The 57671-nt window shown below is 50.5% G+C and carries 45 protein-coding genes (1 of these 45 running past the window's edge); 31 read left to right on the top strand and 14 right to left on the bottom strand.

The window, feature by feature from the left end; all coding sequences use genetic code 11:
* Positions 1 to 384, top strand: partial view of an STN and carboxypeptidase regulatory-like domain-containing protein gene (locus J7619_RS26020; protein ID WP_291205873.1) — the final stretch only. It extends 1437 nt beyond the left edge of the window; the window shows 384 of its 1821 coding nt (coding positions 1438-1821); the start codon falls outside the window, past its left edge; the stop codon is at positions 382 to 384.
* A gap of 69 nt (positions 385 to 453) precedes the next feature.
* On the opposite strand, the gene J7619_RS26015 is transcribed toward J7619_RS26020, so the two are convergent.
* The 3 genes from J7619_RS26015 to J7619_RS26005 all read right to left on the bottom strand — a co-directional run bounded on the left by J7619_RS26015 (position 454) and on the right by J7619_RS26005 (position 3164).
* Positions 454 to 1239: a hypothetical protein gene (locus J7619_RS26015; protein ID WP_291205870.1), complete on the bottom strand. Its 786-nt coding sequence runs from the start codon at positions 1237 to 1239 to the stop codon at positions 454 to 456.
* 112 nt (positions 1240 to 1351) lie between these two features.
* Entirely contained in the window at positions 1352 to 2179 is an 828-nt protein-coding gene (locus tag J7619_RS26010; RefSeq protein WP_291205868.1) for an exosporium glycoprotein BclB-related protein, read from the bottom strand.
* A gap of 13 nt (positions 2180 to 2192) precedes the next feature.
* On the bottom strand, positions 2193 to 3164 hold the full coding sequence (locus tag J7619_RS26005) for a T9SS type A sorting domain-containing protein (protein ID WP_291205865.1): 972 nt from the start codon (positions 3162 to 3164) through the stop codon (positions 2193 to 2195).
* Between the two features lie 312 nt (positions 3165 to 3476).
* Between J7619_RS26005 and J7619_RS26000 the strand changes: the two genes are divergently transcribed.
* The 3 genes from J7619_RS26000 to J7619_RS25990 all read left to right on the top strand — a co-directional run bounded on the left by J7619_RS26000 (position 3477) and on the right by J7619_RS25990 (position 6088).
* Positions 3477 to 4577 (top strand): hypothetical protein, encoded by a 1101-nt coding sequence (locus J7619_RS26000; protein ID WP_291205862.1) that lies wholly within the window; start codon positions 3477 to 3479, stop codon positions 4575 to 4577.
* Positions 4577 to 5437 (top strand): lysophospholipid acyltransferase family protein, encoded by an 861-nt coding sequence (locus J7619_RS25995; RefSeq protein ID WP_291205859.1) that lies wholly within the window; start codon positions 4577 to 4579, stop codon positions 5435 to 5437. Before J7619_RS26000 ends, J7619_RS25995 begins: the two co-directional genes overlap by 1 nt.
* Positions 5438 to 5602: 165 nt before the next feature.
* The gene (locus J7619_RS25990; protein ID WP_291205855.1) at positions 5603 to 6088 is read left to right on the top strand and encodes a CHRD domain-containing protein; all 486 of its coding nucleotides are present in this window, start codon (positions 5603 to 5605) and stop codon (positions 6086 to 6088) included.
* Positions 6089 to 6182: 94 nt separating this feature from the next.
* On the opposite strand, the gene alaS is transcribed toward J7619_RS25990, so the two are convergent.
* A complete protein-coding gene (gene alaS / locus J7619_RS25985; protein ID WP_291205852.1) occupies positions 6183 to 8837 on the bottom strand; it encodes an alanine--tRNA ligase in 2655 nt (884 codons plus the stop codon).
* A 278-nt stretch (positions 8838 to 9115) separates the two neighbouring features.
* On the opposite strand from alaS, the gene J7619_RS25980 reads away from it, so the two are divergent.
* The 18 genes from J7619_RS25980 to J7619_RS25895 all read left to right on the top strand — a co-directional run bounded on the left by J7619_RS25980 (position 9116) and on the right by J7619_RS25895 (position 39376).
* Complete coding sequence (locus tag J7619_RS25980; RefSeq protein ID WP_291205849.1) at positions 9116 to 9502, top strand: hypothetical protein; 387 nt, start codon at positions 9116 to 9118, stop codon at positions 9500 to 9502.
* Positions 9503 to 9655: 153 nt separating this feature from the next.
* Entirely contained in the window at positions 9656 to 10366 is a 711-nt protein-coding gene (locus tag J7619_RS25975; RefSeq protein WP_291205846.1) for an RNA polymerase sigma factor, read from the top strand.
* A gap of 84 nt (positions 10367 to 10450) precedes the next feature.
* Positions 10451 to 11509, top strand: a complete 1059-nt coding sequence (locus J7619_RS25970; protein WP_291205843.1) for a FecR family protein — start codon at positions 10451 to 10453, stop codon at positions 11507 to 11509.
* Between the two features lie 159 nt (positions 11510 to 11668).
* Complete coding sequence (locus tag J7619_RS25965) at positions 11669 to 15211, top strand: TonB-dependent receptor (protein ID WP_291205840.1); 3543 nt, start codon at positions 11669 to 11671, stop codon at positions 15209 to 15211.
* 16 nt (positions 15212 to 15227) lie between these two features.
* Positions 15228 to 17075, top strand: coding sequence for a RagB/SusD family nutrient uptake outer membrane protein (locus J7619_RS25960; RefSeq protein ID WP_291205838.1), 1848 nt, complete (start codon positions 15228 to 15230; stop codon positions 17073 to 17075).
* Positions 17076 to 17093: 18 nt separating this feature from the next.
* Entirely contained in the window at positions 17094 to 20255 is a 3162-nt protein-coding gene (locus J7619_RS25955) for a SusC/RagA family TonB-linked outer membrane protein (protein WP_291205836.1), read from the top strand.
* Between the two features lie 10 nt (positions 20256 to 20265).
* On the top strand, positions 20266 to 22062 hold the full coding sequence (locus J7619_RS25950) for a RagB/SusD family nutrient uptake outer membrane protein (RefSeq protein ID WP_291205833.1): 1797 nt from the start codon (positions 20266 to 20268) through the stop codon (positions 22060 to 22062).
* Positions 22063 to 22073: 11 nt separating this feature from the next.
* Positions 22074 to 23039, top strand: coding sequence for a DUF1735 domain-containing protein (locus J7619_RS25945; protein WP_291205831.1), 966 nt, complete (start codon positions 22074 to 22076; stop codon positions 23037 to 23039).
* A 577-nt stretch (positions 23040 to 23616) separates the two neighbouring features.
* On the top strand, positions 23617 to 26670 hold the full coding sequence (locus J7619_RS25940; RefSeq protein ID WP_291206320.1) for a TonB-dependent receptor: 3054 nt from the start codon (positions 23617 to 23619) through the stop codon (positions 26668 to 26670).
* 35 nt (positions 26671 to 26705) lie between these two features.
* Positions 26706 to 28373, top strand: coding sequence for a RagB/SusD family nutrient uptake outer membrane protein (locus tag J7619_RS25935; RefSeq protein WP_291205829.1), 1668 nt, complete (start codon positions 26706 to 26708; stop codon positions 28371 to 28373).
* A 278-nt stretch (positions 28374 to 28651) separates the two neighbouring features.
* Entirely contained in the window at positions 28652 to 31780 is a 3129-nt protein-coding gene (locus tag J7619_RS25930; protein WP_291205826.1) for a SusC/RagA family TonB-linked outer membrane protein, read from the top strand.
* 27 nt (positions 31781 to 31807) lie between these two features.
* Entirely contained in the window at positions 31808 to 33634 is a 1827-nt protein-coding gene (locus J7619_RS25925) for a RagB/SusD family nutrient uptake outer membrane protein (RefSeq protein ID WP_291205823.1), read from the top strand.
* A gap of 88 nt (positions 33635 to 33722) precedes the next feature.
* Positions 33723 to 34619: a sugar phosphate isomerase/epimerase gene (locus tag J7619_RS25920; protein WP_291205820.1), complete on the top strand. Its 897-nt coding sequence runs from the start codon at positions 33723 to 33725 to the stop codon at positions 34617 to 34619.
* 116 nt (positions 34620 to 34735) lie between these two features.
* On the top strand, positions 34736 to 36103 hold the full coding sequence (locus J7619_RS25915) for a DUF1080 domain-containing protein (protein WP_291205817.1): 1368 nt from the start codon (positions 34736 to 34738) through the stop codon (positions 36101 to 36103).
* 126 nt (positions 36104 to 36229) lie between these two features.
* Positions 36230 to 37570: a Gfo/Idh/MocA family oxidoreductase gene (locus tag J7619_RS25910; protein ID WP_291205814.1), complete on the top strand. Its 1341-nt coding sequence runs from the start codon at positions 36230 to 36232 to the stop codon at positions 37568 to 37570.
* A 41-nt stretch (positions 37571 to 37611) separates the two neighbouring features.
* Positions 37612 to 38628: a PmoA family protein gene (locus J7619_RS25905; protein WP_291206317.1), complete on the top strand. Its 1017-nt coding sequence runs from the start codon at positions 37612 to 37614 to the stop codon at positions 38626 to 38628.
* A 75-nt stretch (positions 38629 to 38703) separates the two neighbouring features.
* Positions 38704 to 39201: a DUF6934 family protein gene (locus J7619_RS25900; RefSeq protein ID WP_291205811.1), complete on the top strand. Its 498-nt coding sequence runs from the start codon at positions 38704 to 38706 to the stop codon at positions 39199 to 39201.
* A 16-nt stretch (positions 39202 to 39217) separates the two neighbouring features.
* A complete protein-coding gene (locus tag J7619_RS25895) occupies positions 39218 to 39376 on the top strand; it encodes a hypothetical protein (protein ID WP_291205808.1) in 159 nt (52 codons plus the stop codon).
* On the opposite strand, the gene J7619_RS25890 is transcribed toward J7619_RS25895, so the two are convergent.
* The gene (locus J7619_RS25890; protein WP_291205805.1) at positions 39377 to 39820 is read right to left on the bottom strand and encodes a cupin domain-containing protein; all 444 of its coding nucleotides are present in this window, start codon (positions 39818 to 39820) and stop codon (positions 39377 to 39379) included. It abuts the gene before it with no gap.
* Between the two features lie 206 nt (positions 39821 to 40026).
* Here J7619_RS25890 and J7619_RS25885 point away from each other — a divergent pair, with 206 nt between their 5' ends.
* The 3 genes from J7619_RS25885 to J7619_RS25875 are packed head-to-tail and all read left to right on the top strand — an operon-like array spanning position 40027 to position 42654.
* Positions 40027 to 40440, top strand: a complete 414-nt coding sequence (locus J7619_RS25885) for a Dabb family protein (RefSeq protein WP_291205802.1) — start codon at positions 40027 to 40029, stop codon at positions 40438 to 40440.
* Between the two features lie 21 nt (positions 40441 to 40461).
* The gene (locus J7619_RS25880) at positions 40462 to 40848 is read left to right on the top strand and encodes a helix-turn-helix domain-containing protein (RefSeq protein WP_291205799.1); all 387 of its coding nucleotides are present in this window, start codon (positions 40462 to 40464) and stop codon (positions 40846 to 40848) included.
* Positions 40849 to 40905: 57 nt separating this feature from the next.
* Positions 40906 to 42654, top strand: coding sequence for a glycoside hydrolase family 9 protein (locus J7619_RS25875; protein ID WP_291205796.1), 1749 nt, complete (start codon positions 40906 to 40908; stop codon positions 42652 to 42654).
* A 7-nt stretch (positions 42655 to 42661) separates the two neighbouring features.
* Here the strand turns inward: J7619_RS25875 and J7619_RS25870 are convergent, their stop codons facing one another.
* Complete coding sequence (locus J7619_RS25870; RefSeq protein ID WP_291205793.1) at positions 42662 to 42868, bottom strand: hypothetical protein; 207 nt, start codon at positions 42866 to 42868, stop codon at positions 42662 to 42664.
* Between the two features lie 122 nt (positions 42869 to 42990).
* Here J7619_RS25870 and J7619_RS25865 point away from each other — a divergent pair, with 122 nt between their 5' ends.
* Complete coding sequence (locus J7619_RS25865; protein ID WP_291205790.1) at positions 42991 to 44349, top strand: acyl-CoA dehydrogenase family protein; 1359 nt, start codon at positions 42991 to 42993, stop codon at positions 44347 to 44349.
* 32 nt (positions 44350 to 44381) lie between these two features.
* On the opposite strand, the gene J7619_RS25860 is transcribed toward J7619_RS25865, so the two are convergent.
* Positions 44382 to 45755: a hypothetical protein gene (locus J7619_RS25860; protein WP_291205787.1), complete on the bottom strand. Its 1374-nt coding sequence runs from the start codon at positions 45753 to 45755 to the stop codon at positions 44382 to 44384.
* A gap of 166 nt (positions 45756 to 45921) precedes the next feature.
* On the opposite strand from J7619_RS25860, the gene J7619_RS25855 reads away from it, so the two are divergent.
* Positions 45922 to 46287, top strand: coding sequence for a hypothetical protein (locus J7619_RS25855; RefSeq protein ID WP_291205784.1), 366 nt, complete (start codon positions 45922 to 45924; stop codon positions 46285 to 46287).
* Positions 46288 to 46326: 39 nt separating this feature from the next.
* Positions 46327 to 46803 (top strand): GNAT family N-acetyltransferase, encoded by a 477-nt coding sequence (locus J7619_RS25850; protein ID WP_291205781.1) that lies wholly within the window; start codon positions 46327 to 46329, stop codon positions 46801 to 46803.
* Positions 46804 to 46872: 69 nt separating this feature from the next.
* On the opposite strand, the gene J7619_RS25845 is transcribed toward J7619_RS25850, so the two are convergent.
* On the bottom strand, positions 46873 to 47277 hold the full coding sequence (locus tag J7619_RS25845; RefSeq protein WP_291205778.1) for a hypothetical protein: 405 nt from the start codon (positions 47275 to 47277) through the stop codon (positions 46873 to 46875).
* Positions 47278 to 47388: 111 nt separating this feature from the next.
* Positions 47389 to 48123: a 1-acyl-sn-glycerol-3-phosphate acyltransferase gene (locus tag J7619_RS25840; RefSeq protein WP_291205775.1), complete on the bottom strand. Its 735-nt coding sequence runs from the start codon at positions 48121 to 48123 to the stop codon at positions 47389 to 47391.
* 141 nt (positions 48124 to 48264) lie between these two features.
* Between J7619_RS25840 and J7619_RS25835 the strand changes: the two genes are divergently transcribed.
* The gene (locus J7619_RS25835) at positions 48265 to 49254 is read left to right on the top strand and encodes an acyl-ACP desaturase (protein ID WP_291205773.1); all 990 of its coding nucleotides are present in this window, start codon (positions 48265 to 48267) and stop codon (positions 49252 to 49254) included.
* Between the two features lie 80 nt (positions 49255 to 49334).
* On the opposite strand, the gene J7619_RS25830 is transcribed toward J7619_RS25835, so the two are convergent.
* Positions 49335 to 51221 (bottom strand): gliding motility-associated C-terminal domain-containing protein, encoded by a 1887-nt coding sequence (locus tag J7619_RS25830; RefSeq protein WP_291205770.1) that lies wholly within the window; start codon positions 51219 to 51221, stop codon positions 49335 to 49337.
* 270 nt (positions 51222 to 51491) lie between these two features.
* Positions 51492 to 52940 carry a S41 family peptidase gene (locus tag J7619_RS25825; RefSeq protein WP_291205768.1) on the bottom strand — a complete coding sequence of 483 codons (1449 nt, stop codon included), beginning with the start codon at positions 52938 to 52940 and terminating at the stop codon, positions 51492 to 51494.
* A 172-nt stretch (positions 52941 to 53112) separates the two neighbouring features.
* Here J7619_RS25825 and J7619_RS25820 point away from each other — a divergent pair, with 172 nt between their 5' ends.
* Both J7619_RS25820 and J7619_RS25815 read left to right on the top strand, forming a co-directional pair.
* Positions 53113 to 53373: a DUF433 domain-containing protein gene (locus J7619_RS25820; RefSeq protein ID WP_291205767.1), complete on the top strand. Its 261-nt coding sequence runs from the start codon at positions 53113 to 53115 to the stop codon at positions 53371 to 53373.
* Entirely contained in the window at positions 53370 to 53690 is a 321-nt protein-coding gene (locus tag J7619_RS25815) for a hypothetical protein (RefSeq protein ID WP_291205764.1), read from the top strand. The genes J7619_RS25820 and J7619_RS25815 overlap by 4 nt, the downstream gene beginning before the upstream one ends.
* Here J7619_RS25815 and iolE read toward each other — a convergent pair.
* The 3 genes from iolE to J7619_RS25800 are packed head-to-tail and all read right to left on the bottom strand — an operon-like array spanning position 53687 to position 57491.
* Positions 53687 to 54589 (bottom strand): myo-inosose-2 dehydratase, encoded by a 903-nt coding sequence (gene iolE, locus J7619_RS25810; protein ID WP_291205762.1) that lies wholly within the window; start codon positions 54587 to 54589, stop codon positions 53687 to 53689. The genes J7619_RS25815 and iolE overlap by 4 nt on opposite strands.
* A 55-nt stretch (positions 54590 to 54644) precedes the next feature.
* Positions 54645 to 56510: a 3D-(3,5/4)-trihydroxycyclohexane-1,2-dione acylhydrolase (decyclizing) gene (gene iolD / locus J7619_RS25805; RefSeq protein ID WP_291205760.1), complete on the bottom strand. Its 1866-nt coding sequence runs from the start codon at positions 56508 to 56510 to the stop codon at positions 54645 to 54647.
* A gap of 30 nt (positions 56511 to 56540) precedes the next feature.
* Positions 56541 to 57491 carry a class II fructose-bisphosphate aldolase gene (locus J7619_RS25800; RefSeq protein WP_291205758.1) on the bottom strand — a complete coding sequence of 317 codons (951 nt, stop codon included), beginning with the start codon at positions 57489 to 57491 and terminating at the stop codon, positions 56541 to 56543.
* Positions 57492 to 57671 lie beyond the last annotated feature (180 nt).

Below are 57671 nucleotides of genomic sequence, written 5' to 3'. Positions count from 1 at the left end.
TACAGTCTGCTGATGGCCGGTACAGGCCTTAATGGCGATAAAAAGATAACGACTTTCGGAGCCGGCTTCGGGCGCGAGTTCTTTCCATTCAGGAAAGCGGGTTTCTTTGTCGAGATATTAAACCAGAACGTTTATGTGGGAGATTGGGACAGGATGCCGTCCTTGTACCGCTTACAGATCGCCGCTACTTACAAGCTCAGCAAGCATTTGATGCTGTTCGGCGGGCCTTCCTGCTCGGTTTATGATCACGATGGTGTGGAGGTTGGAGAAGGTTACAAACAATTTCCCCCATCCGGCTACCCGAAGATCGATTTCGGTAGCAAGAAGGTTACGTCGTGGATCGGCTGGCAGGTGGGTATCAGTTGGCGATATGGCAAGTTGTAAATGCATAATGTAAAAGAGGTGTCTCCTTGCGGGACACCTCTTTTACTGAATTGCGGTACTTGTAGCGTGTTACAACTTCCTTACAGACCAAACGATGCCGTTAGTAGTACTTGTCCCACCCAAATTAATGTTAACACCAAGGCCGTCCGCTACATATTGAAGATCAAGAACGTCGTTGGCTGTTAGTGGAATATCGCCGGAGATTACAACGGTGCCACTGCCCAGGATAGCCCTGAGTGAAAGTACCAGTGCGACATTGACGTTGAGAATCGGAAAAAGCCCGGACAATGTTTCCACACCATTTACCCTGAGGGCTATTTTCGGATCTATAGTGCCGACAATCGATGCTGAAACAGCCGCAGTGGTTGAGTAATTGATTACCGCCGATATACGGTATATACCGGTGGCGGGAACGGTGTAGGTTCCGGCAGCCGCATTCAGTCCTCCTCCGTCGGCATACAATTGCGTGAAAGCGTTAATTGAGCTGTTTGCATTTACAACCAAAGACGTCTTCGTTGCCGTGAAACCATAAGGCGTATTAGTAACACCGTACATTAAAGGTTGCCAGTTGGTTCCGTCAAAATAGTAAAACCCTGCTGCGCCGTTGGTCTGATAAACCAGCAAGCCCGTTGCAGGGCTTGTGATCGCTGTCCGATCCGAATCCAGCATGCGGGGAATCAATGCGCCTTTGGTGGTGGATTGTACGTCCAGCTGAGCGCTTCCATCCGGGCTGATGGTTCCGATACCCACCTGGGCGCTGGCTATGAATGTGAATAATGTGAGAAATGCAGCCAGTAATACTCTTCCGTGTTTCAGAGGGGAGATAGAAAAGTTAAAAATGTAGTTTTTTTTCATATAGAATGCTATTGTCTGTCACAGGGTTGGGATACGTTTTGAAATTGGACCATCATCAAACGAAAGCCCGGTTCTCCGGACCTTCGTTTGATACATGTACCGAAAAGATAGATCAGTTTATCCCGACTCCTGCGCTGATATGCCCAGCTATAACCGTCGCGAGGTCAATACCTGCAGTGACGCTAGCCGAGAACACCAGCAATAACCGCGTACCCGCGGTAACTGGGATAGAAAGGCCGGCAGTAGTGCCTGACGACGCCGTACCGACCGAAACAACGCCAGTCAACGGAGGGGACATAACAACCGTAGCGCCGGGAATCATAGTAAAGACGTTGGTTCCTGCGGCGGCCATATACAATTGTCCCTGGATAGTGACTGTCGATCCGAGTAACACTACTGCGGCACTACTACTGAATGTGCCGGCAAGAGAGGTAATGGTGCCATCGCGTGGAACGGAAAAGGCCATGTTGCTGGTGAGCGATGTCGCGTCTATAAATCCGCCCAAAGCCGTAATGCCTGGTGTCGAAGCACCGAAGCCCAGCACCGAACCGGCATTTAGCAAACCGCCCAATACAGTGGTCATGGTAGTAGGAGCGCCCGAAGCATAAGGTATGATGGCACCACCACCGGCTGCTGCGGTAAGTGGTACCCAGGCCGAACCGTTATAGTAGTAGAAACCCGGAGTGTTGTCGGTTTGGAATATCAGCAAGCCAGTAGCAGGGCTGGCGATCGTGCCCCTGTCACTCAGCGACATTCTGGGAATCAGCAAACCTTTATTGGTGGCCTGAATATCCAGTTGCGCACTTCCATCTGGAGAAATGGTTCCGATACCTACCTGGGCATTGGCTACGAATGCGAACAATACGAGAAGTGCAGTAAGCAGTGCGCCCTTCAATTTCGGAGAAGATGAAAGCGCGTTGAAGATATATGTTCTTTTCATGGGAATGCGAATGTTATTGTTTGATGATTTTGATAACTTGGGTCTTGCCGGCAGCTGTTTCCACCTTCACGAGGTAAGTACCGGCCGGATAGTTTTTCAAACTGAACTCCTGCCCCGGTTTGGGTTTCAAAAGTTCCAGAAATGCACGGCCTGTCAGATCGGTCACTTTCACGCTCGCGAGTGCTTCTTGGGAGCCAATCTGAAGTTTGTCGACCACAGGATTAGGGTATGCACTGACGAGTCCGGAAGAAGCCAGTTTGATGGACTGAATGCTGCTATATGCATAGCTGCCGTCGGTGTCGACCATTTTCAAGCGGTAATACTGTGTTCCGAAGCGTTCCGCGAGATCCGGGAAGGAGTATTCTCTTCGCTGAGCGCTCTCCTTGGCTGCATTGACGTTCCCCAGGGCATTCCATTTTCTTAAATCTTCACTCTGCTGAATTTCAAAGCGATCGCTGTTTTTTTCTTCGGAAGTTTGCCAGTAAAGCATGGTCGCATTCTCCACCCGTTTTACCTGAAATCCGATCAGGCTTACCGGTAGTGCATTCTCCTGCGCGGCAGTAAGGGAGGTAAAGTTGGTGAGCGGCAGGGTGTTGGAGATATAATGCTGGCCTACATTGACGGTACTTCCGGTGGTCGATACGAAATTGGCGTTACCATGTTGAAGCTGCAATGTGCTCTCTGTGTTCCCGTTAAGTTCCGAACCCCGATAGAAGAAGCCTGCAACGCCTGTAAAATCAACGGGTGTGGTAAGGTTGTAAACCCGCGCGATGCTGGGCGGACTGCCCGGAATAGGTGTTGGTGAGATCGTCAGCGTCTGGGACGTAAGCGTGAAATCGACGCTTGGTTTCAGCGTCAGGCTGTCAATAAAGACCTGGGTATTCTGCGCAATAAAAAAGCCGGGGGTTCCTACGGTGAATTGCGCTTGTGCGGTCAGTGTGGAAAGTAATGCCAATTGGCAAAAAAACAGATAACGTTTCATCATAGTTGATCTAGATTAAGTGTAAGAGGAAATGTGATAATCAAATAAATGTATATAAATATTTAAAGAATATAAGAGTTGCAAATAAAATTATTTCTACCAATATGTGTCAGATGTGAACATAATTTGTAGAGATATATTTACTTATCGGTAAAAGAGGCTATTGCTATCGAATATATTTTTCAAAAAAGTTAGGGTAAGGCATCATCCGGTTGTCGGTTTAATGCATACGGTTTCTGACCGATCGATTTGAAGGCCTGCAATGAAATCGGGTACTGTGTGCATTCAGACAATTATTTCTCAAATGCATTACCCATGAAAAATTTGCTTTCTAATCCATCCCGTCTATTCTTCATCAGCATATTACTGATCACCAGTTCATTTGGCGCAATGGCCCAGCGCGACAGTACCGCAGCGGTGCACGTGGGTTTCATTTACCCGGTAAGTTCTAATGGCAAGCATGCCGCGTCCATTACCAACCGGTTCTCGCTGCACGCTATTGCCGGACTTTCCAAAGCCGAGACAGGTGCATCCATTGCAGGTGTAGCCAATGTGGTGAAACAAAATGTGAGCGGCGTTCAAATGGCTGGCGCCGCGAATGTGATCGGAGGCTCAGCCAGCGGCGCACAGATTTCGGGCGTCGCTAACGTGATCGGCGGCGGTGCGACGGGCGTCCAGCTGGCTGGCTTTTCCAATATCACAGGAGGAGGGGCAAGCGGCGCCCAGATGGCGGGCTTTTTAAACCTTGCGGAGGCGTCGGGGGCGGCACAGGTGGCCGGTTTTGCGAACATTGCTAAAAAGGATGCGAAAGGTTTGCAGCTCGCAGGGTTTCTGAATAAAGGCGGTGAAGTAAATACCCAGGTGGCCGGCTTTGCCAACGTCGCCAAAAAAGTAAAGGGTGTCCAGCTCGCTGGTTTTATCAATATCGCCGACAGCAGCGATTACCCGATCGCGATTTTCAACTTCATCAAAAATGGTGAGAAATCGGTTGCCGTTACTTTCGACGAAACGATGACGGGCATCGTGTCTTTCCGTTCGGGCGGGCGTGTGTTGTACGGGATTGCGGGTATCGGGTACAATTTCAGGGACAATGCGAAAGCCATGTATGCGGCCGAGGGCGGACTGGGGGCGCATATTCCTTTGAGTGGCCCTCTGCGGATTAATTTGGAAGCCGTCGGGACCACGCTCACTGACTTTCACGGAGGGAGTTACAACAAGAACTCGCTTCGCATTCTGCCCGCATTGAGACTGGGTAGCGGCTTCGAAGCTTTCGCCGGCCCTACGCTCAACTATGTTTCCTACGAGCGGGAGAACGACTACGATTTTATCAAGAAATACATCTGGAAGAACAACAGTTCCAAAGACTTTCAGGGACTTTTTGTAGGGTTTAACGTCGGCGTGCAGTATTTGTTCTGATGCAGACACTACGGTTCAGGCTGGCCCTATGGGGCTGGCGTTCCCTGTCGGACCTGATCTTCCTGGTCGTGTTCAGGCTCTGGCCTTACCGCCGCAATACAGTGCTGCTGAATATGGCACGCTGCTTTCCGACTCGCTCGGAAAAAGAGATCAGGCAGATGGTCTCGGCCTATTTTCGCCACCTCGCCGATCTCATCGTCGAGCCATTCATGATCGGCGGGGTGGCACGGGGTAGCCTCGGCAGGTTGGTCAACTATGAGAACACGGCGCTGATAGAGCGGCTTTTGCGTGAAAAGAAGCACATTGTGCTGATGGCCTCGCATTATGGCAGCTGGGAATATCTGCTGTCGCTTCCATTGCAGACCGATTGCCAGGTGGTGGCCGCATACGCGCCGGTTTCGAACAAATGGCTCGATCGCTGGCTGCTGAAATTGAGGGGCCGGTTCGGGGTGGTGATGATCCCCAAATCGGAATGGTACCGGCGGACGCTGGGTTGGAATGCGGATTCATCCGCGATTTTCGTCACCATTGCCGATCAGCGCCCGCCGGAGTCGGGCAAGTATTACCTCAATTTCATGAACCGGAAAACCTTCGTGCAGTCGGGCGCAGCGCGCATTGCCGTGCAGCGCGATTGTGCGGTGGTGTACCTGGACGTGACCCGGAGGCAGCGCAATACCTACGATTTCCGGTTCCGGCTCATTACCGCACAGGCCCGCGAGCTGGGTGAGGCAGGTATTATGGAGCATTACTATAAGGCTCTGGAAAACACCATCGAACGACAACCGGAGCTCTGGCTTTGGTCGCATAACCGCTGGAAATTCCATTCACGGCAGGGGCAGAAGCCGGTCAATGCCTTGTAATTGTTGTAATATTCAGCAAAGGGTAGGTCTTTTCCCCAAGTCTTGATTTTTGAACTGTTTTTGTAAATAATTGAAGTGCAGTTAGTTGTGTAATATAGGTTCAAAAGGGAACCATAATTTTACGGGACGGCGGTCAAACCAATTTATTTACCAAAACGAAGCATTATGAGAAAATTAGCATTCATGGGTGTGTTTGTGATCGCCGGGATGGTGGCAGCATGTAATGACGACGACAATCCGACAGACCCAACTCCCGTTTTGCCCGAACTGAAAGTATCCACAACACTTTCCGGTGCAAACGAAGTACCCGCTAATCCATCAACAGCTACCGGTTCAGTAGATGGTACATTGGATCAGGAGACGAGGATTTTGAGCCTCAACATCATGTACAGTGACTCCGCGGCGTCGGATTCGGCGTCGTCCGACTCGGTATTCGTACCAACCGGCTGGCACATCCACAAAGGATCGCCCGATTCGACAGGCGCAGTAGTGATCGACTTCGGCACCGATTTCAAAACACCCTTCGCATTTAAAGACACCCTTACCGAGGCACAAGTGGCCGATCTGAAAGCAGGCTTGTATTATGTAAACATTCATACAGCCAAGTATCCGACCGGCGAGATCAGAGGTCAGTTGAAAGCTGAGGAATAACCCACTGGTTTGGCACTCACACAGTGCAAAAAACAAGAGCGGCTCCGTGAGGATGCCGCTCTTTTGTTATGAGCTGATAAGTAGTAGTGCTTGTTTAGAAAAGTCCCTTCGCTTTTTCCAACGCGGTGTCCAGTCCGCTTGCGTCGGAACCACCCGCAGTGGCGAAGAAAGGCTGCCCGCCGCCGCCGCCGCGGATCTCCTTCGCGAGGTCTTTCACGATCTTGCCCGCATTGAGCCCGGTCTCCTGTACAATATTTTCCGCAATGAATACCGAAAGCTGTGGCTTTCCGCCGATCTCGGCACCAAACACGGCGATCAGGTTTTCGACCTGGTCGCGGAGCTCGTAGGAGAGTTGCTTCAAGGAATCCGCGCTTGGGACATCTACTTTTTGTACAATCAGGTTGAAAGTACTGTGGGTTTCCATATTCCCGATCAATGTCGCTTTCAACGCCTGGATTTTCTCATTTTCGAGCGCCGCAATCTTTTTCTGCAATGCCGAGCGTTCTTCGATCAGGCTTTCAACCGCTTTGATAAGATCGGCCGGGCCTTTGAGCAGGTCTTTGATTTTGTTCAAAGTCTCTTCCTGCTGGCGCATCAGTTCCAACGCTTTCTCACCAGTTACAGCTTCCACACGGCGTACACCTGCGGAAACCGAACCTTCGGAAATGAATTTGAACACGCCAATCTCGCCCGTCGAAGGAACGTGCGTACCTCCGCAAAGCTCGAATGAGAATTTGGGATCAAAGATGATGAGGCGTACGAAATCGCCATATTTCTCGCCGAAGGTAGCCGTAGCACCAGCGTCCAGCGCCTGCTGAATAGGTACATTCCTTCTTTCTTCGAGCGCAATGTTTTCGCGGATCTTTTCATTCACGCGGTCTTCGATCTTTCTCAGTTCCTCGTCGGTCACTTTCGAGAAGTGGGCGAAGTCGAAACGCAGTACTTCGTCGTTCAGGAATGAACCTTTCTGGCTCACGTGCGTACCCAGGACCTCGCGCATAGACGAGAGCATAAGGTGCGTAGCCGTGTGGTTCGCCTTGATCTTGTTGCGGCGGTCAATGTCGATTTTGGCAGTAACAATGCCCGATCCCGACAACGCCTCGTCGAGATTCTTATCCCGCGAAATATGTACAAAAAGGTCGTTCTCCTTCTTGGTATCAATAATATTAATTCTCCTTTCTCCTTCCTCCTTACTCCCCAAAACCAAAGTGCCGGTATCACCAACCTGTCCCCCCATTTCAGCATAGAAAGGAGTACGGTCAAGTACGATATGGTATTCCTCGCCAGCCTTGGTTTTCACCTTGCGGTATTTTACAATGTGGCTGTGTGTTTCTTCAAAATCATATCCAAGAAACTCAACACCGTCATACTCGCGCAGCTCGACCCAATCGGTAGCTTCTTTGGCGGCATCCTGGCGGGAGCGTTTTTTCTGCTCTGCCAATGCATCCTGGTAACCGGTTTCGTCGATCTGGAAGCTTTTCTCCCGTGCAATCAATGCGGTCAGGTCAACAGGGAACCCGAAAGTATCACTCAGCTCGAACACCTCGTCGCCTGGGATGGTATTGAGGCCGGTCTCTTTTAGTCCTGAAATAATGCTGTCAAGTCTTTTCAATCCCGATTCGAGCGTGCGCAGGAAGCTTTTTTCTTCTTCCAGGATCACGCGCGTCACGAACTCTTCCTGATCTTTCAACTCTGTAAACACATCCTTGAACTGCTCGGCCAGTACCGGTACCAGTTTGTGGAAGAATGGCTCCTGGAAACCCAGGTAGGAATAGCCGTAGCGCACCGCGCGGCGGAGAATGCGGCGGATCACATAACCCGCTTTTACATTCGAAGGCAACTGCCCGTCGGTAATGGCGAACGAAACGGCGCGGATGTGGTCGGAGATCACGCGCATGGCGATGTCCGCGAACGGCTCGTCGTTTTGTCCGTATTTTTTGCCCGAAAGCGTTTCGAGTACGCCAATGGTATTTTGGAAAACGTCGGTGTCGTAGTTCGAAGTTTTTTGCTGGATGGCCATGCAAAGGCGCTCGAAGCCCATTCCGGTATCGACGTGTGTCGATGGGAGAGGGATCAGCGAGCCATCGGCCTTACGCTCGAACTGCATGAATACCAGGTTCCATATCTCCACTACTTGCGGGTGGTCGTTGTTCACGAGCGATTTACCCGACACTTCGGCTACTTCCGCTGGCGAGCGCAAGTCGATATGGATTTCGGAGCAGGGGCCGCACGGACCGGTATCGCCCATTTCCCAGAAGTTGTCCTTTTTATTTCCAAGGATAATGCGGTCTTCGCCGACGATCCCTTTCCAAAGGTCCCATGCCTCCTGGTCGAAGGGGACGCCATCGGCTTCATTTCCTTCAAAAACAGATACATACAGCCTGTCTTTCGGCAGTTTGTATACATCCGTCAGCAACTCCCACGCCCAGGCGATCGCTTCTTTTTTGAAGTAATCACCAAACGACCAGTTGCCGAGCATTTCAAACATGGTGTGATGGTAGGTATCAAAGCCCACATCTTCCAGGTCGTTATGCTTTCCCGACACGCGCAAGCATTTCTGAGTATCCGCGATCCGGCGCGAAGGAGGGGTGCCGTTACCGAGGAAAAAGTCCTTGAACTGCGCCATCCCCGAGTTGTTGAACATCAGCGTGGGATCGTTCTTGGCCACCAGAGGCGCCGAGGGTACTATTAAATGTTCTTTGCTGCGGAAAAAATCAAGAAAAGCCTGACGTATTTGATGCGAGGTCATTGTGTCTGTTTTGATACTATATCATCGTGAAATTTGCCGCAAAGGTACATAGTTGCATTGAGATTAAGTTACTGCCGCTCCGCATATTCCAAATTTCGGGGTACCCCACAGTACAGGATGGCTTTTTTTGAAATAATTTACTAACGACTCCCAAAGTGAGTATAAACCCTGAAACGCCTCCTTTTTTAGACATAAAGCTTAACAAACAAATAATGCCGTGAATGGCTTAAATCCGGATTTAAGTTTGATAGGCCCTAAAATTCAATCTACTAATATCGATGAAACCGTTTTCAGAGTTATCGGCTGAGGAGTTGGCAATGGAAAACCTCTTCATAAGATGGGTACGGTTTCCTGATGATCCGCCAATCCGTTCTTTTTGGGAAAACTGGATCCTCAAATATCCCGCGCAGAAAGATACCGTAGCCAAAGCCCGCGAACTGGTGCTGATCGCCTCCGACTGGAAGCCCGACAGCCTTTCCAGTCAGGACGTCAACTCAATCTGGGGCCGGATTATGAGCTCGCTCGACATTATGGGGGACCGCGATTCGAGAAAAAATACCCAGGACGGCCCGGTCAGCGGCCTTTCGGCAGGTAACATCGTGCTGATCCTGATGTCGGTCACATTTCTGCTTTTTATCTTTTATTTTATACTGGGTAGTAACTAGGCCCACACCTCCTCGCTGCTGATTTTATTATTTCCCGAAAAATATTGATTTTTTTAAGGGTGTCCTGAGATTTCTGCGTCACCTAAAAATCATTGTGCAGTTACATATTGCCAATGGCCGCCTGAACCGAAAAATTAGCCAATCTCAGCGAACATGGAAGCGATAAACCTGACTAACAACCGGAAATTGAACCCGGCGGATGCCGCCGCGTCCGGACCGGCAGCGTCCCAAACGGCCGCACCGTTGTGGAATATGCTGCGGGCAGGAAGCGGAGAGGCTTTCGAGCAGATTTTCAGGCACTATTATCCGTCGCTGCTCAATTACGGGCTCCGCTTCAACAAGGACGACGAGGAGGTGAAGGACTGCATTCAGATCCTTTTTATGAATATCTGGGAGCGAAAGGCGTTTCTCGGCACGTCCGACTCCATTCGGAATTACCTGCTCGCATCCCTTCGCCGGCTGATCCTCAAACGGGCAAAGGCCAACCCGACGACCATCGCGCTCGACGACGAGGATTCGCTTTTCCACGTCGAACTGTCGGTCGAAATGCAGATGATCCGCGATCAGACCCTCAAAGAAAATGTGGTTTCCCTGCAAAATGCCATTCAAAACCTTCCGGCGAGACAGAAGGAGGCGTTATACCTGCGGTTCTATAATGACCAGTCGTTCGGTGAGATCGCCCTGATCATGAATATTTCTACCCGGGCCGTTTACAAACTTATTTACAAAGCGCTGGACGCGTTGAATGAAGAACTCGCTCCACAAGGGCGTGACGTGCCTTTCGTGCTGAGCGTTTACATGGCCTTATTGAGTGCAGGAGGCGTCATGAGCGAGGGTGTAGAAGTTATTAAGGAGTTTATGTAAAAATTTTTACAAAAAATTTAACTGGTCGAGGGTCACTCGGTATTTATTCTGGCTTTATCAAAGTAAAGAATAAATATTATCCTATTGGAAGCGCACAAATACGACCGGTTTGGCTACAAGGATTTCGTCCTCGACGACGATTTTCGTGCGTGGCTCAACGGCACCGCCCCCGAAAAAGACCATCTGTGGGAGAAATGGCTTGTTGCCAACCCGTCCCGCCATTCTGAAATCGACAAAGCCCGGAAGATTGTACTTGCCCTGCATTTCCAGGGGAAATCGGTCCCGGATTACGATATCGGACAACAATGGAAACGGCTCGAATCTTCCATCGCCGTTTCCGAAACCGCGAAAGAAAACGAAACGTCGCCCCGTCGCATCAATCTTGCATGGATCTGGAAACTTCTTGCCGCCGCGTGTGTGGTGGTGGGGGCGTTTTTCTTTGCGAACCGCTACCTCATCGGCCCGCATGCCCCCGCCTCGGCTTATGTGCCGGTGGAGCACAAGGCGGCAAATGGCCAGCAACGCAAGCTTCTGCTCCCCGACGGCACCCGCGTGACGCTCAACGCAGGTTCTTCGATTTCCTATCCCCAGGAATTTGAAGACGATGTCCGGAAAGTAAGCCTCTCAGGCGAGGCATTTTTCGACGTCAAGCGAAACGAAAAGAAGCCCTTTGTGATCACCACCGGTGATGTAGTGACCAAAGTACTGGGTACATCATTCAACATCAGTGCCTATCCCGAAAACAAGGCCGTACAAGTGGCCGTGGTGAGTGGTAAAGTGAAAGTGAATGCCCAAATCGGCTCGGAAGACCAGAATGCCTGCGTTTTTCTGAGTAAAAGTGAAATGGCGACTTTTCAGAAAGAGGCCGGCGAGCTCATCGTGAGCACTTACGACGAAAAAGAGCAGATAGGCTGGAAAGACGGCATGCTGTACTTCCAGAAATCGGATTTCCATTCGACTATCCTCAAACTGGAACGCTGGTATGGCGTGAAGTTCGAAGTGGCACGGGGCGTGCGCATGGATGCCGATTGGCGGTTCAGCGGGAAGTTCCAGGATAAGTCGCTCGATTATATCCTCGGCGTGATGAGTTATCCCAACCGGTTTTCATACAAAGTCAACAACAACATTGTAAACCTCCAATAAACCACACCAGCCTATGCGGTCTGATACCAGCTAAAAAAAGAACCGGTAACCATTGCTGATTACCGGTCCGTGTGACTTTCCCGTGCTAAGAGTTGGCGCTCAATCAGGTAACGGGGAAAGTCACGTGTCATGAACGTGAAATTCAAAACGATCAAAAATATGCAATATAAACTACTACGACAAATTGTAGCGATGTCTAGGTATGCGGTTATCGGGACGGTTTTGCAATGCATTTTTGCGGGCTTGCTGTCGGCATCCGATGGTAAAGCCCAGGAGCAGAGCATTGAGAAAATCTACATTTCCATCGACCTGCACAACGTGCCGCTGGAAGATGCCTTTGTGGTGATCAACGACAAAACCAATTTCAATTTTCAGTACGATCACAAACTCGTACAGAACAAAACCGTTGACCTCAGCTTCCCGCAGGCAAGCGTGGGGAAGCTGCTGCGGCACATTTCGCAGGAAACGAGCCTCAGTTTCAGCAGGGTCAACGAAACCATTTACGTTTCCAATGCCAAAAAACATGCGGTGACCGAGGTGCTCAATGGCGCTTCGGTGTTCAAGGCATCTGCTACGGGAAGACCCGAAGCATTCGCAGGTTCAGCGGAGGCCTATCATGCCCAGCGGCTGCGTCAGGTAATGGACAATGCAATCGCTTCATTGACCGTGACAGTGGCGGGGGTGATCCGGGACGAAAACGGGATCGGCCTGCCGGGTGTGAACGTCGTGGAGAAAGGTACCCTCAACGGGCTTTCGACAGACACCGAAGGTAAATACAAAATTACCGTTACCAATAATGCTTCCATATTGGTATTCAGTTATATAGGATATGTTTCCCAGGAAATACAAGTAGCCGGCCGGCGCTCGCTGGATGTGAAATTGGTGCCGGAAAACAAGGCATTGGAAGAAGTAGTCGTGGTCGGGTACGGCACGCAGCGTAAGGAGAGTGTAGTAGGAGCTATTTCGCAAGTCGACAACAAGGCGCTCATGCGCTCGGGCACGTCCAACGTCACCAACGCGCTCGCGGGCAAGCTTTCGGGCGTGCTCACGATGCAGCAGAGCGGCGAGCCGGGCAGCGACCATTCGGAGATCGTTATCCGCGGACTTTCGAGCTGGAACGGTTCGCAGCCGCTGGTGATGGTGGATGGCGTGGAGCGTGATTTCCGCGACATGGACCCCAACGAGATCGCGACCATATCGGTATTGAAAGATGCATCGGCTACGGCCGTTTTTGGCGCGAAAGGGGCTAACGGGGTCATTATCGTGACAACCAAACGCGGTACGATCGGCAAGCCGAAGCTGGACTTTACCGCATCCTATGGTTTGACAAAGGCTACGCGCATTCCGGACCACATCAGTTCCTACCAGACGATGTCGATGTACAACCAGGCACTGATGAACGGTCAGCAGTTCACCGACCTCATTCCGCAATATGCATTGAATGAATACAGGAATCCTTCCACACCACTGAACAGCCTGCGTTACCCGGATGTAAACTGGTTTGATCTGATGACCAAACCGTTTGCAACCAATGCAAATGCCAACTTCAATGTGTCGGGCGGGACTAACTTCATCAAGTATTTCACGTCGCTCGGCTATTCTTACCAGGGCGATTTTTTCAAAGCTTATCACGAAGGCTACGACGACACCCGATACTGGTACAACCGTTTCAACTACCGGACCAATATTGATTTTAACCTCACGCGCTCGACGACCTTATCTTTGAACGTAGGAGGCGAGACAGGCATTAAAAACCAACCGAGCGGTACGCCCTGGCGCAATTTGTATTCGACGGGGCCGTCGCGTTACCCGGCCTATTTCCCGGCCTGGGTGCTCGAACAGGTACCAGACCCGGATTATCCAAACGACAGCGGTGACCGCCTTGCGATGAACTTCGGCGAGTTTACGGGCAATCCCTATACTTCGATGAACCAGGGCTCTTTCGACCGGTACCTGGATTCCAAGCTTTTTACCGACCTGATCCTCGATCAGAAACTGGATTTCATCACCCCGGGACTGACCGCAAAAGGCAAGGTTTCGCTGAGTACCTATTACAAAAACCTGTCCCTGACCGGCCGCTACACGTTCCCCGAGTATCAGCTGAATTACGATAAGATCGGCACTGAGGAAAATCCGTGGTTCCGTGCCGGACAGGGGAACGAGGTATTTCAGCAAACGCCGCTCGATATCAATGTTGGCGCGCTCGAAGGCGGTTATTATAAGGATTTATATTATGAACTGTCGGCCAACTACAACCGGTCGTTCGGCAAACATAATGTTAGCGGGCTGGTACTCGTGAACCGCCAGCAACGCGACAGAGAGACGAATTTCCCCTATTACAACCAGGGGCTGGTAAGTCGCGGTACTTACGATTATTCGGGCAAATACCTGCTCGAAGTGAATGTCGGCTACACGGGCTCGGAGCGTTTTGCGCCGGGTATGCGATACGGCTTTTTCCCGTCGGGGGCAATTGGCTGGGTAGTCTCGGAGGAGAAATTCTTCAAAGACCGACTTCCCTGGATCAGCAAATTGAAACTGCGGTATTCGGATGGTAAAGTGGGAAGCGACATCGCGACCAACCGGTGGTTGTATTTGAGTGATTATTTCAAAGACAATGCCGGATATATTCACGAAGATCTCGGCCCGAACCTTGTCTCGCAATGGGAGGAAGCCCGGAAACGGGATTTTGGTATTGAACTAGGGTTATGGAACGATACTTTCACGTTCGGCGTCGACCTGTTCGACGAGCGGCGCAAGAAAATGCTCCTCGACCCGCGAAGCGTTACGATGCTGGTGGGTAACTCATTCAAGGAGCTCAACCTCGGTCGGCTTAAAAAACATGGCATCGAGCTCGAAGCGGAGTATCGGAACAACACTGCGTCGGGCCTCAGTTATTTTGTGAAAGGGCTGTTCGGTTTTAATGAAAACCGCATTCTGTTCAAGGACGACCTGCCTTATGCCTACGATTATCAGAAAGACGCAGGCAAGCCGCTCGGCGCGCAGCTCAGCGGCGTAGAACTGACTGGCAGCGGCTATTACACCTCGGTGGATGACATTCATAACAACGTGGCGGCCATTGACCTGCAAAAACTGAATGTAGGCGATTACAAATTCCTCGATTACAACGGCGACGGCAAGGTGACCAACCTCGATAAATACCCGATCCCAGGTTCGGATTATCCGCCTATTACCTATTCATTCTCGGCAGGGTTTTCCTGGAAGAAATTTGATTTCAACTTCATGTTTCAGGGCAATGTGGGCAAATATGTCGAGTTCAACCAGCCCTACGAAGTTGAGTTTATCAAGGGCGACTGGCGCGTGCATGCCTCACAGCTGGATTACTGGACACCTACCAACCCGGGAGCGAACCATGCCACATTGCACTACTCCGGCGGTGGTAGCACCGATAACCTCTTCTGGGGCGGCGGCGAGGCCGACAGGGGCTTTGATATCATGATCGAAAACCGGTTCTGGCGCAATTCGAATTACCTGCGGTTACGGGAGGTTTACGCGTCTTACACATTCAATTCCAAGTTCCTCCGGCGCGTAATCGGCACCTCGAACCTGGTGTTCTTCGTGACCGGCAATAACCTCTGGACCTTCACCAAACTCATTGAAGGCGATCCCGAAAGGAAGGATTTCAACCAGGGTTTCTATCCCCAAATGACCAGTGTAAAATTTGCCATCAGGGCGGCATTCTAACCCAAACCAACAGACAATGAAAAGATTAATTACGATACTGTGTGTACCGGTGCTGTTCATTTTGCTTTTGGCTTCGTGCGTAGAAGACTATCTGGATAAAGCGCCGGAGTCGGGGCTGACGGAGGCTGACGTTTTTTCGAAGTACGAAAACTTCAAAAAGTACTTCGACGACATGTATGAAGGCAACAGGTTGGACGGTACTACCTGGCGCGGCTACAATATCAAGAACGCTTACTCACTCTACTTCGATTTCTGGGACCAGAAATACACCCTCGAAGCGCTCACGGACATGAGCGACATGGGCCGCGTAATGGATGCGCAGGTCATCAAAGGCGGGCAGATTTCGGCGATTATCAATAAAATGACCTACGACCCGCAGCGCCGACCGATACTGGGTTCGATGTTTTACATTATCCGGAAGTGCAACATGGCTTTGAAAAACATCGGTATGTTGAAAGACGCAAGTCCGGTGGATATCAACGATTTCAAAGGCCAGGCACATTTCATCCGGGCATTTGCGCATTTCGAGCTGTTCAGGCTGTGGGGGCCGATGCCTTACCTTACGAAAGTGATGGGTCAGGACGATGAATGGGACATCCCGAGGCTTTCGAAGCGGGAAACGTTGATCCGCATCGCGATGGATATGGATTCTGCTGCCGCCTATTTCGAAAAGGCCGATCTTATGCGCCGCGACCCCGGACCGGGCGTGGCAGGACACCTCAACAACCCCGAACAAAAACGCCCCACCGGCGTGGCAGCGAAGGCATTCAAAGCCCGGGCATTGCTTTACGCGGCCAGCCCGCTGAACAACGAAAAAGGCAATGCCGACTGGGAAGATGCCGCGAAGGCCAACTGGGAAGCTATTCAGATCGCAGAAAAGTATGGCTACGAGCTGCTTTCGCTTGACGATTACAAGAAAAATTACATCGGTACGACCTATTCCAACGAACAACTATGGGCATGGTATGCCGGTACGAAAACCTATAACGACGGCAGTTTGAACGGCCAGATGAATGGCGTCTTCGGCGGAGGGAAAACGGGCTGGTCGGGAGAATGTCCCACGCAGAACACCGTCGATAAATTTGAAACCAAATGGGGAGAGCCGTTGAACACCCCTGCCGATCGCCAGGCCGCAGTGGCTGCCGGGCATTACAGCGAGCAGGATCCTTACAAAGACCGCGACCCGCGCTTTTACATTGATATTATCTACAACACGGCCCCGGTACCAGGCTACGGCAATGCCAAGATCTACTACGAGACCAAAGATGGCGCGGCCGTGTACGGTCAGCTTCTGGATCAGTCTTATGCGGGTATTACACGCACCGGCTACTATGAGCGCAAAACCTGGGGCGAGCAGAGTGTGAACAACAAAACCACCCCGCAATACACGGACCCGCTGATCCGGTTGGGAGAGTTGTACCTCAACTACGCCGAGGCCGCCAACGAAGCCTACGGCCCGAATGGCGCGGCGCCGGGCTCGTCGCTCACAGCCTTGCAGGCGCTCAACCGCATCCGCACACGTGCGGGCATGCCCAACGTCATGCAGGCATACACGGGTTCGAAGGACAAACTCCGTGACCGCATCAAGAATGAGCGCACCATCGAGCTTTGCTTCGAAGGCGGGCACTACTACCACGATATCCGCCGCTGGAAAGACGCCCCGAAAGTAATGGGGGGCACACTTTACCGGATGGAAGTGGAGAAAGTACCCACGAGCACCGCTTACCCGACAGGCTTCAAGTATACCCGCATGCCGCTGTCGGCCGACCGACAGACGCGCTGGAAGGAAGCCATGTATTACCTGCCGTTTAACACGGAGGATATGTACAAAATGAAAAATTTCGTCCCTAACGAAGTCTGGTAACCCCTAACGCTCAATCCAATGATGAAAAAAGTGATCCATTATGCAGCGCAGGCGGTTGTCGGAATGATAATGCTATGCCTGTTATGGGGCAGTAATGTGCTCGCCCAGGATAAGCCGGCCAAGAAGCTGAAGCCGGTAAATGTAAGTCTTAAAGTGACCGACGAAAATGGTAACCCGATCCCGAATGCCTCGGTGGTCGTAGGGGAGGGGCAAATCCACGCGGAAACCAACGAGAGCGGTGATTTCGATTTCAAAGCATTGCCGGAGGATTTTGTAACGGTTTCCTCGTACGGTTACAGTAAGTCGGTATCGCTTGTCGGGGATATTGTGACCAACAGCGTGGTGGAACTGAAAAAAGCCAAGTTGTTTGCGACGGCCGACGACGCCATTCCCATGCCTTTCATGAATATGCCAAAGCGGCTGGCTACGGGTAGTTACGTGACGCTAAAAACCGCCGATCTTGAAAAGTATCCTACCAACGACCTCCGTAATGCGTTTTCAGGGCTTGTCAATGGCCTGGAAGTGGTGGAACGCGACGGTTCTCCCGGGCTGACGGCCGAAGAGGAGCTGGGGAATTTCAGGATCACGGAAAAGATCGGACTCGCTACACGCGGCCGCAGCCCGATTTTCATTATTGACGACATTCCGACCGATATTACCGAAATGCCGATAGACCCGCAGGAAATCGAATCGGTGACGATCATCAAGGATATTGTGGGTAAGGCCATGCTCGGGCCGAGGGGTGCGGATGGCATTATTTACATTAAAACCAAAAGAGGGAAAGTCAATGAACGCATCCTGAGCGTGAATGCCGAACAGGGTGTGAGCGTGGTCGACCGGTTCCCGGGCTGGGCGTCGGGTTCGGAATATGCCACGTTGAACAATGCGGCACGGACCAATAGCTTGCTGTCGCCGCTTTACAACGAGAATGATATCGCTGCCTATGCCAGGAACGATGCGTATGACCTCTATCGGCCCAGCGTCGATTTCCGGCGGATGATGCTGAAAGATTCGAAGCCTTTCACGCGGGTGAACGTCTCGTCGACCGGCGGGAACGAGACCGTGCAGTACAATGCCTACCTGGGCTACAACGGGGAAGGGGACATTTACAGGATCGGCGCTAAATCGGATTACAACCGCATTAACGTTCGTTCGAATATCGACATTAAAATCAACCCGCTGATCAAGGTCAAGTTCGACTTTTTCGGTGGGCTTGGCTTGCGCCGTTCACCCAACTACGGGTACAATGTCAATTTTACCAGCGACGACGGCAATGCCAACACTGCGTTGGACCTCGTGGAATTCAATAGTGCCATCAACGACATCACCAACACGCCGCCGATCGCCTTTCCCGTATATGCGGCATTTGGCGATAATCCGGTGGCACCGTGGTATGGGGTGAGCTCCAATTACAAGACCAACCCGATCGGTAACCTGATGCATAATGGGTACTACACGGAAACCGGTCGGACGGGCGCTTCCAACCTCACTTTTGACTACGACCTGAAAGAGCTGGTGCCAGGTCTCAGGTCGACGACCTACGCGGGGTTCAACCTGTTCAACAGCTTGCGGATCGGCAAGGCCGAGGATTACATCGCCTACATTGTGACGCCCGGGAAAACCGATGCCGGTATCGATACGATCAGGCTCTCGAAAGTGCATGACGGCGCGGATATGGCGGGCCAGGCGAAACTGCATGACTACTATTCGCAGCGGTTTGTAGTCTATGAAAACCTGAGCTACGAGAAAAGCTGGGGTGGGCATAGTATTCAGGCCGGGCTTACCTATTACCTGGGCAAATTGTCGCGCAACGGGATTGAAGAACCCCAGCGCCAACAGAATGCGGTGTTCAACGGGGTATATTCCCTGAAAGACCGGTATGTGTTCCAGGGTGTGCTCAACTATGCGGGAACGTACAGTTTCGACAAGGGCAAGCGCTATGCGTTTTTCCCGGCGGCTGGCCTGGCCTGGGTGATTTCGGAAGAAGGTTTTTTCAAAAATTTAAAGGGTATTGATTACCTCAAAATCCGGGCGGAAGCCGGTGTGCTCGGTTATGAAAGCTTCCTGCCGCCTTTTTATTATCTCGACCGTTGGGGCGTGAATTCGACCGGTTCGGCATTCGGGCCCTATTCGACCGGACAATGGTTTGGGAGCAATACCGACAACCTGGTCTACCGTACCACGCCGGGCCGCATCGGCAATCCCGACCTGACCTGGGAAAAAAGGAAAGAGTTTAACATCGGAATTGACGGGTTATTCCTGAAACGCAAGCTTTCGATTGAGGTCAATTACTTCAATAACCTGCGCGACGGCATCGTGTCGCAACTGGCCAATACCGTGCCGTTGGTGGTGGGCATTTCCACTGCGCGGCCGTGGTACAACTACAATAAAGTCAGAAGTTCCGGCATAGAGGCTGCGCTGCAATACACCGAGCGTGTGGGAGAGCTGCGGTTTTCGATAGGCGGCAATGCCACGGTGCAGAACAGCAAAATCCTGAAATGGGACGAACCTAATTTCCGCTTCGGTTACCAGACGCGCATTGGCACACCTTCTGACGGCTACTGGGGGCAAACATACACGGGCAAGTTTGCGACAGACGCCGAAACCGACGTCGTCCCGCAAATTTATGACGAAGACCTCAAAGCCGGCGACCTGAAATACCGGGATATGAATGGCGACGGCGTTGTAGACGACAATGATCAGAGCCGGATCGGTCATGTCTCGCCCCGACTGACCTACGCATTGAACCTGAAACTTGCATTCCGGAACCTGGAACTTACTGCTATTGGTACCGGCCGGGCCTTCTATCAGATCCCGTTTACCAACAAGTACTTCTGGAACGGATGGGGCGATAACAATTACTCCGATTTTGTGAAGGAAAATATAGGAGGCCAGTATCCGCGGCTTACCTATTACAAGGTCAACAACAATTTCGTGGCTTCGGATTTCTGGCTGCGCGACGGCGGCTTTTTCAAGATCCAGAATGTGGAACTGGCCTATAATGTGCCGGTACGGATGGGCAATCTGATCGCCGCGCGCGGCATACGCGTGTATGTACGTGGTGCGAATTTGCTCACATTCTCCAAGATCAAGGGAGTAGACCCGGAGTCGGTGAACTCGGGCATTACTTCTTATCCGCTATTCCGCACATTTTCCGGAGGGGTTAAACTGACATTTTAAAGCCAGAATTATGCATTTGAAATCATCATATATCAAAAGTATCCTGTCCCTGGCCGTTGCCGCCCTGGGGCTCACCTCATGCGTCGACTATCTGGAACCTTATCCGAACGGCAACAGGACGACGGACGACATCTGGAAGTACCAGGATATGGTGCAGGGGCTTGTGGGACAATGCTACGACAATATGACCCGCAACTATAACGACAATGAAGGCGTTTTTCTCGATGGCGCCACCGACGACGTCGTTATCACCAGCACTACCCATCCGCTCAACCGCCTCGCAGTGGGAGCCATGCCTACCAGCCTCGATCCCTTCCGGACCTATTGGGACAGGGACTACCGCTCCATTTACCTTTTAAACCTTTTTCTCAAAGATCGCCGGGGATATAATACGCGCTTTCTGGTGGATCCGCACCTGGACAGTCTCGTCAAAAACCGTTTGCAGGGCGAGGCATTTGCATTGCGGGCATGGTTTCAATGGGATTTATTGCAAAAATTCGGGGGAATGGCCAATGGTCAGTTGCTCGGCTTTCCGATCGTGCTGGATCCGGTGGATGTGAAGGCAGAAACAAACCTTAAGCGTAATACGTATGACGAATGTGTTAAGCAGATCGTCGCCGATTGTGACTCGGCCTACAAGTACCTGCCCATTGCGCACCGCGATTTCCTGGTCAAGAATGTGAATGACCGGGCCTATGCCGGCGGCAGGTACTGGGGGCGGATGGACGGCATTACCACCAGGGCCATTAAGGCGCTGGTGTATCTTACCTGGGCCAGCCCGCGCTTCAATCCGTCGAACGATATCACACGCTGGGACCTGGCCGCGCAGAATGCGAAGGAGGTGATCGATTTCAAAATGAAGACTGATGCCGTTACAAATGGCTTCAATCCGGCAAAGGCCGTAAACTGGTTTGATCCCAACTTTCCGGGGATTATCTGGGCGTCGCGTTATAACAATGCCAATGATGCGATGGAGCGGATGTTCTATCCCGGCGGTTTCCAGGGCACGGGATCCGTAGGGGCCACGCAGGACCTGGTGGATGCATTCCCGATGAAGAATGGCTATCCCATTACCGATCCGCGCAGCAAGTACGACCCGGCCAATCCATATGCCGACCGCGACCCCCGCTTTTATGCCACTATTTTTCATAACAATGCCAAGGCCTTGAAAATCAATAGCGATAAGGTGATGTATACTTTTGAAAACTGGCAGAATGCAAAAGATGCCGCCGGCCCCGCAGTGAACAGCCGCACCAATTATCATATCAAGAAAATGGTTTTCATGGGGCTTAACTGGTCGGACAACTCGATCAACCGACAGCCGCATTCGAAATTTTTCATCCGATGGGAGCATATGTTACTCACGTTCGCAGAAGCAGCGAATCAGGCGGAAGGCCCCGATGGAGGCAAATATGGAATGTCGGCCAAAGATGCGATGGAGTACCTCCGGAAGAAGGATAATACCGACGGTGGAAAGGGTTTCACAGCCGACCCTTATCTCACAGAAGCTGCGTCCAAAGGCAAAGCGGTTTTCGACGGGTTCATCAAAAATGAAAGAAGGATCGAGACCTGTTTCGAAGGCATGCGGTTCTTTGATATGCGCCGCTGGGCGACCAACCTTACCGACCTGAACAAACCTGTTCGGATGGCGAAGATCACCCGAAATTCCGACGGGACTTTTGAATACAAGCTCGACGAAGTGGTGGAAGCGCGATCGTACCGATCCGCATTCCTGCCGATTCCCTATGACGAAGTGCTTAGAATGTCAAACCTGGTACAAAACGATGGCTGGGAGGCCTGGAAATAAATATGAATGCTATGAAAAAGAGAATCGCCGTCGCCCTCGGGCTCACCATGGCCCTGAGCGCCTGCTATGACGACTATATCAAGGATTTCGACTACACCTCGGTGTATTTTATGTACCAGACCAACGCACGCACATTCGTGGTGGGCGAGGGGATGAGCATAGAGGTGGGCGCCGCGCTCGCAGGCGTGCGCGAGAACAGGCAGGACCGCGTCGTAGGCTTCCAAATGAATGCGGCGCTGGTCAATGCGAATGCGCTGGAAGCGATGAAGGCCGGCGCGGGGTACATTCGCGAAGCCGTAAGCGGGGTTGATACGCTCAAACCGCTGCCGGCCGATTATTTCACGATTTCAGACAATTCCAGAATGGTGATCAAAGCCGGTACGCATATGGGCTCCGTGGTGATCAAGGCCGATTCCGCACGGTTTCTGAAAGACGCCGCAACGATCCGCGCCGGGTATGCGATCCCGTTCTACATCACATCGGCCGACGCCGACTCGATTGTTCGTGCCAAGCGTTCGGCAGTGGTCGCACTCAAATATGAAAATATGCTTTTCGGCAACTACTGGCATGGAGGTGTTACAACCGTGAAAGACGCCGCGGGCAAAGTGGTGAAAACGGTGAAGTACTACACGACGATCCCTTCTCCGGAAGCCAAAATTTTCAAGCTGAAAACCGTAGCGCCGGATGCACTCGTGACGAACATGATCAGCGACCAGGAAGGCTCGTTTAAAATTACGCTCGATGGGAATGCGATTAAAATCAGCAAAGCGGATGGTTCAGCAGTCGATGTGAAGCCCGACGGCGCGAGTACTTTCAACCGGGCGAAGCTGTTGCAGGAACGGAAATTGTTTTTGAGTTATAAATATGAAAATGAGGATGGTACGACGTCTTTCGCACAGGATACACTCACATTCAGGAACCGCATTCGTGACGGCGTGAACGAGTGGCAGGATGAGAATCCGGACCATTATAAATAGTGTCAGATTAGCGCTTCATCAGCAATCGGAGTGCCATATTTGCTGGGTAATACTCTTACTTAATATTGTTTAAGTACAATATTCTGGCGGAGTGTGTTCGGCGGATATGGCATTTTTGTATTCGTTTGTGCAAATATTTTATAATAAAATATTGGAACTAGTCTATTTTGGCAACGTTCCCGATAACGATTGCATAAATAAACTTCGCGTATCGTTTTCAATTTTCTCCCCGAATCTCTATTCTCCCATAGATTTCCGAATGGTACTTTTAGTACAATTAATAGGCTTATTAGAATTGTTCAAATAAGTCCGTGGCCGGAGTCAAAAGTGCCTTATCGTCCCTAAGCCTCTTTTCAGATAAAAATATTTCAACAGATTAGTTACAAATCTGTGTTAAGTAACTGTGTGTCTATTTGTAACTATTGGAAGAAAAAATATAATTATTTGTAAGGGGTAATCTATCAAGTGATCGTCAGAATTGACACAGTTTATGGTGAACTACTATTAATGGTTAAAACAATCGATGCGTATGAAAAGAAACTTTACAAGTATTGGCCACTGTATGATGCGTTGGGCAATGGCTGGTGCGGTGATGACGGGTTTTACAGGGCAGGTCTATGCAATGAGGCCTTCAAATCCGACCATCAGGGTTATCGACAGGACAGTTTCAGGAAAGGTGACTTCCGTAGAAGACAACCTTCCCGTTCCCGGTGTTTCGGTAGTACTGAAAGGAAGTAAAAGCGGTACCAACACGGATGCCGATGGTATTTTCAAAATGAGTATTCCGGAAGACAATGCGGTCCTCGTGTTTTCAGCAGTGGGTTTCGTGACGCAGGAAATTGCTGTTGGTAATAAAAGCGTGGTGGATGTCGTGCTGGCGAGCGATCAGAAGATACTGACGGAAGTGGTGGTTGTGGGTTATGGTACGCAGAAGAAAAGCCAGCTGACCGGCGCGATTTCGTCGGTGGGTTCAAAGGAAATCAATGAAATGCCGATTACCAACCTCGGACAGGCGCTGCAAGGCCGTGCTGCCGGGGTGGACGTGACCCAGTCGGGTTCGAAGCCGGGAACGGTGCCGAAAATCCTGATCCGCGGTCGCCGCTCGTTCAATGCGGGTAATGATCCTTTGTATGTAGTGGACGGTATTCCGTTGGCGGGAGGCTATGAAGATATTAACCCCAGCGATATCCAGTCGATGGAGGTTTTGAAAGATGCTACCGCGACGGCGATCTACGGTTCGCGCGGTGCGAACGGGGTCGTGATCGTGACCACCAAGCGTGGTGGCCAGAAAGGCAAAACGACCGTGAGCTACGATGGTTACGCGGGGGTTTCCAAAGCACTCGATAAAGTAAAACTATTTAGTGGGCCCGAATTTGCCGAGTTTGTACGGGAAGCGTACCGCGCAACAGGCGGTTATAAGGATGCTGCCGGCAATGCCATTCCGACAGGCGTGATCAACGCAGAGGCCGACGCGAAAGTGGCGGTATTGGGCGGTGACCCCAACGTGGCGAAAGGTATCGCCAACGGCACCAGCACCGACTGGCAGGACCTGGTAGTGGGTACCGGCATGATGCAAAGCCATTCGGTAGGCATTCAGGGAGGAAGCGACCGTACCCAATTCTATATTTCGGGTGGTTACTTCCGCGATAAAGGGGTTGTGAAAGAAGCAAACTTCACCCGCTTTTCACTCCGTGCGAACATTGATCATAGTGTGAACAAATGGCTGAAAGTAGGCCTTTCGTCCTACATGATGAACAGCATCCGTAACGGTGAAAACCTGAACACCTACGGTATGACGATCAATCAGAACCCGCTGGCAGTGCCGTACGACGAAAATGGCAAGCTGATTTTCTCCCCTACCAACGACGCCTTGCTGACCAACCCGCTCGCGGAACTGGTGAAAGGCGCGCAGGTTGATCAGATGAAGCGTTACCGTATTTTCAATAGCCTTTACACGGAGTTCAGCATCCTGCCTGGTTTGAAATACCGCGTAAACTTCGGTCCGGATTTCAATATTTATCGTTACGGGCGTTTTGTCGGTTCTATGACCAATGCCAGAAAGGGCGGGGATGCACAAGCCAGCACCGGCAATGCAATCGGTTTCAACTGGACTTTGGAGAACATCGTCAACTATTCCAAAACATTCGGCGGCAAGCATAACCTGAATGTCACTTTGCTGCACTCTATTCAGCGCGACCGAACCGAATCATTCACATCGTCGGTACAGGGGGTACCCGTTGAAACGCAATCTTTCTATAATCTCGGTGCAGCGACAACTGTGTTTTCTCCCAGCAGCGGCCTGGTTGAGTGGACGATCAACTCCTTCATGGGACGTTTGAACTACGATTACAACGATAAATACCTCGTTACTTTAACTATGCGTCGCGATGGTTCGAGCCGTTTCGGTGAAAACAGCAAGTACGGTAATTTCCCCGGAGTCGCAGTAGGTTGGAATATCGGTAACGAGGATTTCCTCAAAGGCGTAAGCTGGATAGACTTATTGAAAGTCCGTGCGGGATGGGGTAAAGTGGGTAACACCGGTTTGGCCCCTTACCAGACACAGGCGTTCCTTGGCCGTACCAGCTATGCATGGAACACAACGGCGGCGTACGGTTACCGCCCCGGAACGATCGGAAATGCGGATTTGCGATGGGAGTCATCTGCTACTGCCAACGTAGGTCTCGATTTTAGCCTCGTTCGCGGACGTGTACAAGGTTCATTGGAGTTTTACCAGACCAATACTACCGACCTGCTTTTGTCTGACCAGCTTCCCGGATCGATCGGTTTTAACGCTGTTACCCGCAACGTAGGTGAGACCCGTAACCGTGGTATCGAGTTGGGCATTACTACTACGAACGTCAATACCAACAGCGGTTTCAAATGGACCACAGACTTTACTTTTACCAAAAACACCGAAGCTATCCTGTCGCTTTATAATGGAAAAGTGGATGACCTCGGTAACGGCTGGTTCATTGGCCGTCCACTGAGCACGGTTTATGATTATCGGAAAATCGGTATCTGGCAGACCAACGAAGCGGATGCTGCGAAAGCGGTTAACAGCGAAGTGGGGCAGATCAAGCTGAAAGACATCGATGGAGACGGCAAGATCAATGCGAACGACCGCGAGATCATCGGTTCGGACGTTCCAGATTTCAGTGCGGGTATCACCAACCGTTTCAATTTCAAAGGCTTCGACTTTTCGTTCTTCTTCTTTGCCCGTGTGGGTAACCTGATCCGCAGCGAGTTCCACAGAAACAACAATGCATTGGCCGGCCGCTATCAGCAAATGAAAGTGGATTACTGGACGCCCAATAACCCGACCAACGAGTTCCCGCGTCCGAAAAGCAACCAGGAATTCCCGGTTTACGGCAGCACGCTTACTTACTTCGACGGAACATTCGTGAAGCTGAGAAACGTAAACGTAGGTTATACTTTCACACCGGAGATGTCGAAAAAACTGGGAATGGAATCACTACGTTTGTATTCAAGCATTCAGCAGCCGTTTATCTGGGCGAAATACCGCAGCAAATACAATGGTGTTGACCCTGAAACTACCGGCCTTGCTGCGGGTGGTACCGGTGTAACGCCTGCTACGATGGTGATCACATTCGGCGTGAATGCGAAATTCTAACGGCCTGGTTTTGAAATTTTAAAAGATACTGACAAATGAAAAATATAAGAAAATCGATTGTGGTGTGCGGGATGGCAGCGCTGATGCTGGCAGGGCAGGGGTGTAAAGATGTGCTCGATGAGAACATCATCTCCGGTGTAGGTAACGATTATTTGAATACTGCCAAAGGATTTGAGGACGGTGTGAAGGCCGCTTACTCATCGCTGCGTTTTTACTACGCAACCCAGCAAGGACTGACCTTGACCGAGTATGGTACGGATATCTATGCAACAGGTGCGGATGGCGGTTACAAAGGCTTCCATTTCTACGACGGCCAGCTGAACCCGACAGTGGATTACTTGGCGACAACCTGGGATGAGCTTTACAAAGGGATCAACACTTGTAATGCGGTCATCGAACGTGCTCCGAATGTGGTGGGTGTTGCGGATAATGTTAAAAAGCTGCGTGTTGCCGAAGCCAAATTCCTGCGCGGACATTATTATTACCTCCTGCACCAGCAGTATGGCGGCGTAGATCTCCGTCTGACGGAAACGGTGCTTCCAACCAAGGAAACCAAGCGTGCGACCGATGCAGAAATGTATGCGGCGATTATCAAAGATCTGAGCGATGCGGTTAATGACCTGGAAGCGAAAGCACAGTCGAGCGACTATGGCCGCGCGACGAAGCCTCACGCGCAGGCGTTGCTGGCGAAGGTATATCTGGCAAAAGGGTATTCAACAGAAAAAGCACCGGACGATTTTACCAAAGCAGCTGACCTTCTGAAAGAGGTTTCTACCAAATATGGTTACAAACTGCTCGACGATTTCTCGGCGGTGTTCGATGAAAACAATCAGAACCATGCCGAGGTAGTATTTGCGGTGCAATACACAACCGATGCTTTGACAAACGGAACCGGTAACAGCTTGCACCTCTATTTCGGGATGCAGTACGATGTGCAGCCCGGTATGAAGCGCGACGTGTATTGGGGACGCCCTTTCAAGCGTCTGAGACCGACCGAATACCTGCTCAATACCGTCTTCGCTGATCGCGTCAACGACTCGCGCTATAAAAAGACTTTCCGTGACACGTGGTTGTCCAACAATCCGGGAACTTACAATGCGGCGTCATTTGATGATTCCAAAACCAAAGTAACGTTTGCAGCTGGCGATACGGCGATTTTCATTCCGGGCTATGAAATGTCAAAAGAGGTACGTGCTACAAAAAAATACCAGGTGCTTGTGCCTAGCAAATACTCGGAAGCATTGTTCCCGACCTTGCAGAAGTTCTTTGATTCGAAACGCCCTGACATGACTTATGAACCAGGTAGCCGCGATTACTATGTGGTGCGTCTGGCGGATGTTTACCTGATGCTTGCCGAGGCGTTGTTGCAATCGGGCGATAAAGCAGGTGCTGCCGAAGCCATTAATATGGTAAGATACCGTGCCGGCTGGCCTGGCAAGAAGGACAAAATGCTGATCGACGCGAAGGACCTGACAATGGAAACGATTATCGAGGAACGTGCACGGGAGCTGGCTGGCGAGCAAACCCGCTGGGTGGACTTGAAGCGCTGGGGACTGCTTGTGGAGAGGGTGAAAAAATACAACCCGCAGGCTTCGGCGATCCAAGCGTATCACGCATTGAGGCCGATCCCTCAAACCCAGATCGACCGCAGTGCCAAAACATCGGACGGCAAATCGGTCTTTCCGCAGAACACCGGATATTGATCGGTTCGTCACTCAATTTTAGTAAGGATGGTTGCCTGGTGCAGCCATCCTTTTTTGTTTTTTGAAAGGGTACCTGAAAAAAAACCTACCGGAGAATCAATGGTACTATCCGGTTGAAAATTAGGACTTATTCTGCGTGTGTGCGGGCTGGAATGGGTGGCGTCAGGGTGGTATATTTCACCTATAACATCATCTTAATCCACTTACCTATGCACATCACAAAAGGATTTTTTACCTCCTTGCGACGCATGAGCGGACTATGCATATGTGCGATATGCATGCATCCACCGGTGCCCGCCAGTGTCGCCGCGAATCCGGTCGCGAAGCTTGGCCATGTAATGCAAGCCGAGAAAACTGTTACCGGTACTGTCTTGGCCAAAGATGGAAATACGCCCATCCCGGGTGTAACGGTCGTTGTCAAAGGGACAAACCAGGGCACGACAACCAATGCGGACGGCAAGTACTCTATCGAAATCGCCGGCAGTTCGGCGGTACTGGTATTTTCGGCCGTCGGATATGTCACGCAAGAGCAGGAAACCGGCAATGCGAGTGTGGTTGACATCTCGCTGGCCACGGACCTGAAAACGCTTAACGAAGTCGTAGTTGTTGGCTACGGTACGCAAAAGAAACGGGATCTCACCGGGGCGGTCTCACAAGTGAATGCAACCCGGCTGGAAAATGAAAACCCGCAATCGGTACAGGATGTCTTGCGCGGGAATGTACCGGGCATGAATGTCGGGTTTTCGACTTCCGCGAAAGGCGGCGGGAATCTCTCGGTGCGGGGCCAGAACTCCATCAATGCAGGCTCCACCCCGTTGATTGTACTCGATGGCACAATTTACAACGGTGGTTTGGAAGATGTGAACCCCAATGATATCGAAACGATCGATGTATTGAAGGATGCAAGCTCTTCGTCGGTGTTTGGGGCCAAAGCAGCCAGCGGTGTGATTCTGATAACCACCAAAAGGGGCAAGGAAGGAAAGCCGGTGATTAATATAAACAGCAATTTCGGGTTCGCCGAAGTTGCGAGAAATCAGCCGGTACTCAGCCCGCAGGGATTTATCAGTTGGCGGCAGGAAGTAATGCGGAACATCAATGCGACGGCAGAGCCCGCGCGCTTCGCCGATCCGAACAAGCTTCCCGCCGGTGTAACATTGGACCAATGGCTCGCTTACGATGGTTCCAAGGGCGACCCGACGACCGTCTGGCTCCAACGGCTGGGCATGCAGCCTGCGGAAATCCAGAATTACAAGGACGGCAAAAGCGTGGATTGGTATTCCAAAGTATTTCAAAAGGGTTTCCGGCAAGATCATACCGTGAGCCTTTCCGGGCGTAGCGATCGCGTCTCCTACTATATGTCTTTGGGGTATTTGAATAACGAAGGCATCGTAGTCGGCGATAAATACGGCACGGTTCGGGCGCGACTGAACCTGGAAGGAAAAGTGAACAGGCATCTGTCGGTGGGGATGAACACGCAATTTGCGAGGCGGGATGAAAGTCAGGTGCCTGTGAACTATGACCTGGCTAGGGTCCTGTCACCCTGGGGTTCGGAATTCGACGCCAATGGCAATTATTCCTGGCGACCCAACGGGGAAGCGGCCGGAGGAAACCATCCTTACTACGCGCCGAGTTTCATCAAGCGTGACCAGGGCGCGCAGACATTGAATTCCGTTCTTTTTGCGAAGGTGACCCTGCCGTTCGGATTTAGTTACCAAATCAATTTCACCCCCCGTTTCGACTATACACACCGCTACAATGCCGAATCTGCCAAGCATACCGAATGGGCGGCCGAGGGTGGAAGAGCGTCACGTAAGGATTCGACCGTGTTCAACTGGCAGGTCGATAATATCCTGAAATGGAACAAAACTATCGCCGGGAAACATCAGATTGACCTGACTTTTCTGGCCAATGCCGAGCGCTTTAAAAGCTGGCGCGACAGTATTTCCAACAAAGGTTTTGCACCGACAGACGTTCTGGGGTACCATAATATGCAGGCAGGTGGTCTGCCGGTTGTTTATACCGACGATCAGACCAGTACCGGCGACGCATTAATGGCACGCCTGTTCTATTCGTTCAAGGACAAATACATGCTGACGTTGTCGAGCCGGCGGGATGGGTATTCTGCTTTCGGACAGAAGAACCCACGGGCAGTATTTTCATCAGCGGCAATAGGTTGGGTGTTTACAGATGAAGCGTTCCTGCACTCCAAGTGGCTAAGCTATGGAAAACTGCGGCTTTCATACGGCAACAACGGCAACCGTGATATCCCGCGTTACGATGCGCTGGCTGACCTCGCAAGCGGCAAATACCTGCATGTGAAGCCCGACGGCACCGTGTACCAGGTCAGCCAGCTTTATGTAAGCCGGATGGCCAACCCGAATTTGAAATGGGAGAAAACAAATGCATTGAACGTCGGATTTGACTTTGCATTGTTTAACAATCTGGTCGACGGAAGCATCGAATTTTATAAGTCGACTACCAAAGACTTGCTGGTGAAACGCGCATTACCCAATGTGCTGGGATTTGACAACGTTTGGGATAACCTTGGTGAAGTGCGGAACAAGGGGCTGGAAATCAGTTTGAATTCCAACAATATGCGTCGTGAAAACTTTACCTGGCGGAGTACTTTCAACTTCCAGCTCAATCGCAACAAAATCGTGCATTTGTATGGCAACTACGTCGATATCAAAGACGGTTCGGGCAAGGTTACCGGTCGTAGGGAGGCAGATGATGTTACCAACCGCTGGTTCATCGGCCACGCGCTCGATGAGATATGGAACTACCGGATCCTGGGCGTCTGGCAGAAGGAGGAGGAAGCCGAAGCTGCCAAATATGGCGTAAAACCAGGGGATTTCAAGCTGAAAGACGTGAATAACGACGGCAAGTTCACAAACGACGACAAGGAGTTTCTTGGTTATACTTCCCCACGTTTCCGCTGGACGCTGCGCAATGAATTCAAACTGTTCAAAAGTCTGGATGTTTCATTCATGATCTATTCCTATTGGGGACAGAAAGGGACGTTTAACCAGATGAAGAACCGCGACGGCTTCGTGGACCGGACCAGTTCCTATGTGTTCCCTTACTGGACGGAGGAAAATCGCTCCAACGAATGGGCGAGGCTGTATTCCAGCGAGGGGTCGGCGACGGGCTATGCGGTTTACAGAAGCAAATCATTTGTCCGGTTTGAAAACCTCTCCGTGGCCTACACGGTCCCGAAAGCCGTTTCGCAAAAAGTGGCCGTTCAGAATCTGCGCATTTATGGTAATGTCCGCAATATCGGCTTCTGGGCGCCGCAATGGAACTTCTGGGATCCGGAGAATGGAACAAATGGCACGACCAACAACAGCATTGCCACATCGGTCCCCAGTCCGCGCATTTATACCATCGGGTTGGACATTACCCTGTAATCACTATCATACAAAACTGCATGCATTATGTTTAATCAAACATCCAAATATATACTGGTATTGGCCTTGCTGGGCACGGGAACGGCCATTACCTCCTGCAAGGAAACCTGGCTGAAACCCGAGCCACTTTCTTTTTATGAGCCGGAGCTGACATTCAAAGATATCGGTGGGTTAAAAGCGACGCTCGTCGCGTGCGAGCGCAACCTGCGCCTGGAATGGTATGGCGACGCGATGCCGATGATCACCGAATCGATCTTTTCGGATATCGCCGTCGAAGGTACGACCGATAAATCCGGCCCGGCGCAAAATCTGAACCTTCTCATCACGCCGGACGCGCAGTTGAACCACATTGATTACAATCGGATCGGCTGGTACTGGCTGGAAGGTTATAAAGGGATCAAGTATGCCAACACGGCCATTTCCCGGATCGATTTGCCTACTTATAAAAGCGAGCAGGAGAAAAACGAGCTGCTGGGTGCGGCCTATTTCCACCGCGCCGCGCGCTACTACCGGCTGACGCAGCAATTTGGCGATGTGCCATTGATCCTGACAGAAATTAACGGTCCGAAGCTCGATTTCCAAACCACGAAGCGTGAGGTAATCCTTAAAAAAATGAAGGAGGACCTGGAATTTGCGGAACAATGGGTGCCTGCCGTAACGGATAAGGGAATGGTGAACAAGGGCTCCGTGAGCCATTTGTTGACGAAAGTGAATTTGGCATTGGGATTGTTCGACGACGCGATCAAGTCCGCCACGAATGTGATCGATGGCGGTACGCACAAACTGATGACCTCTCGTTTCGGAGCGAACGCCAACGACGCGAGCCGGAATGTGATCTGGGATTTGCACCGGCCACAAAACAAGGCAATCGCAGCGAATACCGAAGGGTTGATGCTGGTAATCGACCGGTTGAATATCGAAGGAAATGTGGAGGGCGGTATGCTTATCATGCGCAATGCCGTTCCGCTTTGGTTTAACAACATTAATACTCCGAATGGAAACCGCGGGACGATTGATACATACGGTATTGAGATAGACCAGGTGGTTAAGTACGGCCGCGGGATCGGACGTTTGCGCCCGACCGATTACTCTCAGAACCAGATTTGGGATGACAAAAACGACTTGCGTCACGCGCCGGGAAACTGGGTTCGCATGGAAGATATATACTACAACAATCCGGCTATAAAAGGGGAAGACAGCTATTACGGCAAGCCTTTGCAGCTCAAAAACGCGGAAGGCGTGGTACTGACCATCGATACTATCCGGAACTGGTTCGATTGGCCGAATTATAAACTCTTCGTGGAAGACCCGTTACGCGTGCAGCCGCAGGGAGGTAATTCGGATTGGTACGTTTTCAGGTTGGCTGAAACTTACCTCCTGCGTGCGGAGGCGTATGCATGGAAAGGTGACATGGCGAAAGCAGCTGAAGATGTCAATGTCGTACGAGCCCGCGCCAACTGTGCGCCGCTGGCAGCCGGTAAAATCAATATTGGGACGATCCTCGACGAACGTGCGCGTGAATTGTATTTTGAAGAGCCCCGCAAAACCGAGCTGACGCGCATTGCCTATATTTTCGCGCAAACCGGTAAGCCGGCACCAAATGGCAAGACATACAGCCTCGACAAGTTCTCTGACGACAATTATTTCTATGACCGGGTCATGGAGAAAAGCGATTTTTATAATAAAGGTGTAAAAACGCGCCACGCCGACGAATACACGATGAGCCCCTACCATGTGTTGTGGCCTATCCCGCAATCGGCGATCGATGGCAACACGCAGGCGAGGATCAACCAGAACAAGGGATATGCGGGGTATGAGAAGAATGTCCCCCCGTTAACGGAGATACCGAAATAAATTCACATGCAATGACCCGTAGATAGCGGGTCATTGTTGTTTTATATCGTCTGGGAGTTATGGATTTTTACATTAATCTAAACCTGAAATGAACAGACGGAATTTTCTGCAAAACACTTCACTTGCGATGGCCGCTACCGTCGCTGGAACCGGCTGGCTGGAAGCCGCTATAAAAAAAGGAGACATTAAAATCGGGTATTCGGCCATTACATGGGGTGGAAAGGACGAGCAAGCCATCGCTGATCTGGCCGGGCTGGGATTCAGGGGCATTCAGTTGCGGGCCAATACTTTCGGGCCTTACCGTAACAAGCCTTCCGAATTGAAAGATGCGCTGGTGAAGAACAACCTGACACTTTGCATGTTTTCGAGCGGTAATGTCGAGATTGATCCTGCCAAATTTGAAAGTACGGTGGACACACACGTGGCACATGCAAGCTTTGTGAAAGCATTGGGAGGCAATGCCATGCAGTTGACTAACAGCCTCCGTCCGAAAGACCGGGCTCCATCCGTAGAGGAGCTGAAAAAGCTGGCGCAGGTAATGAATGAAGTGGGTAAGCAAACCGCCGATTTGGGTGTGCAGGCTGTTTATCACAACCATATGAACCAGCTTGGTGAAACGCCCGAGGAAGTAGACGTGATCGTACAGGCAATGGATCCGCGTTACATTAAACTGCTCCTTGATATTGCGCATTACAAACAAGGTGGGGGAGAACCGCACGAGGCAATTGTCAGGTACAAGGATATTCTGCATTCGCTGCATTTGAAAGATACCAAACCAGCCGAGACCAAAAATGGCTATAAGTTTGTGGAACTGGGGCAGGGCAGGGTGGACGTCCCTGCGGTTTTCAAAGCGCTGGATAAAGTGAAGTTCAAAGGCTGGGCAGTAGTGGAGCTTGATGGCGTACCTGATCCGGAAAAATCACCGCTGATTTGCGCCGAAACCAATAAAAAATACATCACCGAGGTTTTAAAATATCCGTTGTAGTCCGAACTGGATTTGTAAGGGTATTTCTATTGATATTTCGTTATGAATGTAATAGCTGATGTTAGAAAGAAAGCCCTTTCGCGTTTTTCAGTTATTCATCTTTTTTATTCAATACAATGAGAAAATTCCGATTACCGCTGGCTGCAATGGCCGCGTTCCTCCTTGCCGCTCCGCTACAAGCCCAAAAGTCAAAAGATGGCTGGGTAGACCTCTTCAACGGGAAAGACCTCACGGGCTGGAAGCAACTCAACGGACAGGCCAAATATGAAGTAAAGGACGGGGCAATCGTCGGTACTTCGGTGATGGGCACGCCTAATTCGTTCCTCACAACAGAAAAAGATTATGGAGATTTTATCCTTGAACTCGATGTGAAAGTTGATAACAAGCTGAATTCGGGCATTCAGATCCGCAGCTTGTCAAAACCGGATTATATGAATGGCCGTGTACATGGTTACCAGGTGGAAATAGATCCGAGCGATCGTGCTTATTCGGCCGGCATTTACGACGAGGCACGCCGCGGCTGGCTATACCCGCTGGACCTGAATCCGGAAGGTAAGAAAGCATTTAAAAGAGATGCATGGAACAAGTACCGTATCGAGGCGATTGGCAATTCGATCCGCACGTTCCTGAATGGAGTGCCTGTGGCGCACGTGGTGGACGATATGACGCCCGCAGGCTTCATATGCCTGCAAGTGCACGCGATCGGCAGCAAGGAAATGGAAGGCACGCAGGTAAGCTGGAAGAATGTGCGCATTAAAACGACAAAACTGAAACCTAGTCCGGCAAGCAATGTGCGTATTGTGAACCTGATTCCGAACAACCTGGATGCCTCGGAAAAAGCACAGGGATATTCGCTACTGTATGATGGGAAATCGGTGGACCAATGGCGTTCTTACGGCGGCACGGACTTCCCGACCAAAAGATGGAATTATCAGGATGGGACAATCCAAATTTCGAAATCCGACGGTTCCGAAACCGGTAACGACATTGTTACCCGCAAGCTTTACGGACCAGCATTCGAATACGAATTTGAATTTAAGCTGACCGAAGGGGCCAACAGCGGTGTGAAATATTTCGTAGACCAGAAATTCAATTCCAATGGTAAGTCGGGTATCGGCTGCGAATACCAGGTGCTCGACGACGAGCGCCACCCGGATGCGAAACTGGGCAAGAATGGCAACCGCACCATCGCTTCGTTTTATGATGTGATACCGGCGAATCGTCCGAAGAATGCCGTGAAAAAGATCGGCGAATGGAACCAGGGCCGCATTGTAGTACAGAAGGACGGTACTGTGCAGCATTTCCTGAACGGCTACAAAGTGGTGGAATACGTGCGTGGCTCCCCGCAATTCAAGGAGTTTGTGGCAGGTTCGAAATTTGCCAAGTTCGAAGGCTTCGGGTTGTCGCAGGAAGGTAACCTGTTGTTGCAGGACCATGGCGACAATGTATTTTTCCGAAGTTTAAAAGTGAAGGAGATCAAATAGTCCGAATGGGCGGAAAAAATGTAAAAAATTACAGTAGATAAACGGGCGTCAGACATTTAGAGACGATTGCCTGTAAATCGAACCCAAAGGCAATCAAAAAGTCAACTTTTATTCAAATCCAATATCATGACCAGTAGAAGGGATTTTCTTAAAAATGCAGCACTGGCTTCTGCGGGTGTCGCAGTAGGCGCCAATGCTTTCAGTGCGGCCAGCTACCGCCGTATCGTGGGAGCGAATGATCGCGTAAGGGTAGGTATCATCGGGTTTTCAGACCGTTTTCGCAGCTCGCTGGCACCTTCTTTCTCGGATCACGCCAAGGAACTGAACTTTGAGTTTATGGGTGTCTCCGATCTATGGAACCGTCGCCGCGATGAAGCGGAGGCATTCATGAAAGGAAAACCATATGCAGCCAGCGAATTTGTAAAAGCACGCAATAATGAAGAATTGCTGGGACGTAAGGATGTGGACGCGGTGATTATCAGTACTGCCGACTTTCAACACGCATTGCATTGTGCGGAAGCGGTGAAGTCGGGCCGCGATGTATATGTTGAAAAGCCATTTGCAGAAACTCTTGAAGATGCGAAAGTGGCACTGAAAGCGGTGGAAGCATCGAAGCAGATTGTGCAGGTGGGTTCGCAGCGCCGCAGTGCACCTAACTACTGGGCTGCTTATGAATATATCAAATCGGGCAAATTCGGGGATATTACCACCGTTGAAATGACCTGGAACGTGAACCAGCCGGGCCGTTGGAGACGTAAGGAACTTGTTTCGCAAATCCGCAAGGAAGATACGGATTGGGACCGTTTCCTGATGAACCGTCCGAAAGTGGAGTGGAACCCGCGCTATTACCTCGAATTCCGCTTGTTCTATCCATACTCCTCGGGTATTCCGGGACAATGGATGGCTCACCAGATCGATACAGTACACTGGTTCTCCGGACTCGATGCGCCGCGTAACGTGGTTGCCAATGGGGGTATTTACACCTGGAAAGACGGTCGTACCAATGTCGACACTTTCAGTGCGGCATTTGAATACGGTCCTTTCGACGACAAGAGCAAAGGCTTCCAGGTAATTTACTCTTCACGCTTTAACAACGAGGCCGGCGGTGTGAAGGAATACTATTATTCCAATGGCGGTATGATCAATCTCGACACGAACAAGATCACCTCGGAAGGTGGATTGAAAGAGAAGGATGCCAAAGGAATGGGCTTACATGCAAATCTGCTTCCTGAAATGTCCCTGAAAACCGGTGAAAAAATCGCGACCGATGCCAATACCGGTGCCGACCCGATGACTTCGCTGCATATGCGCAACTGGATGGAGTGTATCCGTAGCCGTAAGGAAACGAATGCACCTGCCCGTGTAGGTTTCAATCATTCGGTAGCCAACATCATGGCCACGAAAGCATTGCATACCGGAAAACGTGTGAACTGGGATCCGAAGAAAAAGGAAATCGTGCTTAGCTAACCAATTTAAAAGATCGAACAGTGAATTTGAAACATACTGCTTTGGCGCTCACCGCCGTCGCCTTTGCCGGAAGCGCATTCGCGCAGAAGGTTGACCTTGTCCGGAACGATAAGGACAAAAAAGTGGAGGTGAAGATCGATGGAAAGCCATTCACAGCCTACTACTACCCGGGTGAAGAAACGCTGAAAAAGGCGGTGTTGTACCCGGTAATGACTGCCAAAGGCACCGTGATCACCCGAGGCTGGCCATTGGATCCCCGTGCAGGCGAGCGCATAGACCACCCGCACCATGTGGGTGTCTGGCTCAACTATGAGGATGTCAACGGCAACGACTATTGGAACAACTCCAATGCGGTAAATCACGAGAAACGCGCTTACGGAACGATTATCCATACCGGTATTACTTCCGCAAAGAGTGGTAAAGACAAGGGTGAACTCACCGTGACTGCCGATTGGGTAGATAAAGACGGCACGCTGACGCTGAAAGAAGTGACCAAATACACTTTCAGCGGTAAAGGCGATACGCGCATAATCGACCGTAGCACCACGCTCACTGCGGTATTGCCGGAGGTAAATATGCCCGACGTGAAAGACGGTATGTATGCGATCCGTGTAGCACGTGAGCTCGAACTGCCTTCGAATAAGCCCGAGATCTTCACGGATGCGAGTGGTATTGCCACTAAGGTTCCTGTGATGAACAACGAAGGTATTACCGGTAACTACCGCAACAGCAATGGCGTGGAAGGTGAAACAGTATGGGGCAAGCGCGCGATCTGGTGCAACCTGACTGGTAAGATCAAGGATGAAAACATCAGCATTGCGATGATCGACCATCCTAAAAACGTGGGTTACCCGGCTTACTGGCACGCGAGAGGTTACGGATTGTTCGCCGTGAACCCTCTGGGCATGAAAGCGCTCAGCGATGGCAAGGAAACACTCAATTTCAAACTGAAAAAGGGTGAATCGACGACCTTCCGTTACCGTCTGGTAATTGCTTCCGAGCATTTGAAAGATGCGACCCTAAACGACCTCGCAGCCGCTTACGCGAAGACGGAATAGTTTGTATAATAGCAGATTGAAAGGGTAGCCAGCGACTTTTCGCTGGCTATTTTTTTGCCCTGAAAATCTGTCGGTATGAATTTGGAACGTTACGAAATTGAGCAAATGGACGAATTTACCTATCGCTTTTGGAGCACAGGATCGAAAGGTAAATTTGAAATGCGGGTAAAGTTTACTTACATCTGGAAAAATTACTTCAATCTTGGATTCGGGGTACTGGATCCGGAGACCGAAGCACTAGACGACTTGATCGAACTGAGGAATGGCGACAGCCAGAAGATATTGGCAACCGTGGCTGGTACAGTACTTCTCTTTTTGGAACTATTTCCCTTGGTACGAGTCTATGCAACAGGAAGCACCAGATCGCGCACACGACTTTATCAAATGGGTATCAATAAGATTTTACCATTTTTGAGCGATTATGTAGTGACAGGATACAAGTCAAAAAGTAGCCGTTACGAACATACGGGCGAAATGGCTTTCAGTGGACATGGACAATGGTATGAAATTGAATTGGGAGTCGAGTACGACGCGTTCTTGATTTGTAAAAATGGAATGTTTAACTTAGAATAGCCAAAAAAGGATAGCTATGTCGGTGATTGAAATCAGCAAGGTTAAAGTGAAACGAGCTACTGGGCCGATTGTGCGTCCGGTCAATGAGGAGGAATTTTTCGGAAAAAAAGCCGAGGAGGCGAGACGTTTTCTTGAACTAAATCCTCCTCCCGAGCACCTCTTCAAAAAGAAATAACTACTTCTCCATCGTCCCCGGCGAATGCCAGCTCACTACGTGGTAGGTCGCAGGCGTTTTGCCTACATTGCGGAGCGTGTGCATCTGGTTGGATGCCTGGAAGATGACGGAACCGGGCCCCACTTTTTTCTTTTCTCCATTGGCGAGCGCCTCCACGGTGCCTTCTTTTATAATAATTACTTCTTCTTCCTGATGCTTGTGAGGCGCATGTGCCGCTTCGCCCGGATTCAATGTGGTGACGTGGCATTCAAGCTCGTCGGTGGTAGCCGTCGGAGAACGAAAAAACGTTCTCACGGAGCCGATAGCGGTACCTCTTACAGCGATGTTATTCCAGTCGAAAACGGTCGATTCAAGGATACTGCCTTTGGGGTGGGCGATAATGCAAGTCAAGGTACAACAAACAGAGAGGGAGGCGACGGTCAGGTCTCTTTTAGTAATTTTCATAATAGGGGGTATATTGAGTAGTTTTAGTAGAAAGACTTCTATCGGACGGGTTTACCTTGAATATTTTGTCAAAATAATTTAAATTTTTATTGGATTAGTTTTAAAAGTGGTTTGTGAGCACTACGTTGTTTTGATAATGGCCAAATAAGCATTATCCTTGGAGCTGAAACGCGGAAAACTCTCCGCAGTCCGTTAGTACGCAATTCATGGAAGATCAATCAAGAAGAAAGTTCCTGCAAAATGCGGGATTGGCTTCACTCGCTTCGGTTTCCCCGATCAACGCCGAGCCGGAAAGGATCAGGGAGCTGTTTATTCATCATGTTTTCTTTTATCTCAAAGAGCCTAACAATGCCCAACACGAGGCCGAGCTTCTGGAAGGATTGCATAAGCTGGCCAAGGTTCCGACGATCCAGTACGTGCATATCGGAAAGCCGGCTGTTACCAACCGGTCGGTGATTGTGAAGGACTACACAATTTCCTGGATGTGTTTTTTCAAGAATATCATCGAAGAAGAGATCTATCAGACACATCCTATCCACCTCGATTTTATTGAGCACTATGCCCATTTATGGGAAAAAGTAGTGGTTTACGACTCCGTGGGGCCCAAAAAGGTTGATTAAATGTTTTGAAGGAGTAATGCTATGAAAGAGAATTTCAAGGAAAATCACCCTGAATGCCGGGAATTGATCCTGCCGGTACGGGATGCACTGGATGTAATCAGCGGAAAATGGAAGATTTCTATCCTCATAGCCATGTCCTTAGGCAGTAAGAGGTTCATGGAATTGCAGAATGCCATTCCGAATATTACGCCGCGGATGTTATCGAAGGAGCTGAAAGAATTAGAAATGAACCTGCTGGTAGAACGCAGGGTGTACGATTCATTTCCGCCCGTGATCGAGTACGAGCGTACCGCACATGCACATACGCTTGAACCGCTGATTGAAGAACTCCGCAAATGGGGTGAATACCATCGCCTGGTGATTACCGGTACTAATATCGAACATCCGATAAAAGAATTGCAGGATTGAGGTAAAGTTGTGTGTCGGGAGACTTTGTGATTTTAAAATAAAATCTCTTTAAGCGCAATGAAGATATTCCCTCATCTGGCGGCTGCCCTGGCTGCTTTTGGTTTGTACTGCTCGCCCGCGTGTGCACAGCAACATTCGGATGCGATCCGGTTGAACCAGGTCGGATTTTATCCGGCGGCGCCCAAGGTAGCTGTTATAGCAGCAGATGCGGGCGGTGGATTTGAGGTGAAAGAAGCGAAATCGGGGAAAACGGTTTTAAAAGGGACGCTCGGGGAAATGCGCACCAGCCCGCACTCAGGGAAGCATACCCGTTTGGCAGATTTCAGCGCTTTGCGAAAGCCGGGAACCTACGTCGTTGAAATTGCGGGATTAGGGAAATCGGCGGCGTTCACCATCGGTGACCGTGTACATCGGGACGTGGCCGAGGCTGCATTGAAAGGTTTCTACTATCAGCGTGCTTCGATTGATCTCCCCGAAAAGTATGCAGGCAAGTGGGCGCGCCCGGCCGGACATCCCGATGACAAGGTCCTTGTCCATGCGTCGGCGGTTTCCGAGGGACGGCCCGAAAATGCCGTTATCTCTTCTCCACGCGGTTGGTATGATGCCGGCGATTATAACAAATACATCGTCAATTCCGGCATTACGATGGGGACATTGCTTTCGCTATATGAAGATTATCCGCTCTTTTTTGAAGATTTTAATACCAATATTCCCGAGAGTAATAACGGCGTTCCCGATTTGCTCGACGAGGTTGCCTGGAACCTGCGCTGGATGCTTACGATGCAGGATCCGGCAGACGGCGGTGTGTACCACAAGCTCACAAATCCTCGTTTCGATGGTATGGTGATGCCGGATGCTGCGAAAAATCCACGATATGTGGTGCAGAAAGGCACGGCGGCAACGCTCGATCTGGTCGCAGTCATGGCACAGGCGTCGCGGGTATTCAAAAACTTTGACAACAAATTCCCGGGCCTGGCTGATTCGTGCATTACGGCGGCTGTGAAAGGCTGGCAATGGGCCGAGAAGCACCCCGCGGTGATGTACAACCAGGAGGCAATGAACAAGGAGTTCGATCCCGACGTGGCCACAGGCACTTACGGTGACCGTTCTGTGAAAGACGAATGGATCTGGGCGGCGTGTGAAATGTACGCTACTACCGGAAAGCCGGAATATGTTAAAAACATCGACCTGGAATTGCAGCAACCGATGGCATTACCGACCTGGAGCCAGGTGAAGACATTAGGATATTATACTTTACTCCGTTTTGCGGAGGCCGTAAAATTGCCCGCAGGTCAATCCGATGGGTTGCGAAGGAATGTCCTGAGTTATGCGGACGGCCTTCTGACAAACCATGAAACGCAACCATACAATACCGTAATGGGCAAAAGCGCGCAGGATTATGCCTGGGGCAGCAGCTCTGTGGCGGCGAACCAGGGTATTGCATTGTTGTATGCTTTTCGGTTGTCAAAGGACCGGAAATACCTTCACGCGGCGCTTGGGAACCTCGACTACCTGCTCGGCCGAAATGCAACCGGCTATTGTTTCCTGACGGGTTTTGGCTCCAAGCGCGTCATGCACCCGCATCACCGGCTTTCGATTGCCGACGGAATTGTGGAGCCCGTACCGGGTTTGCTTTCCGGTGGGCCAAATCCGGGGCAGCAGGATAAATGCGCCGGTTACCCGAACAAATTTGCGGACGAGTCGTTTACCGATAACGATTGTTCATACGCCTCCAACGAGATCGCCATCAATTGGAACGCGCCGATGGTTTACCTCGCTGCTGCACTGGAAGCGACGATGAAATAGCCCCGTTTTAAGCTTTTTTTCCTTTTACCGGAACTGTCTCCGGCGTTTCGTTATACCCTTTCTTTTTAGTCATGTTCACCTTTTCGGACTTTTGAATGGCTTCCTGTTTCAAAAGGCCGGAAGGTTTGCGGCTGTCGTCCCTTTGTTTGGCTTTGCTCTTCGGGCCACCATGGCTCGGTGAGCCGCCTTCCACGTTGTTGGTTTGCGTTTTCATGATTTTTCAGGTTTAGGCCGATACTTGCAAATTCCATTCCCGCTGGCGTTACTTTTTTAACGCTGTGCAGTAGAACGGCCTGCGGGGCCGACTCTTTATCAAATCACAATCCGACAAACCAGATGAACCTTTTCAAATCCATTTCCCAGATACGCGACCTCCTCAAATCCATCGATATCGAAGCTGTTGCCAAGCTTTCCCGGAAAGTAGACCTCAATCAAATGATGGGTATCGTTTCCAAAATGAGTGAAGAGGACTTGGGCAAAATGCTGAAACTTATGCAAGCCGGTTCTGGCAAAAAGAAAACGCCACCCGTCGTGAATGGCGACTTTTATGAGCTGGGGGCGACGCTCAATCCCGAGGAACGGGAGATTCAGCTTAAAATACGGGAATTTATGGAGACGGAAATCCGGCCGATCGCCAACTACTACTGGAACAACGCACAGTTTCCTATGCATGTAATCCCGTTGATGGCCAAGCTCAACATCTGCGGCCTTACCTATCACGGATATGGCTGCGCGGGACGGTCGGCGCTGCTGGAAGGGTTTATCGCCATGGAAATGGCGCGTATCGACTCGTCCATTTCTACATTCTTCGGTGTGCATAGCGGCCTTGCAATGGGCTCGATCTACCTCTGTGGTTCGGAGGGACAGAAACAGCAATGGCTGCCCGTCATGCAGCGTATGGAACTGATCGGCGCTTTCGGGCTTACCGAGCCGGAGGTAGGTTCAGGTGCCGCCGGAGGTCTCACCACGACCTGTAAGCGGGAAGGGGACGAATGGGTGATCAACGGGCAGAAGAAATGGATCGGAAATGCTACTTTTTCCGATATTACGATTATCTGGGCGCGCAATGTGGATGATAATCAGGTGAAGGGATTCATTGTGCGCAAAGAAAACCCGGGTTTTAAAGCCGAGAAAATGGAGGATAAAATGGCGCTGCGTACCGTACAGAATGCATTGATTACATTGACAGACTGCCGAGTACCGGAAGCCGACCGGCTTCAAAATGCGAATTCGTTTAAAGATACCGCCAACGTTTTGCGCATGACGCGGGCAGGGGTTGCGTGGCAGGCGGTTGGCTGTGGGCGCGGTGCGTACGAACTGGCTTTGAAATACACGATGGAGAGAAAGCAGTTCGGTCGGCCGATAGCCGGTTTTCAGTTGGTGCAGGACCTGCTGGTGACCATGCTTGGCGACCTCACGGCCATGCAAACGATGGTTTACAGGCTGTCGCAGTTGCAGGACGCGGGCGATCTCGCCGACGAGCATGCTTCACTTGCGAAAGTGTTCTGCACGCTGCGTATGCGCTCCATCGTGGACCACGCGCGGGAGCTGTTCGGCGGCAACGGTATACTGCTCGAATACGACATCGCGCGCTTCGTGGCCGATGCCGAGGCCATTTATTCTTACGAAGGCACGAAGGAAATCAATTCGCTGATCGTGGGCAGGGCGATTACAGGGGAGAGTGCGTTTGTATAACTAAAAAGGGCAATTTTAACTGCCCTTTTTAGTTATCGTTTAAGTGTTCCCGCCTTCATTTCGTTGAGGTCCTTTTCCATGGAAACCCACGACATGCCGGTCACTTTTTGCGCTTCCACGGCCTTTGCTTGCCATTCGATGGCTTCGTCTTTCCGGCCTAATTTGTAAAGTAAGTGTGCGTAAGTGTCCATGTAAGCCGGATTGCCCAGCGGTAAGTAATTCTTGTCCCGACGCAGTTTTTCATGCCATTCCATCGACCTTTCGGACCACATCAATGCACGTTCCAGGTCACGGGGCTTATTATTCCAAAGATAAAACTGCCACGCATGGTTATTCAGCTCCATGTGAAATTGCTGAGACGGGGGCGCAAACCGGACGGCTTGTTTCTCACCGGCAGGCCCCAGCGGGGTTTGGGCGGCAAAGTTTCTCTTCAGCGCAGCCTGGTCCATTCTTTTCAGCGAGTCGACGCTTAGCAGAAGATGGATTTGGTCAAAAAAATAGCGGCACTCCGCAAAGTAAGAGGCAGTATCCTTCACTTGCTGGTAATACCAAATCATATTCCGCCGGTAGTTAAGATTCCCCGTCATAAAGTCGTCCCGGTAAGTTTGCTGCGTAAAAGTCGAAGCTTGTAATGCCAGATGCTGGTTTTTGGTTTCGATCGCTTTTTTTAGCGTACTTCCAATAATGCCATTGTTGAATGCGGCTGCTTCGGACAGAGGAACCGACTTATACAAACTGTCTATCATTGAATGCGGGACGAGGGTTTGCACCAATTTGTACGCCCGGCTATCCATCGTTGGCCCTTGCTGATAAATGAATTTGACTATTTGGAAGTTTACGATCGAATCGACCGGCAATTTACCTATGTATTCATCCAGCAAGTCGCTGGCGGGCATGTGCACTTCGCGCCTCTTTAGTATATAGGCTTTTAAGAACGCCGCAGACCTTTCGCCGTTTTTATATTCTTTTTCAAAATCGGTTAGCTGCTTGCCACCTTTGCGTCCGATCGCTACCTCAGCTTGTTCGAGATATGCTTTTGAATGGCTCGTTGAGCCGTTGAAACGGTTCAATATATTGCCGTCTGCATCCACATAAAGCGACACCAATGCACCTTTAACCCCGAATTTCTCGGCAAGTTTCCGGCCATTCTCCGTAGCTACATTGCTGCGAATCGCTATGAAATTCTTCTGGAATACATCTTTAAGGGCAACGCCATTAAATCCCTGAGTGGCAACCTGATTGCATTGCTCGCACTCATTGCCTTCGAGATGGATAAAAATAAGCTTATGCTCTTTCTTGGCTGTTCTTGAAAGTGATTCCCAGGACGTATTATCATTGATGAACGTAATTTGACCGCGGCTTTGAAAAGAAATAATCAGCGCAATTGCCAGTACAACTTGCTTCATTGTTTGTCGGGTTGATGAGGTTTTTTCAAATGTAATTTAAATTTTGTAACCGTATATTAAAATAATATAAATGTTATGGCCGGTACAATGATGGGTAAACAGACTTTTACAACTGTTTTTGTAAATGAGGTGTCTCGTTTTCAAATCACAACTCAACTTCCGACCCATGAAAAAACTTCTGCTCGCCTCTTTTCTGGTATTGGTATTTTCCTGTAAAGAGGATACCGTTTCGTCAAGGCTCGAAGTCTGTGGCATAAAAGATCCCATCCGAAATCTTCCCTGGTTGAAAGCGAAGATCGACTCTTTGAAGAAGGAAAAGCAGGACCAAATGCTTACGGTCACGGTCGTGAAATACAAGGACGAAATCGTTTTCGATTACACCATCCTTTATATGTCTTGCAACATTTGCAATGTGTATCGCTGTGACGGCTCCCGCCTGGATCTGTCAAAGTTCACACAGGAAGAGATGCAGGAATTTTTGAAAACGCTCCGGGGGGAAGGCACACGAGGGCCCGTCATTTGGCCGCAGTAGTAGCCTGCATTCTTGCCTTTCCGCATCAGACGGTGTAATTTGTGCCGCTCAACCCAACCCGTTACCAAAGTGCAGGTATCCATTACGATCCGTCGCGCATCCGCTGCCGACCGCGAGGTTATTTACAATATGATATGCAGCCTCGAAAACATGATACTCGACCGGCTGGGATTCGACGCAGCATTTGACCGCAACATAGCAAACCCGAGCATCCATTACTTCCTCGCCGAATTGGAAGGGAAACCTGTTGGAATGGTAAGCTGCCATATTCAGCCACTTTTACATCACGCGGCCCTGGTTTCGGAGATTCAGGAAATGTATGTCGAGCCGGAATATCGCTCACAGCAGGTTGGAAAAGCATTAATGGACCATGTTACCAGGTTTGCGAAAGGAGAGGGGGCCATTCAAATGGAAGTCACTTCGCGCGCTACGCGTGAGCATGCGCACAGGTTCTACCAGCGCGAGGGGTTTGAAAAGTCGCATGTCAAACTGGTTAGATATTTCAAAAACGAATAAAAAAGCACCGGGCCAACGTCCCGGTGCTTTTTGCATTACCCTAAACCTTCAACTATAACCTTTAAAATCTTAGTATCTGTCTCTGTGACGGCCATCGCGTGACCAGCGGTCACGGTCGCGGCTCAGTCGGCGGGTATCCGACATCAACTCGTGCAGGTCGTTGCGGAGAATTCTTTCTTCGCGGTTCGACAGACGGCCGTGGCGTGCGAAGTGCCGTTCCTTGTCTTCGATGTTTTCGTACCGATTCATGAGCATGTTTGCCTCACGGGAAGTGAGCGTACCCCATTGCACACCATTAGCTATATTTTGTCGTGCTTCTCTTTGAAGTCTGTTAATGTCAGACATTCTTTCACGGCTGGCGCCATCGTGATACCCGTCGCGGTAATCGTCACGATCGTAGCGGGGACCATATTGGGCGGAAGCATTGGTGAATCCTAATGCGAGAACCACTGCGGCAAAAAGTATCTTTTTCATAACCCAAAAGTTTTAATGTTTGTGGGTTAGAGGGCCGCTTGCCGCAGAGGTTTAAATGGGGGTTGTTAACGATTGTTAACCGAAAATGAAGGATTTTTAACCATTTGAAAATCAGCCTGCGATCGACACGCGAATGGCTTCCTGGGCTTCATTTAAAATTTCTTCCGCTTTCCGTCCTGCGGGCTCGATGCCTGGCAGCACGGTAAAACTTAGCTTCGCGAAAGATTTCAGCGGGAATATGCCTTTGGGGTTGAATGAGCCGGTACCGTTGATTGCGACCGGTACGACGAGCGCGTCAGGGGCCCGTTTCAGCAGGGTAGCTACACCACCCGGCTGAAATGCCTTCATCTCGCCGCTAGCAGTACGGGTGCCTTCGGGGAAGATAATGGCGGATGCCCTTTCGTCGTGGATCAGCTTGCCGAGGCGCGCGATTTCGGTAATGGCCTGCTTGCCGTCTTTACGGTTGATGAGCGCCGCGCCGCTTTTGCGCAAGTTGTAGGAAATGCTGGGAACGCCGTTTGCAAGCTCTATTTTGGAAACAAAACGAGGACTGTATTTCCGCATGTACCAGTAAATAGGAGCGATGTCGTAGCTGCTCTGGTGATTGGCTACAAATATCAACGGACGGTTGTCGGGAAGCTGGGCAAGGTTTTTGAGGTTGATGCTGGTGCCGGTCAGATAGAGCCCGAAAGTGAGGGAAAAATTAAGCCAGTCGACTGACACTTTGTGCGCCTTTTTGCCAAAGACGTTGAATGCGATGACCTGTATAACATGAAAAACTAATAGGGTAAGGCCGAAATGGATCAGGTAAAGGGTACTCAGAACGTAATCGAGGATTTTTTTCATTCTTATTTTTTCTGCAAAAATAGTCTAAATCTGTTTTGGTTACTCCAAATTCTAAAACGTGAAATGACAATTGTCATTCAAAACTTACGTATAATTCACGTTATTTGTAAAATAGTCAATAGTGTTTAAATCGAAATACCAATGGATATTACGCTTTCAGCCGAAAGGCTTGAAGTAATGAAACATATAGGCAAAGACCTGGACGGGCTGATTGGAGAATACCTGAAACCGATCGAGGAAAACTGGCAACCATCTGATTTTCTTCCCGATGCAACCCGGGAGAACTTTTTGCACGAAGTAAAGCTCTTGCAGGAAAGTTGCCGCGATCTGCCTTATGACTACATTGCCGTGCTGATCGGGGATACGATTACAGAAGAAGCGTTGCCCACCTACGAGTCCTGGCTGGTGGATGTAATCGGTATTAATCAGGTGGATGAGCCCGAATCGGGCTGGGTGAAATGGGTGCGTGCCTGGACGGCCGAAGAAAACCGCCATGGCGACCTGCTCAACAAGTACCTCTACCTTTCGGGCCGTGTGAATATGCGGGCAATGGAGGTTTCTACCCAATATCTCATCGCCGATGGTTTTGATATCGGCACCGACCGCGATCCCTACCGGAACTTCATCTATACGTCATTCCAGGAGCTGGCTACCAACGTGTCGCACCGCCGTACGGCTACGCTCGCCAAGAAATTCGGTAACCCGCATTTGTCGAAAATATGCGGCGTGATCGCTTCCGACGAAATGCGCCACGCGAAAGCATACAAGACATTCGTGACACGCATTCTGGAAGTTGACCCGTCGGAGCTCATGCTGGCTTTGGAAGATATGATGAGGAAAAAGATTGTCATGCCGGCGCACTTCATGCGCGAAACCGGGGTGAAAATGGGAGAAACCTTCTCTCACTTCTCCGACGCCGCACAACGCCTGGGTGTGTACACGACGCTGGATTATATCGATATTCTCGAAGACCTGCTCAACGAGTGGAATATCGGATCGGTACGCGACATTAATGAAAAAGCAGAGAAAGCAAGAGACTATCTGATGGCACTTCCCGCACGCCTCAGAAGAATCGCCGACCGTACCCGTATTCCGGATCTGGCGTATGAGTTTAGCTGGATAAGCCGCTAAAAATTACATCGGCTTTCGGCAGTCAGCTATCGGCTTTTTATAAAAGGCTGCCGATGGCCGACTGCCGATAGCCGAAAAAATTACTGCAACAACATCACAGCGCCCTTCTTGCTGATAACCTTCCCTTTGGTCGATACCCCTTCGATTTCCCACACGTAGTTACCTGAAATGGCTGAACTGCCGTTGTAAGAGCCGTCCCAACCCGTATTGAGCTGGTTGGTAAAAAAAACCAATTGCCCCCACCGGTTATAAATACGGAAATAACGGATGGATTCGATGTCGTTCACAACGGGTACCAACACCTCGTTTTTGCCGTCGCCGTTGGGCGAGAATGCAGTTGGGATGATAATGCTCTCCTGACGTTTAATAGACAGGTTTACCTGACCAGACCCTTTGCACCCCAGCTCGGAGGTAACATCTACAGTGTAAGATTGATTTTCCTGTAAAACAGCAACCGGGCTTTGAATATTGGCGTCGTTAAGGCCAATGGACGGTGTCCAGAGAAACGTGGCCGCCGCGTAATTGCGGATCTGGGGTGAAGTAGCATTGAGCCGGAAGGGAACATTGTATTCGATCACGGCGTCGGGCGTTACATTTACTTCGATTCTCGGGGATACGGTCACGCGTACGGTGTCCGTTTGGGTGCAAAAGCCCTTGGTGGCTGTGATGACGTATTGCGTGGTGGCTTCGGGACTGGCCACGGGTTCCAGCACGCCGGCATTATCCAACCCGTTTTGCGGCAACCATGAAAACGCCTGGCCATTGCTGGTTGTGGCAAGCGAGACCGATTGCCCCGTGCAAATGGTGGTATCCGGCATTGTGCTGACGGTAATATCGCTGATAAATTTCAAGTTGGCATTCTGCGCGGTGGTACAGCCATTATGGTCTTTGACAAATACCCTGTAATTTCCTGCCGGTGCATGAAATACATTGGATGCCTGGAAATTGACCGAATCGATCGAATATTGGTAGGGCGAGACGCCATCCGCAGCTGTAAGTGTAATCGTTCCGTCGGTCCCGGTATCGCAGCTGCCCGATGCCACCTCGGCGGTAAGTGCCGGTTTACCGAGCACAATCTGTTTGCCATTTTCCAGCGTATTGCCGCAGGCCAGGCTCGTCACTGCGAGCGTGACGTACTTTGCGCCGCCAGTAGACCATTTTAATACATAAGGACCCATTCCCGAGCCAGAGATAACCTGTGCCCCGTCCCAGCCCCATTTAAAATCGTAGCCCGTGCCGGGAGCAGGAATCGAGCCCGTGTATTTTACCTCGACGTTTTTTGAAAGATCGCAATCCGGACTGACAGAAATAGAAAAATCTGCATACGAGTTGATATTGGCCTCAAAGCAGATTTCCGAAGCGGATTTGTTTACCGCGGCCGGCGCAAAATACTCACGGCGGAAGGACAGGTAAGCAATATTCGCTTCTCCCGATTCGCAGGAGACCATATTGTCATCCCGAAAAACATAAATCGGGACTCCGGCTTTTCCCACGTAGTTTTTATTGGTATCGACAAAGCTGACAAACAGGTTGTTGCCGACATAAATATCCATCCTTCCCGTAGCGCCATCGCGTGTGAAAGTCAGTAAGTAGTAAGTGGAGGAATCAAAATAAGGGCATTCGCCTATAACCCTGTTCGGAGATAGTTCAAGGCAGTGGTTGTTACTTCCCGGAGCGGTTTTGAAATAAATGCCATCATCGCGGGTACCATTCGAAAAGTCGATGATCCGGGCCCGGGTTTGGCCCCAATTGGTCACTTTCAGGTAAAGCTGAATGGTGTAGGATTCGGAAACAAAGCCGTCGGTATTAGGGTACATCAAACCCCGGTTCATGTTATTGTGATAAACAGCCCGCCGCTCACCGCAGGGAAGCACTTCTCCAATAAATACTCCGTCCGAAGTTCCGGCACTACACGAGCCCGCCGCCTTTACCGGTACAAGGTTAGGGCCGCATTCCGGCTGTGCCACAGTAAATTCGTTTTTAAAACGATAAGTGTGTTTGCCGGTCTGTGCCTGGGCAAAAGGCAGAAAAGAGCAGAAAAAAAGGAGGATATATAAAGCGCTCAACTTCATATCGTTGCCTGCATACCGAACGTGAGTAAAAATTGGGATTCAAAATTACGGTAAATACAACTAAAACGATGCCAGTATGCTGCTTTTTTGATGGAACGGACACAAAACGGACCGGGCCCGCAAGTGCAGGCCCGGTCCAGAGAACAATATGTATGTGAGAGTTCATTAAGGAATTGCTCTTATATTTCCGCGACGGATCATGAGATTTTCCTTCGTTTTGAGGTCGTCATGAAGCATTTTGCGGAAACTGTCGACGCTCTTCGTTGCTGCCAGACGTTGGCCGTCCGGAGCGGGAATACCCATCACGTCGAGCGCTTTGCGGAGCAGCGTTTCATTTTCATCGCCGAAAGGCAGGTAAGGCACCGTGGAGTCATCTACTGCGTAGTCGGGCGTCATCCCATTGACCGTACCATAATCCGACTCCCCATTGGCATTGGCGGTTTGCCCCAGCATGATGTAGGCGCCCCATTTCCATCTTTTTTGGTCGTCGTCGATCACCTCACCGAACAGGTTTTTGCCTGCGGTATGCTCGCCGATCCTGATCACGCTCATGTAGGGTTTCAACCCATTGATCACCAGTTCACTGGCCGATGCTGTGCCATTGGAGGTCAGCACGAAAACGCGGCTTAGTGCGCTTCCGACGTTGTTGGCTTCGTTCAGAAATGGATAGTTCAATGCATTCGCTCCTTGCATTTTTTGCCAGTAGGAGGTGTATTTATCATTCCATTGTTCCTTATAAAAGATTTTGGAGCTTGAAACGCCCGTTCCGATCAGCGACGCGAGTGTTTCTGCGGAACTGATGTATCCTCCCGGATTGAACCGCAGATCAAGTACCAGTTCATTCACCCCCTTACTCCTAAAATCGGCGAAAACCTGGCGTAGCTCGTTGTCGTATTTCGACTCATCGGTGGCGGTACCAGGCACAAACTGGGTGTACACCAGGTAACCGATTGTTTTGCCATACGTGGGTTTTGAAATAACTGTCGAAAACAGAACGGGATCTTCGCTTACCTCGGCCTTGGTCATGGTGATCGTCTGGCTGCTTGCCACGATGTTTGAGCCGGACACTTCTCCCAATGTAAAAGTGGCCGTTTCGTTACCGCTCAGCAGTGACGAATAGTTGCCGGATGTAAGCTGCGTGCCATTGACCTTCATGAGAATATCGCCGCGTTTCAAGCCTGCCGTTTCGGCTGGGCTGCCTTTCACCACATAGTTCAGGAACGCGGCAATGTTCGACTTGCCATTATCAATATAAGACAATGAGTAGCTGATTCCGAAGATCTTGCTGATACCGTTGAACTCGTTCTGCAATGCGTCGATATCGTCGGTGACCATTGAAAAGCGGTCGACAGTAGTGCGCTGATAAACAAGCTTTTCAAAGAAGTCATTGGGATCGATACTGGTGTCAAGGCTGCTTTTGGCCGGCAGGTTTTTGTACCAGAAATAAGCATCGTCCATGATATCGTAAAGCCAGCTATTAATATCAGGATAGTCCGCCGCAGTCGTGGAATCGACTGTTTTGACGGCCGGGGCGACATCCTTGTCCTTGCAACCCACCACGGCCAACGCAAAAATCAGGACATAGAGAAGATGTAATTGTTTGAAATTCAACATAGTGTTCAGTTTAAAGTAATGCGTAAACTGATTTCATAGGCCGCAATGCAGTATGGGTTAATCGGTAATATAATGTTGTTACGTAGGACAGCGGGGAAATGTGGCGGTGGGAGTAATCCTTAACGCGAAAAATTTGGTAATTTGGTACTACAACGCCGTTACCTTTTTCAAGATGGAACGTAAGAAGAATATGGGAATTACTGAGATTGTTACGATCGACCCGGTGATATTGAGCGGGCAGCCTGTTTTTAGCGGAACCAGGGTGCCTATTGACTCGCTTTTTGATCACCTTGAAGCGGGCGTTTCACTTGACGATTTTCTGGATGACTTCCCGTCTGTTACGAGGGATCAAGCGGTAGCGTTACTCGAGGCAGCAAACAAGCTACTGTCATCGAAGCACATTGAGCAGTTGTATGAATCTGTTACTGGATGAAAACTTACCCAAAAAGATTAAAGCAGGATTTTCCGGGACATGACATCCGCACCGTGAGAGAAATGGGGTGGAATGGATTATGCGATGCAGCTCTTTTGTCAATAGCTTCAAAAGCGGGTTTTCAGGTGCTTCTTACCTTTGACAAGAATATTCGGTATCAACAAAATTTTTCAAAATCCTTAATTGCATTTTTTATTCTTTCAGCTCGGAACAACACTTATCTGGAGTTAACGAAATTGTCGCCACTGGTTCGCGGGCTTTTGAAACAAAAGCTACCTGCCGAGCCAGTGGCAATTTATGAAGGAATGAGTACTTAAATCCCTGTCAATCCTCTGAAAAAATTCCTTGCGATAATGGCGTATTCCAAAGGATTCGCCTTTGCGGGATCTTGTTCAGCTTCGAGGACGATCCAGCCGGCATAATCGCTTTCTTTGATGATGGCGAAAAGCGACGGGAAATCAATGCAGCCTTCGGTATCCCCAGGTACGGTGAAAACGCCGTTTTTGACAGCCGTGAGGAAGCTCAGGCGCTCGTCGTGTACGCGTTGCAATACGTTCGGGCGCACATCTTTCAGGTGTATATGCGCGGTACGGCCGATGTATTTGTTCAATGCGGCTACCGGGTCTTCCCCAGCGAAATGAAAATGACCGCAGTCATAATTCAGGAACACATAGTCCGGGTTGGTTTCGTTCAGCAGCCGGTCGGTTTCTTCCATGGTTTGAATGCAGGTGCCCATGTGGTGGTGAAACGCAAGTTTCATACCTCGGTCGCGGGCGATTTTGCCGAGCTCGTCGAGACCGTACGTGAAGGTGTCCCATTCCTCACGGGTGTTCAGCATGCCTTTACCTTCAAATACCGGCACATCCATTTGGCCCTGGCAGCTGTTCCCGGTTTCACCTCCGCCGATTACTTTGGCCCCCATTGTTTCGAGGAAGTCAAGCAGTTTGGTGAAATTTTCACGGTTTTCTGCGAAGGATTTGGTCGTTAGCTCATAGCTGTTCCATTGGTTGCAGATCTGCAAGCCGCGGAGTCCCAACGCCTTTTTCAGCACATTGGTATCGCGTGGAAACTTGTTGCCTACTTCGCAGCCCGTGAATCCGGCTAGCGCCATTTCGCTCACGCATTGCTCAAATGTATTCTCGCCGCCAAGCTCCGGCATATCGTCGTTGGTCCAGTTGATAGGAGCAACGCCCAGTTTGATGTTTTCGAAGTTCATTTTTTGAAAGAAAGGAATAAAGGGAGGAGAGGAGGATCCATCCTCCCTTTCCTCCTTATAAGAAAATACGTTGCGTTTTTTTGTTCTCGCGGTAAGTTTCAAATGCCTTTTGCACCGATTCCGACGTCGATACCTCGGCTACCGGCACCTCCCACCACGCGTGGTAACCTTTCACAGTGCGGTAGAGGCTCGTTTCGATGTAGATAACGGTGGTCCGGTCGGCATTTTTGGCTTGTGCCAACGCGCTTTCCAGCGATTGCCTGTCGGTAGCGCGGATGACATTAGCACCAAGGCTTTCGGCATTTTTGGCAAGGTCAACCGGCAAAAACCCGCCCGACAGCTGACCGGTTTCATTTTCACGGTATTTGTACATGGTACCAAAGCGCTCGCTGCCGATACTTTCCGACAAGCCGCCGATACTGGCGTAACCGTTGTTATTCAAAAGCAGGATGGTGAAGCGCACCCCTTCCTGAATGGCCGTTACGATCTCGTGGTTGTTCATCAGGTAGCCGCCGTCGCCGCAGAGTACGTACACTTCGCGCGTTGGGTCTGCCATTTTAGCGCCCAATCCCGCGGCGATCTCGTAACCCATGCAGGAGAAACCATATTCGAGGTGGAAATTTTTCGGGTCGGTGGCACGCCAGAGCTTATGCAGATCCCCCGGGGCGCTGCCGGAAGCGTTAATCATCACATCGCGGTCGTCCATAAAGCCGTTCAGCGTACCGATCACAACGGCCTGATCGATCGGAGGAACTGTACCGTTTCCATCGGCATAAATTTGCGTTACCTCGTCGTCCCATGCCTTATTGATGTGGGCAATATGCTGGCGGTAGTCCGCCGACACTTCATGGTTACCCAAAAGTCCGGCCAATTCTTCCAGCACTGCCTTTGCATCCCCGATTACCGGCAATGCAGCATGCTTGAATGCATCGAATTCACTGATATTGATGTTGATAAAACGGACGTCCGGATGCTTGAAGATCGATTTGGAAGCTGTGGTAAAATCGCTGTAACGTGTTCCGATACCGATGACGAGATCCGCCTGGTTAGCTACGTCTATTGCATATTTGGTGCCGGTCGCGCCGAGGCCACCAATGCTGTACGGTGCGTCGTAGCGCACCGCGCCTTTCCCCGCGAAAGTTTCACCGACCGGGATGCCGGTTTGGGAAGCAAATTGATGAAGCGTTTCGGTGGCGTCGCTGTAAATAGCCCCGCCGCCCGCTATGATCACCGGTTTTCGGGCAGATTTGATCCATTCGACGGCCTTTTGCAAGGAGACCAGATCCGGACGTGGCCGGCCCACGTGCCACACGCGCTTTTGGAACAATGACTCCGGAAAATCGTAGGCGTGCGTTTGCACATCCTGCGGCATCGAAAGTGTTACGCAACCCATTTCGGCCTGGGAAGTGAGTACGCGCATGACTTCCGGCAGCGAGTAAATGAGCTGCTCGGGACGGTTAATGCGGTCCCAATATTTAGAAACAGGTTTGAAACAATCATTCACCGAAATATCCTGCGATGCGGCGCTTTCGAGTTGCTGCAAGACCGGATTAGGCTCGCGGGTAGCGAAAATATCGCCGGGTAGCAGCAGTACGGGTAACCGGTTGATAGTCGCCAATGCCGCGCCCGTGATCATATTGGTAGCTCCCGGACCGATCGACGTCGTACAAACGAATGCCCCCAGTCGGTTCTTGACTTTTGCATAAGCCACGGCGGTATGTACCATCGATTGCTCGTTGCGACACTGGTAGTAGCGGAAATCCGGGTTTTCCTGTAAAGCCTGGCCTAGCCCTGCTACATTACCGTGCCCGAAAATGCCAAAACAGCCGCCAAAATAGGGCTCCTCAATGCCGTCGCGCTCGATGTACTGGTTTTTTAGAAACATGATGGTAGCCTGCGCCACCGTGAGTCGTTTGGTCATGTCTTTGAATATTTACTGTTCGAAACAGAGTCAGCTGTTAATGTCGCTGAAATCGCCTGCCTTGTCCGTGCAACCGAACAAGTCGAACTTTTTCAGCATAAACTTTTTGTATTCCTCCATAAAAATCTTCCCCGGGGTGGTAGGAGCGAATTCGTCGGGGCGGTCGCGGAAAAACTCCCGGTTAACCATTGTCCAGAGCAGGCGGGTATCGGTTGCTATATTTATTTTACAAATGCCGAGCGGAATAGCCTTTCTCACCTCTTCTTGCTGCACACCTTTGGCATCGGTCTTCAACTGGCCGCCGGCCGCATTGATGCGCTCGATGACTTCCGGTACTACATTAGAGCCTCCGTGCAGTACAAGTGGGAAGCCGGGCAGTCTTCGCTGAATTTCTTCCAGAATATGGAATTGCAAACCCTGGCCGCCTGAAAATTTGTAGGCACCATGGCTGGTCCCGACCGCGATGGCCAGGCTGTCGCAGTCAGTCGCATTTACGAAATCTTCGACCTGCTGCGGGTTGGTATAAAATGAATGAGCCACATCGACAGTCAAGTCATCTTCCACACCGGCCAGCACGCCAAGCTCCGCTTCCACACTGATCCCCTTTGCATGTGCCGCAGCTACCACGGCTTTGGTACGGGCGACATTTTTTTCAAAACTATCGTGCGAGGCATCGATCATTACGGATGTATATCCGCCTTTCTCGATCGCTTCAAAAATATGTTCTTCATAGCCGTGGTCCATGTGGATCGCGTATGTGACATGCGGGTAAATGCGCGCCGCGGCGCCTATCATGGACAGGAGCATGTCTGCGTGGGCATAGTCACGGGCGAAAGGCGTCGTTTGCACAATAAAAGGTGCATTGGCTTCCTGCGCAGCAGCGAAAAGGCCATGGATTTCTTCCATGAAAAACACATTCACCGCCGGTATCGCGTAGCGGCCATAGCATTTCAGGAACAGTTGTTTCGTCGTCAGGAGCATTTGGTTAATGGCTTTCGGCTGTCGGCAATCGGCAGTCGATTATTTGTGTGGTATCAGCCACGTTTTTATTGTGAATACATTTTCCCGTGAACCAAGCATTGCATAATCCCATTTATCTCCGACAGCCGACAGCCGACAGCCGACAGCCGACAGCCGACAGCCGACAGCCGACAGCCGACA

It is taken from the genome of Dyadobacter sp. (assembly GCF_017744695.1).
Lineage (GTDB): Bacteria > Bacteroidota > Bacteroidia > Cytophagales > Spirosomataceae > Dyadobacter.
This window is presented reverse-complemented; position numbering and strand designations above follow the sequence as displayed.

What these genes read in the sequence shown, in the direction of transcription:
- J7619_RS26015 (WP_291205870.1), bottom strand. Translation starts at nt 1,239, where the DNA reads ATGAAAAAAAACTACATTTTTAACTTTTCTATCTCCCCTCTGAAACAC.
- J7619_RS26010 (WP_291205868.1), bottom strand. Translation starts at nt 2,179, where the DNA reads ATGAAAAGAACATATATCTTCAACGCGCTTTCATCTTCTCCGAAATTG.
- J7619_RS26005 (WP_291205865.1), bottom strand. Translation starts at nt 3,164, where the DNA reads ATGATGAAACGTTATCTGTTTTTTTGCCAATTGGCATTACTTTCCACA.
- J7619_RS26000 (WP_291205862.1), top strand. Translation starts at nt 3,477, where the DNA reads ATGAAAAATTTGCTTTCTAATCCATCCCGTCTATTCTTCATCAGCATA.
- J7619_RS25995 (WP_291205859.1), top strand. Translation starts at nt 4,577, where the DNA reads ATGCAGACACTACGGTTCAGGCTGGCCCTATGGGGCTGGCGTTCCCTG.
- J7619_RS25990 (WP_291205855.1), top strand. Translation starts at nt 5,603, where the DNA reads ATGAGAAAATTAGCATTCATGGGTGTGTTTGTGATCGCCGGGATGGTG.
- alaS (WP_291205852.1), bottom strand. Translation starts at nt 8,837, where the DNA reads ATGACCTCGCATCAAATACGTCAGGCTTTTCTTGATTTTTTCCGCAGC.
- J7619_RS25980 (WP_291205849.1), top strand. Translation starts at nt 9,116, where the DNA reads ATGAAACCGTTTTCAGAGTTATCGGCTGAGGAGTTGGCAATGGAAAAC.
- J7619_RS25975 (WP_291205846.1), top strand. Translation starts at nt 9,656, where the DNA reads ATGGAAGCGATAAACCTGACTAACAACCGGAAATTGAACCCGGCGGAT.
- J7619_RS25965 (WP_291205840.1), top strand. Translation starts at nt 11,669, where the DNA reads ATGCAATATAAACTACTACGACAAATTGTAGCGATGTCTAGGTATGCG.
- J7619_RS25960 (WP_291205838.1), top strand. Translation starts at nt 15,228, where the DNA reads ATGAAAAGATTAATTACGATACTGTGTGTACCGGTGCTGTTCATTTTG.
- J7619_RS25955 (WP_291205836.1), top strand. Translation starts at nt 17,094, where the DNA reads ATGATGAAAAAAGTGATCCATTATGCAGCGCAGGCGGTTGTCGGAATG.
- J7619_RS25950 (WP_291205833.1), top strand. Translation starts at nt 20,266, where the DNA reads ATGCATTTGAAATCATCATATATCAAAAGTATCCTGTCCCTGGCCGTT.
- J7619_RS25945 (WP_291205831.1), top strand. Translation starts at nt 22,074, where the DNA reads ATGAAAAAGAGAATCGCCGTCGCCCTCGGGCTCACCATGGCCCTGAGC.
- J7619_RS25940 (WP_291206320.1), top strand. Translation starts at nt 23,617, where the DNA reads ATGGCTGGTGCGGTGATGACGGGTTTTACAGGGCAGGTCTATGCAATG.
- J7619_RS25935 (WP_291205829.1), top strand. Translation starts at nt 26,706, where the DNA reads ATGAAAAATATAAGAAAATCGATTGTGGTGTGCGGGATGGCAGCGCTG.
- J7619_RS25930 (WP_291205826.1), top strand. Translation starts at nt 28,652, where the DNA reads ATGCATCCACCGGTGCCCGCCAGTGTCGCCGCGAATCCGGTCGCGAAG.
- J7619_RS25925 (WP_291205823.1), top strand. Translation starts at nt 31,808, where the DNA reads ATGTTTAATCAAACATCCAAATATATACTGGTATTGGCCTTGCTGGGC.
- J7619_RS25920 (WP_291205820.1), top strand. Translation starts at nt 33,723, where the DNA reads ATGAACAGACGGAATTTTCTGCAAAACACTTCACTTGCGATGGCCGCT.
- J7619_RS25915 (WP_291205817.1), top strand. Translation starts at nt 34,736, where the DNA reads ATGAGAAAATTCCGATTACCGCTGGCTGCAATGGCCGCGTTCCTCCTT.
- J7619_RS25910 (WP_291205814.1), top strand. Translation starts at nt 36,230, where the DNA reads ATGACCAGTAGAAGGGATTTTCTTAAAAATGCAGCACTGGCTTCTGCG.
- J7619_RS25900 (WP_291205811.1), top strand. Translation starts at nt 38,704, where the DNA reads ATGAATTTGGAACGTTACGAAATTGAGCAAATGGACGAATTTACCTAT.
- J7619_RS25895 (WP_291205808.1), top strand. Translation starts at nt 39,218, where the DNA reads ATGTCGGTGATTGAAATCAGCAAGGTTAAAGTGAAACGAGCTACTGGG.
- J7619_RS25890 (WP_291205805.1), bottom strand. Translation starts at nt 39,820, where the DNA reads ATGAAAATTACTAAAAGAGACCTGACCGTCGCCTCCCTCTCTGTTTGT.
- J7619_RS25885 (WP_291205802.1), top strand. Translation starts at nt 40,027, where the DNA reads ATGGAAGATCAATCAAGAAGAAAGTTCCTGCAAAATGCGGGATTGGCT.
- J7619_RS25880 (WP_291205799.1), top strand. Translation starts at nt 40,462, where the DNA reads ATGAAAGAGAATTTCAAGGAAAATCACCCTGAATGCCGGGAATTGATC.
- J7619_RS25875 (WP_291205796.1), top strand. Translation starts at nt 40,906, where the DNA reads ATGAAGATATTCCCTCATCTGGCGGCTGCCCTGGCTGCTTTTGGTTTG.
- J7619_RS25870 (WP_291205793.1), bottom strand. Translation starts at nt 42,868, where the DNA reads ATGAAAACGCAAACCAACAACGTGGAAGGCGGCTCACCGAGCCATGGT.
- J7619_RS25865 (WP_291205790.1), top strand. Translation starts at nt 42,991, where the DNA reads ATGAACCTTTTCAAATCCATTTCCCAGATACGCGACCTCCTCAAATCC.
- J7619_RS25860 (WP_291205787.1), bottom strand. Translation starts at nt 45,755, where the DNA reads ATGAAGCAAGTTGTACTGGCAATTGCGCTGATTATTTCTTTTCAAAGC.
- J7619_RS25855 (WP_291205784.1), top strand. Translation starts at nt 45,922, where the DNA reads ATGAAAAAACTTCTGCTCGCCTCTTTTCTGGTATTGGTATTTTCCTGT.
- J7619_RS25845 (WP_291205778.1), bottom strand. Translation starts at nt 47,277, where the DNA reads ATGAAAAAGATACTTTTTGCCGCAGTGGTTCTCGCATTAGGATTCACC.
- J7619_RS25840 (WP_291205775.1), bottom strand. Translation starts at nt 48,123, where the DNA reads ATGAAAAAAATCCTCGATTACGTTCTGAGTACCCTTTACCTGATCCAT.
- J7619_RS25835 (WP_291205773.1), top strand. Translation starts at nt 48,265, where the DNA reads ATGGATATTACGCTTTCAGCCGAAAGGCTTGAAGTAATGAAACATATA.
- J7619_RS25825 (WP_291205768.1), bottom strand. Translation starts at nt 52,940, where the DNA reads ATGTTGAATTTCAAACAATTACATCTTCTCTATGTCCTGATTTTTGCG.
- J7619_RS25820 (WP_291205767.1), top strand. Translation starts at nt 53,113, where the DNA reads ATGGAACGTAAGAAGAATATGGGAATTACTGAGATTGTTACGATCGAC.
- J7619_RS25815 (WP_291205764.1), top strand. Translation starts at nt 53,370, where the DNA reads ATGAAAACTTACCCAAAAAGATTAAAGCAGGATTTTCCGGGACATGAC.
- iolE (WP_291205762.1), bottom strand. Translation starts at nt 54,589, where the DNA reads ATGAACTTCGAAAACATCAAACTGGGCGTTGCTCCTATCAACTGGACC.
- iolD (WP_291205760.1), bottom strand. Translation starts at nt 56,510, where the DNA reads ATGACCAAACGACTCACGGTGGCGCAGGCTACCATCATGTTTCTAAAA.
- J7619_RS25800 (WP_291205758.1), bottom strand. Translation starts at nt 57,491, where the DNA reads ATGCTCCTGACGACGAAACAACTGTTCCTGAAATGCTATGGCCGCTAC.